Source organism: Streptomyces mabaensis (assembly GCF_053763515.1).
In genome coordinates, this window is sequence record NZ_JBSOPZ010000005.1 from 1 (window position 1) to 57,671 (window position 57,671).

General features: G+C 69.4%; 48 protein-coding genes and 2 pseudogenes (1 of these 50 running past the window's edge). 12 read left to right on the top strand and 38 right to left on the bottom strand.

All coding sequences use genetic code 11. The features are described 5' to 3' along the window. From ACWV17_RS05760 to ngcE, 6 genes are all read right to left on the bottom strand, one after another. On the bottom strand, positions 1-337 hold a 337-nt coding region (locus tag ACWV17_RS05760; protein ID WP_455358748.1), incomplete at its 3' end, for an ATP-binding cassette domain-containing protein. A 182-nt stretch (positions 338-519) separates the two neighbouring features. Continuing rightward, on the bottom strand, positions 520-1,632 hold the full coding sequence (locus ACWV17_RS05765) for a substrate-binding domain-containing protein (protein WP_455358749.1): 1,113 nt from the start codon (positions 1,630-1,632) through the stop codon (positions 520-522). A 120-nt stretch (positions 1,633-1,752) separates the two neighbouring features. Continuing rightward, on the bottom strand, positions 1,753-2,952 hold the full coding sequence (locus ACWV17_RS05770; protein ID WP_455352012.1) for an ROK family transcriptional regulator: 1,200 nt from the start codon (positions 2,950-2,952) through the stop codon (positions 1,753-1,755). A 250-nt stretch (positions 2,953-3,202) separates the two neighbouring features. Continuing rightward, entirely contained in the window at positions 3,203-4,141 is a 939-nt protein-coding gene (locus ACWV17_RS05775) for a carbohydrate ABC transporter permease (RefSeq protein ID WP_455358750.1), read from the bottom strand. After that, positions 4,141-5,064 (bottom strand): carbohydrate ABC transporter permease, encoded by a 924-nt coding sequence (locus tag ACWV17_RS05780; protein WP_455352010.1) that lies wholly within the window; start codon positions 5,062-5,064, stop codon positions 4,141-4,143. Before ACWV17_RS05780 ends, ACWV17_RS05775 begins: the two co-directional genes overlap by 1 nt. 52 nt (positions 5,065-5,116) lie before the next feature. Next, the gene (gene ngcE / locus ACWV17_RS05785; protein ID WP_455358751.1) at positions 5,117-6,565 is read right to left on the bottom strand and encodes an N-acetylglucosamine/diacetylchitobiose ABC transporter substrate-binding protein; all 1,449 of its coding nucleotides are present in this window, start codon (positions 6,563-6,565) and stop codon (positions 5,117-5,119) included. Between the two features lie 361 nt (positions 6,566-6,926). Here ngcE and ACWV17_RS05790 point away from each other — a divergent pair, with 361 nt between their 5' ends. Continuing rightward, positions 6,927-10,781 (top strand): GH92 family glycosyl hydrolase, encoded by a 3,855-nt coding sequence (locus ACWV17_RS05790; protein ID WP_455358752.1) that lies wholly within the window; start codon positions 6,927-6,929, stop codon positions 10,779-10,781. A 78-nt stretch (positions 10,782-10,859) separates the two neighbouring features. Here the strand turns inward: ACWV17_RS05790 and fmdA are convergent, their stop codons facing one another. The 3 genes from fmdA to ACWV17_RS05805 form a co-directional block, all read right to left on the bottom strand. Then, positions 10,860-12,110 (bottom strand): formamidase, encoded by a 1,251-nt coding sequence (gene fmdA, locus ACWV17_RS05795; RefSeq protein ID WP_455352007.1) that lies wholly within the window; start codon positions 12,108-12,110, stop codon positions 10,860-10,862. A 24-nt stretch (positions 12,111-12,134) separates the two neighbouring features. Then, a complete protein-coding gene (locus ACWV17_RS05800) occupies positions 12,135-12,773 on the bottom strand; it encodes an AmiS/UreI family transporter (RefSeq protein ID WP_455358753.1) in 639 nt (212 codons plus the stop codon). A 148-nt stretch (positions 12,774-12,921) separates the two neighbouring features. Then, positions 12,922-13,200: an FmdB family zinc ribbon protein gene (locus tag ACWV17_RS05805; protein WP_455358754.1), complete on the bottom strand. Its 279-nt coding sequence runs from the start codon at positions 13,198-13,200 to the stop codon at positions 12,922-12,924. Positions 13,201-13,555: 355 nt separating this feature from the next. Between ACWV17_RS05805 and ACWV17_RS05810 the strand changes: the two genes are divergently transcribed. Together ACWV17_RS05810 and ACWV17_RS05815 are read left to right on the top strand one after the other, a co-directional pair. Next, complete coding sequence (locus tag ACWV17_RS05810) at positions 13,556-14,716, top strand: NAD-dependent formate dehydrogenase (protein WP_455352004.1); 1,161 nt, start codon at positions 13,556-13,558, stop codon at positions 14,714-14,716. 249 nt (positions 14,717-14,965) lie between these two features. Further along, positions 14,966-15,388 carry a hypothetical protein gene (locus tag ACWV17_RS05815; RefSeq protein ID WP_455352268.1) on the top strand — a complete coding sequence of 141 codons (423 nt, stop codon included), beginning with the start codon at positions 14,966-14,968 and terminating at the stop codon, positions 15,386-15,388. 139 nt (positions 15,389-15,527) lie between these two features. On the opposite strand, the gene acnA is transcribed toward ACWV17_RS05815, so the two are convergent. From acnA to ACWV17_RS05840, 5 genes are all read right to left on the bottom strand, one after another. Continuing rightward, a complete protein-coding gene (gene acnA / locus ACWV17_RS05820; RefSeq protein ID WP_455358755.1) occupies positions 15,528-18,242 on the bottom strand; it encodes an aconitate hydratase AcnA in 2,715 nt (904 codons plus the stop codon). Positions 18,243-18,550: 308 nt separating this feature from the next. After that, a complete protein-coding gene (gene dcd / locus ACWV17_RS05825; RefSeq protein ID WP_455358908.1) occupies positions 18,551-19,066 on the bottom strand; it encodes a dCTP deaminase in 516 nt (171 codons plus the stop codon). 36 nt (positions 19,067-19,102) lie between these two features. Further along, positions 19,103-19,615: a dCTP deaminase gene (locus tag ACWV17_RS05830; protein ID WP_455358756.1), complete on the bottom strand. Its 513-nt coding sequence runs from the start codon at positions 19,613-19,615 to the stop codon at positions 19,103-19,105. Continuing rightward, positions 19,612-20,175 carry a hypothetical protein gene (locus tag ACWV17_RS05835; RefSeq protein ID WP_455358757.1) on the bottom strand — a complete coding sequence of 188 codons (564 nt, stop codon included), beginning with the start codon at positions 20,173-20,175 and terminating at the stop codon, positions 19,612-19,614. Before ACWV17_RS05835 ends, ACWV17_RS05830 begins: the two co-directional genes overlap by 4 nt. A 2-nt stretch (positions 20,176-20,177) precedes the next feature. Further along, positions 20,178-22,145 carry a hypothetical protein gene (locus ACWV17_RS05840; RefSeq protein ID WP_455358758.1) on the bottom strand — a complete coding sequence of 656 codons (1,968 nt, stop codon included), beginning with the start codon at positions 22,143-22,145 and terminating at the stop codon, positions 20,178-20,180. 180 nt (positions 22,146-22,325) lie between these two features. Between ACWV17_RS05840 and ACWV17_RS05845 the strand changes: the two genes are divergently transcribed. Next, the gene (locus ACWV17_RS05845; protein WP_455358759.1) at positions 22,326-23,855 is read left to right on the top strand and encodes a helix-turn-helix domain-containing protein; all 1,530 of its coding nucleotides are present in this window, start codon (positions 22,326-22,328) and stop codon (positions 23,853-23,855) included. Here the strand turns inward: ACWV17_RS05845 and ACWV17_RS05850 are convergent. Further along, entirely contained in the window at positions 23,789-24,970 is a 1,182-nt protein-coding gene (locus tag ACWV17_RS05850; RefSeq protein WP_455358760.1) for a sensor histidine kinase, read from the bottom strand. The two genes, ACWV17_RS05845 and ACWV17_RS05850, sit on opposite strands and share 67 nt — an antisense overlap. A gap of 104 nt (positions 24,971-25,074) precedes the next feature. Further along, positions 25,075-25,737 (bottom strand): response regulator transcription factor, encoded by a 663-nt coding sequence (locus tag ACWV17_RS05855; RefSeq protein WP_455358761.1) that lies wholly within the window; start codon positions 25,735-25,737, stop codon positions 25,075-25,077. Positions 25,738-25,933: 196 nt separating this feature from the next. On the opposite strand from ACWV17_RS05855, the gene ACWV17_RS05860 reads away from it, so the two are divergent. Both ACWV17_RS05860 and ACWV17_RS05865 read left to right on the top strand, forming a co-directional pair. Beyond that, positions 25,934-27,379, top strand: a complete 1,446-nt coding sequence (locus ACWV17_RS05860) for an ABC transporter permease (RefSeq protein WP_455358762.1) — start codon at positions 25,934-25,936, stop codon at positions 27,377-27,379. 1 nt (position 27,380) lies between these two features. Beyond that, entirely contained in the window at positions 27,381-28,079 is a 699-nt protein-coding gene (locus ACWV17_RS05865) for an ABC transporter ATP-binding protein (RefSeq protein WP_455351995.1), read from the top strand. On the opposite strand, the pseudogene ACWV17_RS05870 reads toward ACWV17_RS05865, so the two are convergent. The 3 genes and pseudogenes from ACWV17_RS05870 to ACWV17_RS05880 form a co-directional block, all read right to left on the bottom strand. Further along, positions 28,000-28,749, bottom strand: a pseudogene (locus tag ACWV17_RS05870) (carboxylesterase family protein); the annotation flags it as partial. The gene ACWV17_RS05865 and the pseudogene ACWV17_RS05870 sit on opposite strands and share 80 nt — an antisense overlap. Positions 28,750-28,849: 100 nt before the next feature. Then, positions 28,850-29,353 carry a nucleoside deaminase gene (locus tag ACWV17_RS05875; RefSeq protein ID WP_455351993.1) on the bottom strand — a complete coding sequence of 168 codons (504 nt, stop codon included), beginning with the start codon at positions 29,351-29,353 and terminating at the stop codon, positions 28,850-28,852. Positions 29,354-29,582: 229 nt separating this feature from the next. Beyond that, positions 29,583-29,678: pseudogene (locus ACWV17_RS05880) on the bottom strand (FAD binding domain-containing protein); the annotation flags it as partial. Between the two features lie 190 nt (positions 29,679-29,868). On the opposite strand from ACWV17_RS05880, the gene ACWV17_RS05885 reads away from it, so the two are divergent. Then, positions 29,869-30,114: a hypothetical protein gene (locus tag ACWV17_RS05885; RefSeq protein ID WP_455351992.1), complete on the top strand. Its 246-nt coding sequence runs from the start codon at positions 29,869-29,871 to the stop codon at positions 30,112-30,114. Here the strand turns inward: ACWV17_RS05885 and ACWV17_RS05890 are convergent. The 4 genes from ACWV17_RS05890 to ACWV17_RS05905 form a co-directional block, all read right to left on the bottom strand. Then, positions 30,086-31,648 carry an MFS transporter gene (locus ACWV17_RS05890; RefSeq protein ID WP_455358763.1) on the bottom strand — a complete coding sequence of 521 codons (1,563 nt, stop codon included), beginning with the start codon at positions 31,646-31,648 and terminating at the stop codon, positions 30,086-30,088. The genes ACWV17_RS05885 and ACWV17_RS05890 overlap by 29 nt on opposite strands. 102 nt (positions 31,649-31,750) lie before the next feature. Beyond that, entirely contained in the window at positions 31,751-32,692 is a 942-nt protein-coding gene (locus tag ACWV17_RS05895) for an alpha/beta fold hydrolase (protein WP_455358764.1), read from the bottom strand. A 69-nt stretch (positions 32,693-32,761) separates the two neighbouring features. Continuing rightward, positions 32,762-33,160, bottom strand: a complete 399-nt coding sequence (locus ACWV17_RS05900; protein ID WP_455358765.1) for a RidA family protein — start codon at positions 33,158-33,160, stop codon at positions 32,762-32,764. After that, entirely contained in the window at positions 33,157-34,278 is a 1,122-nt protein-coding gene (locus tag ACWV17_RS05905) for an acyl-CoA dehydrogenase family protein (protein WP_455358766.1), read from the bottom strand. Before ACWV17_RS05905 ends, ACWV17_RS05900 begins: the two co-directional genes overlap by 4 nt. Positions 34,279-34,397: 119 nt before the next feature. Between ACWV17_RS05905 and ACWV17_RS05910 the strand changes: the two genes are divergently transcribed. From ACWV17_RS05910 to ACWV17_RS05920, 3 genes are all read left to right on the top strand, one after another. Continuing rightward, on the top strand, positions 34,398-36,014 hold the full coding sequence (locus tag ACWV17_RS05910) for an AMP-binding protein (RefSeq protein WP_455358767.1): 1,617 nt from the start codon (positions 34,398-34,400) through the stop codon (positions 36,012-36,014). A 4-nt stretch (positions 36,015-36,018) separates the two neighbouring features. Further along, positions 36,019-36,825: a PaaX family transcriptional regulator gene (locus ACWV17_RS05915; RefSeq protein WP_455358768.1), complete on the top strand. Its 807-nt coding sequence runs from the start codon at positions 36,019-36,021 to the stop codon at positions 36,823-36,825. Positions 36,826-36,931: 106 nt separating this feature from the next. Then, on the top strand, positions 36,932-37,765 hold the full coding sequence (locus ACWV17_RS05920) for a GNAT family N-acetyltransferase (protein ID WP_455358769.1): 834 nt from the start codon (positions 36,932-36,934) through the stop codon (positions 37,763-37,765). Here ACWV17_RS05920 and ACWV17_RS05925 read toward each other — a convergent pair. Next, complete coding sequence (locus ACWV17_RS05925; protein WP_455358770.1) at positions 37,758-40,061, bottom strand: bifunctional salicylyl-CoA 5-hydroxylase/oxidoreductase; 2,304 nt, start codon at positions 40,059-40,061, stop codon at positions 37,758-37,760. The two genes, ACWV17_RS05920 and ACWV17_RS05925, sit on opposite strands and share 8 nt — an antisense overlap. Continuing rightward, on the bottom strand, positions 40,046-40,873 hold the full coding sequence (locus tag ACWV17_RS05930; RefSeq protein WP_455358771.1) for an enoyl-CoA hydratase family protein: 828 nt from the start codon (positions 40,871-40,873) through the stop codon (positions 40,046-40,048). The genes ACWV17_RS05925 and ACWV17_RS05930 overlap by 16 nt, the downstream gene beginning before the upstream one ends. Positions 40,874-41,073: 200 nt before the next feature. Between ACWV17_RS05930 and ACWV17_RS05935 the strand changes: the two genes are divergently transcribed. Continuing rightward, positions 41,074-41,508 carry an ATP-binding protein gene (locus ACWV17_RS05935; RefSeq protein WP_455358772.1) on the top strand — a complete coding sequence of 145 codons (435 nt, stop codon included), beginning with the start codon at positions 41,074-41,076 and terminating at the stop codon, positions 41,506-41,508. 10 nt (positions 41,509-41,518) lie between these two features. On the opposite strand, the gene argF is transcribed toward ACWV17_RS05935, so the two are convergent. From argF to ACWV17_RS05985, 10 genes are all read right to left on the bottom strand, one after another. Further along, positions 41,519-42,550: an ornithine carbamoyltransferase gene (gene argF, locus ACWV17_RS05940; RefSeq protein WP_455358773.1), complete on the bottom strand. Its 1,032-nt coding sequence runs from the start codon at positions 42,548-42,550 to the stop codon at positions 41,519-41,521. 134 nt (positions 42,551-42,684) lie between these two features. Beyond that, the gene (locus ACWV17_RS05945; RefSeq protein WP_455351980.1) at positions 42,685-43,911 is read right to left on the bottom strand and encodes an arginine deiminase; all 1,227 of its coding nucleotides are present in this window, start codon (positions 43,909-43,911) and stop codon (positions 42,685-42,687) included. 189 nt (positions 43,912-44,100) lie between these two features. Then, positions 44,101-44,604: a hypothetical protein gene (locus tag ACWV17_RS05950; RefSeq protein WP_455351979.1), complete on the bottom strand. Its 504-nt coding sequence runs from the start codon at positions 44,602-44,604 to the stop codon at positions 44,101-44,103. A 127-nt stretch (positions 44,605-44,731) separates the two neighbouring features. Beyond that, entirely contained in the window at positions 44,732-47,299 is a 2,568-nt protein-coding gene (locus ACWV17_RS05955) for a polynucleotide kinase-phosphatase (protein ID WP_455358774.1), read from the bottom strand. Further along, positions 47,296-48,789, bottom strand: coding sequence for a 3' terminal RNA ribose 2'-O-methyltransferase Hen1 (locus tag ACWV17_RS05960; protein ID WP_455358775.1), 1,494 nt, complete (start codon positions 48,787-48,789; stop codon positions 47,296-47,298). Before ACWV17_RS05960 ends, ACWV17_RS05955 begins: the two co-directional genes overlap by 4 nt. Positions 48,790-48,835: 46 nt before the next feature. After that, entirely contained in the window at positions 48,836-49,729 is an 894-nt protein-coding gene (gene mmuM, locus ACWV17_RS05965) for a homocysteine S-methyltransferase (RefSeq protein WP_455358776.1), read from the bottom strand. 7 nt (positions 49,730-49,736) lie between these two features. Continuing rightward, a complete protein-coding gene (locus ACWV17_RS05970; RefSeq protein WP_455358777.1) occupies positions 49,737-50,240 on the bottom strand; it encodes a DUF6099 family protein in 504 nt (167 codons plus the stop codon). 126 nt (positions 50,241-50,366) lie between these two features. After that, on the bottom strand, positions 50,367-50,762 hold the full coding sequence (locus ACWV17_RS05975) for a nucleotide pyrophosphohydrolase (RefSeq protein WP_455358778.1): 396 nt from the start codon (positions 50,760-50,762) through the stop codon (positions 50,367-50,369). Beyond that, positions 50,759-51,883: an AAA family ATPase gene (locus tag ACWV17_RS05980; protein WP_455358779.1), complete on the bottom strand. Its 1,125-nt coding sequence runs from the start codon at positions 51,881-51,883 to the stop codon at positions 50,759-50,761. Before ACWV17_RS05980 ends, ACWV17_RS05975 begins: the two co-directional genes overlap by 4 nt. Before the next feature lie 56 nt (positions 51,884-51,939). Beyond that, positions 51,940-52,326: a cell division protein SepF gene (locus ACWV17_RS05985; protein WP_455351972.1), complete on the bottom strand. Its 387-nt coding sequence runs from the start codon at positions 52,324-52,326 to the stop codon at positions 51,940-51,942. Between the two features lie 346 nt (positions 52,327-52,672). Here ACWV17_RS05985 and ACWV17_RS05990 point away from each other — a divergent pair, with 346 nt between their 5' ends. Next, positions 52,673-54,352, top strand: coding sequence for a carbamoyltransferase family protein (locus ACWV17_RS05990; RefSeq protein ID WP_455358780.1), 1,680 nt, complete (start codon positions 52,673-52,675; stop codon positions 54,350-54,352). Positions 54,353-54,441: 89 nt separating this feature from the next. On the opposite strand, the gene ACWV17_RS05995 is transcribed toward ACWV17_RS05990, so the two are convergent. From ACWV17_RS05995 to ACWV17_RS06005, 3 genes are all read right to left on the bottom strand, one after another. Then, the gene (locus ACWV17_RS05995; protein WP_455358781.1) at positions 54,442-55,053 is read right to left on the bottom strand and encodes a hypothetical protein; all 612 of its coding nucleotides are present in this window, start codon (positions 55,051-55,053) and stop codon (positions 54,442-54,444) included. 123 nt (positions 55,054-55,176) lie between these two features. Continuing rightward, positions 55,177-56,133 (bottom strand): helix-turn-helix transcriptional regulator, encoded by a 957-nt coding sequence (locus ACWV17_RS06000; RefSeq protein ID WP_455351969.1) that lies wholly within the window; start codon positions 56,131-56,133, stop codon positions 55,177-55,179. Between the two features lie 166 nt (positions 56,134-56,299). After that, positions 56,300-57,671, bottom strand: the 3' portion of a protein-coding gene (locus ACWV17_RS06005) for a heavy metal translocating P-type ATPase (protein ID WP_455358782.1). Its footprint extends 914 nt past the window's final position; 1,372 of the gene's 2,286 nt are visible here — the last part of the coding sequence; the start codon falls outside the window, past its right edge; it ends in the stop codon at positions 56,300-56,302.

Consider the following 57,671-nt stretch of genomic DNA (forward strand, 5'->3'; position numbering starts at 1 on the left):
GCGAGAGACCGAAGTGGCCTGACGTCTGGGGACGTTCGTCTGTACACAACTGGGGAGCTAAGGCCGTACGCCGACACGCGATGCCCAGGTTCTGGGCGTCGTGCGGCTTGTTGATCGATACGGCCTTGCCTTCCCATTCGATGGCGCCTTCATCGATGGGGTGCACGCCGGCGATCGTCTTGACCAGCGTGGACTTTCCGGCGCCGTTGTCGCCGACGAGGGCGACCACCTCGCCGCCGTGGACCTCAAGCTCTACGTCGGTGAGCGCCTGAACGGCACCGAATCGCTTGGAGACCCCGCGCAACGCCAGCACGGGCGTAGCGGACACGTGAACCATCTCCTTCGCCGCCTGACCGGCGGGGATGCTCGCGCCGGGGGAGGGCGCGGTGGTTGAGCAGAAGCGAATGATCGTGGGAGAAGCATTTCTGTCCGGTGCCGGCCCCGATAGCGGGGACTGGAGGGGGGCCGGGCACCGGGCAGGGCTTCAGGTGGTGCGGTGGATCCCGAGGAGCCTGTGGGCTACTTCAGACCGAGCGCGTCGCAGGCGGCCTTGTACTTCGGGGTGCAGATCTCGGCGACCGTGTAGACGCCGTCCTTGATGACGGTGTCCTTGATGTTGTCCTTGGTCAGCGAGACGACCGGGACGAGCACCGAGGGGACGCCCTTGTTGGTGGGGCTGTCCACCTTCTCCTTGGCGATGGAGTCGAGCTTCTCGCCCTTGGCGAGCGCGACGGCCATCTCGGCGGCGGCCGCGGCCTCCGGCGCGTACGGCTTGTAGACGCTCGCGAACTGCTCACCCGCGACGATCCGCTGCACACCGGCCAGCTCGGCGTCCTGGCCGGTGACCGGCGGGAGCTTGGCGAAGCCGGCTGCCTTCAGGGCGGTGATGATGCCGCCCGCCATGCCGTCGTTGGCGGAGTAGACGCCGATGATCTTGTCCTTGCCCAGGGCCGTGATCGCCGCCTCCATGTTGGCGTTGGCGTTCTCCGGCTTCCACTCCTTGGTGTCGAACTCCCTGCCGATGTTCACCTTGCCGTCGAGCTCGGCGTGCGCGCCCTTCTTGAAGAGGGCGGCGTTCGGGTCGGTGATCGCACCGTTCATCATCACGATCTGGCCGCTCTTGGCCTTGTCGCCCAGGGCCTCCAGGAGCGCCTTGCCCTGGACGTGGCCGACCTCCTCGTTGTCGAACGAGGTGTAGCCGTCGATCGGGCCCTCGGCGAGACGGTCGAACGCGACGACCGGGATGCCCGCGTCCTTGGCCTTCTTCACAGCGCCGGCGATGGCCTTGGAGTCGACCGCGTCCACGATCAGGGCGTCGACCTTGTTGGTGATCATCGTGTCGACCTGCTGCGTCTGCAGGGTCGCGTCCTGCTTGGCATTGGCGTAGACGACCTTGCCCTTGCCGTTCGTCAGCTCGCTGATCTTCTCCTCGATGAGCGGCTTGTCGAACTTCTCGTATCGGGCGGTCTGGTTCTCCGGAAGGAGGAGACCGATCGTGATCGCGTCGCCCTTGCCTGCGCCGGTCGCCGTGCCGTTCTCGCCGGACTCCTTGGCACTGCCACAGGCAGCGAGCGAGACAGCCATTGCGGTGGCGGCCACGCCCACGGCGGCACGACGCATCTGCGTGTTCATACAGAAACCTCCCTGACGAGGCCGCGACGGTGCGGCCGAGGTGGCTGGAAGTCAACTCGGCCCCAACGCCAGCGTCAAGGAGTAAATCCTTAACGAGATGACAACGGTGCCATTCGTTATCTAAGTGAAGGCAGGCGTCCCGGCGGGAACCGAGCTGTCCAGAAGGGTAGAATCGCCCATTTCGCTCAGCACGAGGGCCAACGCGCCCAGCACTTCGGCTCGTCCGCCGAGCGCCCCGGGCAGAACGGACAGCTGACGGGCCGCGCTGGGAATCGCGTACCGGGAGACCGAATCCCGTATCGGTCCGAGGACCAATTCTCCCGCTTCCGCCAGATTTCCGCCCAGCACCACCCGACTGGGGTTGAGCAGGTTGCAGAGGTTGGCGACACCACTGCCGATGTGGCGTCCGACGTCGCCGATCACCCGGCGGCAGCCGGGGTCGCCCTCACGGGCCAGCTGCACCACGCGTTCCATGGTCAGCTCGGCGCCATGGCTCGGCCGCAGCAGTGGCAGCACGTACCGGGCGGCGGTGAACGTCTCCAGGCAGCCGCGGTTGCCGCAGCGGCACACCGGGCCCGACTCGTCGAGCGTGATGTGCCCGATCTCCCCCGCCGTACCGCCCGGCCCGCGGTAGATCTGGCCGCTGATCACCAGGCCGGCGCCGACACCGCTGGCGACCTTGATGTACGCGAGGTCCTTCACCCCGCGCCCGCTGCCCCAGACCAGCTCGCCCAGCGCGCCCAGGTTGGCGTCGTTGTCGACGTACACCGGGACGCCGAGGCGGCCCGAGAGCTCGTCGCCCGGCTGGATGCCGGTCCAGCCCGGCAGGATCGAGGTGGAGCCGAGCGTGCCCGACTCGACGTCGATGGGTCCCGGTACCCCGAGACCGACGCCGATCACCTTGTCCTGGCTCACCCCGACCGTGCTGATCAGGTGCTTGACCAGCTGTTCCGCCCGGTCGAAGCCCTGCGCGGACGAGGCGTCCACGTCCAGCGGCTCGGACTCCTCCGCGAGCACCTGGTGGGCCAGGTTCCCGACCGCCACCCGCAGGTGGGTGTGGCCGAAATCGACTCCGATGACGATGCCCGCGTCGCCGCTGAGCGAGACGCTGCGGGCCCGGCGGCCACCCGCCGAGGTCGGCGTGACCTCGACGGTCCCGCCGTCCTTGAGTTCGCGGACGATATTGGAGACCGTGGCCGCCGAAAGTCCCGTGCTGCGGGCGATCTCCGCCTGGGTGAGCGAACCGGCCATACGCACCGCGCGTACAACCCGTTCGAGGTTGGCCCGGTGCAGAGAAGACTGCGACCCCGGAGTCTCCACGACTCATCCACTCCTGCCCTTGGCGGGCGGCACGACCACCGCCCCCGGCCGGGGGCGCCCCTATGAGCCCCCGGCGTATCTGTCCAACTTGTGAACTCTAAGCTGACCTTTTCGCCTTACCTCCCGTCAAGACCTTGAGCGGACGGGAAACGTCGGCAAAGACGGGATCCGCCCGCCGGCCAGTGGCCGGCGGGCGGATCCCGTCGTGTGCGATATCGGTGCGATGTCGTGTGCGATTCCGGTGGCGCGCCTACTTCAGCGCCCCCGCCGTCAGACCGGCGACCACCTGGCGCTGGAAGACGATGTACGCCGCGAGGACCGGCAGCATGGCCATGACCAGACCGGCGAAGAGGCCGGACCAGTCGCCCTTGTATCCCTGGCTGACCGCGAGCTCGACCAGGCCCTGGGAGAGCACCTTCTTCTCCGGGTCGGTGTTGAGCACCGTCGGCAGCATGTACTGGTTCCACTGCCCCAGGAAGTTGAAGATCGCGACGCTGATCAGCCCCGGCTTGGCCATCGGCAGCATGACCTGGAAGAAGGTCCGGGTGTGCGAGGCCCCGTCGATCAGTGCCGCCTCCGCCACCGAGGTCGGCAGCGTACGGAAGAACGCCGTCAGGAAGAAGACAGTGAACGGCAGCGAGTAGGCGATGTAGACCAGGATCAGGCCGTGCAGCGTGTTGAGCAGGTCGACGTTGTTCAGTACGAAGAACAGCGGCACCAGCGCCAGCATGATCGGGAAGCTCATGCCGCCGATGAAGAGGAAGTAGATGAAGCGGTTCCCGGGGAACTCGAACCGGGCCAGGACGTACGCCGCCATCGAGCCGAACAGCAGCGTGCCGGCGAGCGAACCGCCCACCACGATGACCGTGTTGAGGAAGTAGTCGCTCATATGGGCCTGGGTCCAGGCCCGCGACCAGTTCTCGAAGTGCAGGGTGTCCGGCAGAGACCACGGTGAGGTGAAGATGTCCACGTCGGTCTTGAAGGACGTCATCACCGCCCAGAGCAGCGGCAGCACCACCATGATCGCCCAGATGACGAGCACGCCGTGCGAGAAGACGTTGAGGACCGTGCCCTCACTGCTCTTCGCCTTGCCGGCCGGCGCGGCGGGCGTCTTCCTCACGGGCGGCCGGTCCTCGGCGACGCCGGCGGGACCGGCGGGACCCGCGGGAGGGGTGTCGGTGGTCTTCATCAGAACTCCAGCCGCTCGCGCCGGCCGAGCCGCATCACGACGGCCGCGAAGGCCAGGGTGACGACGAGCAGGGCGACGCCGATCGTGGTCGCGTATGCCGCCTGGCCGTCACGGAACGCCGTTTGGTAGACGTACAGCGTGAGGACCGTGGTGGAGTAGTCGGGTCCGCCGGGGCCGACGGTCATGATCTGGACGACCGCGAACGATTCCGCGCCCAGCGCCAGGATGCCCATGTACACCCAGCCCGACTGCACGGTGTCCCAGAGCAGCGGCAGGGTGATCTTGAAAAAGGTGGTGAAGCGGCTCGCGCCGTCCAGCAGCGCCGCCTCGTAGAAGTCCTTGGGGATGGAGGCCATGCCCGCGGAGAAGAGCACGACGAAGAAGCCGACCGTGCTCCAGACCAGGACCGCCATCACACACCACAGTGCGAGGTCGGGGTCGCCCAGCCAGCCCGGCTGGAAGCTGTCGAGGCCGACCGCCCGCAGCGCCCCGTTGATCGCGCCCTCGTTCGGGTTGTACGCGAACTGGAACAGCAGGGCGACGATCGCGATCGAGAGCACCTGCGGGAAGAAGTACGCGATCTTGTAGAAGGACGACCCGCGCACGCCGGCGATGGCGGCGCCCTTCCGACGCCGCCCGCCGACGTTGAGCATGAAGGCGAAGAACAGCGCGAGGCCGAGCGTCACCAGCGGCAGCAGCAGCGCGAACCACAGGCTGTGCTGCAACGACTTCCAGAAGATGTCGTCGTCCAGCATCCTGCTGTAGTTGTCGAAGCCGACCATCGTGAAGTCCGGGCTCAGGCCGGTCCAGTCCGTGAACGAGTAGTAGATGGACTGGATGAACGGCCAGATGACGAAGACCGCGTACAAGGCCAGTGGGACGGCCAGGAATCCCACGATGAACCGGTACTTGCCGTGTTGCATGGTTACCGACCCCGATCTTCCGACGGGCGCTGCCGCCGCTGGTGACGCCTGCTCACTGGTGCTTGTAGTGCTTGATGGACTGGTCCCTGGCAGCCGCGTCGGCGAAGCCCTGGATCTTCTTGATGGTCTCGGCCGGGGTCGCGCGGCCGGCCATCATCTCGCCGAGGCCGGCGACGCCGATCTGCTCCTTCTGCAGCTTCACGTACCAGTCCTGCAGACGCGGGTTCACCACGTTGTCGCCGGCCTTCTTCAGCGCGTCGACACCGGACTGCATGGCTGTCGAGAGCTGGAGGCCGTCGGTTCCGCCGTTGAACGCGGTCAGCGACCTGACCTGCTGGGTGAAGCTCTTCGACGAGGCCTCGCTGAGCATGATGCGCAGCTGCTCCATGCCGCCCTCGGCGTTCTTCGCCTTGGCCGGGACGATGAACGGCTCACCGCCGGACGCCCAGATCGTGCCGAACGGCAGCTTGTCGGACTTGTCCAGACCTGTCGGCGCGGCCACCATCATCTTGAAGTCGGCCGGCGTCGTCTTCGCCGCCTCGTTCTCCACCCATGAGCCGTTCGGGATGAAGAGCGCCTTGCCCTGGGTCCAGGCCGTCTGCGACTGGATGTGGTCGATACCGGGCGTGCCCTTGAGGATGTAGCCCTTCTTGTAGAGCTCGTAGTACGCCTCGAAGGCGGCCTTGACGGCCGGGTGCCCCCAGGCCTTCGGCTCCAGGTTGTCGATCGCGTCGAGGACCTCGCGGCCGCCGATCTTGGCGATGAACGGGTACAGCGAGAACGGCAGGTAGTACGGGTGCTTGCCCGCGTACGTCCAGCCGGCGATGCCCTTCTTCTTCGCCTTCTCGCACACCGCGAGCATCTCGTCCCAGGTCTCCGGGTACGTGGCGTCGAGCTTCTCCAGGGCGGTCTGCGAGTACCAGACGCCGTACACGGTGTAGGCGTAGTACAGGATCCAGACCGGGTCGCCGTCGAACTGGCCCATCTCGACGATGCCGGGGCGCAGGGTGTCGCGCACCTTCTTGGCCGGGTCGTCGATGGACGGGGCGTCCAGCAGCGGGGTCAGGTCGGTGAGCTGCTTCTTGCCGACCAGGACGCCCATGTCCATCTGCTGGGCACCGGAGTTGTCGATCAGGTCCGGCGGGGTGCCGCCGTTGAAGCGGGGCTGCAGCTCCGACTGGATCTTCTGGGTGGCCCGGTGCTTGACCTTGGGCGCCTTCGGGAAGGCCGCCTCATACTTCTTCTCGGCGTCCAGGGCGTACTGCTGGCCGAAGCCGCCGTCGAAGATGACGACCTCGAGCTGCGCCGTCTCGTTGACACCGAGCGGGTTCTTGGCGCTCTTCTTGCCCTTCTCCACCTTTCCCTCGGCGCCACTGTCGCTGCTGGCGCACGCGGAAAGGAAGCTCATCGTCGGCACGGTGATCAGGCCGAGCGCGGCAGAACGCTTGATCAGATCGCGACGGCCAAGGCCCTCACTGTGGTGCGCGGAGGTGGATCCCATGCTCAAGTCCTCGCCTTCTCCAGGACTCAGGCGGTGTACCGGTCACCCGTACTTCGCCTCTGGCGAAGGGGCCCCGCCACCGCGGTCAGTTGAAGCTGGGTCGTGCAGACGCCGACAGGTATAGTCCACTTCGCGCCAAGGGGGCAAGATCGAAAACACGTTTGCGCGGCAGTCTTTCCCGAGTTGAGACCTGACGGATGACTGCGCCGGCCACGAGTCTGCGGTGCGGGCACATACCGCCACTCGGGCATGGTCTCGGGCATTACTCCCCAACACCCTTGACATCACCCGGCACTTGGCTCCCTACTGGTCCCTGCGCCTCAGCCTGACAACGTTGTCCAGGGGAAGGACCAGACTCGGGATGCAGACCCCACCCCGGCACAGACAAGGCCCCACGGCCGCCGCCCTCGTGGCCGCCGCATTCGCTCTGGTCGTGACGGCGCAGGGAGCCGCCGTCGCCCAGCCCTCGCCGCCCTCCCAGCCCGCCCGTGCCGACAGGGAGTTCAGCTCCTCCTTCGAAGCGGGCGAAGCGCAGCCCAACTGGCGCAATACGGTGGAAACATCGCCTGATGGGTCAAAGCGGGCAGCGGGAATCGACGGCGGCTTCAGCAGCGGCATACCGGGCAACGTCACCGACAAGGTCACCGAGGTGCGGGCCAGCGCCGAGAACGAGGGCGGCGGCGAGGTCAAGGAGAACCTCGTCGACCTGTCGTCCAGCACCAAGTGGCTGGCCTTCGAGACCACCGCCTGGCTGGAGTTCGACCTGGACGAACCGGTCAAGGTCGTGACCTACGCACTGACCTCCGCGAACGACTTCGCGCCGCGCGACCCCAGGGACTGGACCCTCAAGGGCTCCGCCGACGGCAAGGACTGGAAGACCCTGGACACGCGGGATGGGCAGGTCTTCGAGAACCGCTTCCAGACCAGGTCGTACGACGTCGCGGACGCCGCCGACGCCACGGCGTACCGGCACTACCGCCTGGAGATCACCCGTAACAACGGCGCCACCGGCATCACCCAGCTCGCGGACGTCCAGTTCTCCAACGGCGATACGAGCGTGCCGGTCCCGCAGGACATGCGCAGTCAGCCCGACCGCGGTCCCAGCGGCTCCCCCACCGCCAAGGCCAACGCCGGCTTCACCGGAAAGCGGGCGCTGCGCTACGCCGGTACGCACAGGCCGGAGGGCCGCGCGTACTCGTACAACAAGGTCTTCGACGTCAACACGGCCGTCACGCGTGACACCGCGCTGTCGTACCGGGTCTTCCCCGCCATGGCGGAGACCGACCTCAGCTATCCCGCCACGCACGTGTCCGTCGACCTCGCCTTCACCGACGGCACCTATCTGAGTGACCTCAAGGCCCTCGACCACCACGGCGCCCGGCTCAGCCCGCAGGGCCAGGGCGCCTCCAAGACGCTGTACGTGAACCAGTGGAACCACAAGGAATCGCGGATCGGCTCGGTCGCCGCCGGCAAGACGGTCGACCGGATCCTGGTCGCGTACGACTCCCCCGCCGGCCCGGCGAAGTTCCAGGGCTGGATCGACGACGTGAGCATCGCCCCGAAGGCCCCGGAGAAGCGCCTGGCGCACCTTTCGGACTACGCGCTGACCAACCGCGGCACCCATTCCAGCGGCGGCTTCTCCCGAGGCAACAACTTCCCGGCCACGGCCGTCCCGCACGGCTTCAACTTCTGGACGCCGGTGACCAACGCCGCCTCCACCAGCTGGCTGTACGACTACGCCCGCGCCAACAACGCCGACAACCTCCCCACCCTCCAGGCCTTCAGCGCCAGCCATGAGCCGAGCCCCTGGATGGGCGACCGGCAGACCTTCCAGCTGATGCCGTCGGCGGTGGCCGGCACCCCGGACGCCGGCCGCAAGGCCCGCGCGCTCCCCTTCCGGCACACGAGGGAGACGGCGAAGCCGCACTACTACGGGGTGACGTTCGAGAACGGCCTGAAGGCCGAGATGACACCGGCCGACCACGCGGCCATGATGCGGTTCACCTATCCCGGTGACGACGCGAGCGTCGTCTTCGACAACGTCTCGAACGACGGCGGCCTCACCCTCGATCCGGAGAACTCCGCCGTCACCGGCTTCTCCGACGTCAAGAGCGGCCTGTCCACCGGCGCCACCCGGCTCTTCGTGTACGGCGTCTTCGACGCGCCGGTCACCGCGAGCGGCAAGCTGAGCGGGGGCGGCGGCGACGACGTCACCGGCTATCTGCGCTTCGCGCCCGGCAAGGACCGTCAGGTCAGCCTGCGCCTCGCCACCTCACTCATCAGCGTCGAGCAGGCGAAGAAGAACCTCGCCGACGAGATCCCGGCCGGCACCCGCTTCGAGCGCGTCCGGGACCGCGCTCAGGACGCCTGGGACGACATTCTCGGCCGCGTCGAGGTCGAGGGCGCGAGCCGCGACCAGCTGACCACCCTCTACTCCAGCCTCTACCGGCTGTACCTGTATCCCAACTCCGGCTTCGAGAACACCGGTACGAAGGCGAAGCCCACGTACCGGTACGCGAGCCCCTTCTCCCCGCAGACCGGCCCGGACACCCCGACCCGTACCGGCGCGAAGATCGTCGACGGCAAGGTGTACGTCAACAACGGCTTCTGGGACACCTACCGCACGACCTGGCCCGCGTACTCCTTCCTGACCCCGAAGAAGGCGGGCGAGCTGGTCGACGGCTTCGTCCAGCAGTACAAGGACGGCGGCTGGATCTCCCGCTGGTCCTCTCCCGGCTACGCCGACCTGATGACCGGCACCAGCTCGGACATCGCCTTCGCCGACGCGTATGTCAAGGGCGTGGACTTCGACGCCGAGGCGGCGTACGAGGCGGCCCTGAAGAACGCGACCGTGGTCCCGCCCGGTCCGGGCGTCGGCCGCAAGGGCATGGACACCTCCCCCTTCCTCGGGTACGCCTCCACCAAGACCCATGAGGGACTGTCCTGGTCCCTGGAGGGCTACCTCAACGACTACGGGCTCGCGAGGATGGGTCAGGCCCTCTACGCGAAGACAAAGAAGGACCGGTACAAGGAGGAGTCGGCGTACTTCCTCAACCGCGCCCGCAACTACGTCAAGCTCTTCGACGGGCAGGCCGGCTTCTTCCAGGGCAGGGACCTGAAGGGCGACTGGCGCGTCCCCTCGGAGACGTACGACCCGCGCATCTGGGGCTACGACTACACCGAGACCAACGGCTGGGGCTACGCGTTCACCGCGCCGCAGGACTCCCGCGGTCTGGCCAACCTCTACGGCGGCCGTTCCGGTCTCGGCAAGAAGCTGGACACGTACTTCGCCACCCCGGAAACGGCCTCGCCCGAGTTCGTGGGCTCGTACGGCAGCGTGATCCACGAGATGACCGAGGCGCGTGATGTGCGGATGGGCATGTACGGGCACAGCAACCAGGTCGCCCACCACGCCACGTACATGTACAACGCGGCCTCGAAACCCTGGAAGACGCAGGAGAAGGTCCGGGAGGTGCTGTCCCGTCTGTACACCGGCAGCGAGATCGGCCAGGGCTACCACGGCGACGAGGACAACGGCGAGCAGTCCGCCTGGTACCTGTTCAGTGCCCTCGGCTTCTATCCGCTGGTGATGGGCAGCGGTGAGTACGCGGTCGGCTCCCCTCTCTTCACCAAGGCCACCGTGCATCTGGACAACGGCCGGAAGCTGGTGGTGCGGGCGCCGGAGAACAGCGCGCGGAACATCTATGTGCAGTCCCTGAAGGTCAACGGCAAACCGTGGAAGTCCACCGCGCTCCCGCACGACCTGCTGGCCCGCGGCGGCACGCTGGACTTCGCGATGGGCTCCCGGCCCTCGTCGTGGGGCACGGGGACGAACGCGGCCCCGGTCTCGATCACCCAGGACGACAAGGTGCCGGCACCGGCGGGTGACGTCCTCACCGGGACCGGCCCGCTGTACGACAACTCGTCGGCGACGGACGCGCCGTTCGAGGCGGCGGACCTCCCGGTACGGTCCGCTACGCGGGCGTTCCAGTACACCCTCACCTCGTCGGACCGGGCGAAGGCCCCGAAGGGGTGGGTACTGCAAGGCTCGAACGACGGCGAGAAGTGGGCGGATCTGGACAAGCGCTCGGGTGAGTCCTTCGCCTGGGACAAGCAGACCCGGGCCTTCGCGGTCGCGCGTCCCGGCACGTACGAGAAGTACCGGCTGGTACCGAACGGATCCGCGACCCTGGCCGAGGTCGAACTCCTGGCGTAGCCCTGGAGTGTCACCGCCGTCAAGAACGGCACTCTCTGACCCCGCAGCCGGGACTGCGGGGCCGCAGCGGGGGTCCGGTCAGGCGGTGCTCAACGCGCACTGACCGCGGTCGGCCTTCATCGGTCCGGCGGCGGTCGGCCGGACGTCGAAGTCGAACATGGCGGTGGGCACGTACAGCGAGCAGCAGGCGTTGGGGATGTCGACGATGCCGCTGATGCGTCCCTCTATGGGGGAAGAACCGAGCAGCAGGTAGGCCTGCTCTCCGCTGTAGCCGAACTTCTTGAAGTACTCGACGGCGTTGAGGCAGGCGCGGCGGTAGGCCAGTGTCGCGTCCAGGTAGAAGTTCGTGTCCGTGTCGTGGTCGACGGAGATCCCGATGAAGGTGAGGAACTCCGTGTACCTCGGCTCGACGTTGCCCGGAATGAACACGGGATTGGTGGAGATGCCATACGTCTCCATGCCGCCCTTGATCAGGTCGACGTGGAAGTCGATGAAGCCGCCCATCTCGATGGCGCCGCAGAAAGTGATCTCTCCGTCGCCCTGGCTGAAGTGCAGGTCGCCTCCGGAGAGCTTGGCGTCCTTGACGTGTACGGGGTAGAAGACCCTCGAACCCCGGGTAAAGTTCTTGATGTCGTGGTTGCCTCCGTTCTCGCGGGCAGGCACCGTGCGTGCGCCTTCTTCGCCGATGCGCCGCGCGAGGTCTCCGGTGGCCGTGCCGGCGAGCGCGTTGGTGCCGTCCGGCGGTACGGCCAGCGGCGGGACCCGGTTCGGGTCGGTGTCGATCAGCGCCTGCTCGCGGGTGTTCCAGCGGGCGAGCATCTCGGCGGACGGGGCGGTTCCGAACAGCCCGGGGTGGGTGATTCCGGTGAAGCTGATCCCGGGAAGGTGACGGGAGACCGCCCGCTGTCCGTGGAAGTCCCAGATCGCCTTGTAGGCGTCCGGGAAATAGTCGGTCAGGAAGCCGCCGCCGTTGGCCTTGGCGAAGATGCCGGTGTAACCCCAGCCCTGGCCCGCCGCATCCCCGGTCTGCTGCGGCACGGGGCCGAGGTCGAGGATGTCGACGACGAGAAGGTCGCCGGGTTCGGCGCCCTCCACGCCTATCGGGCCGCTGAGCATGTGAGGAATGGTCAGGTCGATGTCGCGTACGTCGTTGGCGGAGTCGTTGTTGCCGACCTGGCAGTCGGTCCAGTCGCGGCACTCCACGCGGAACTCCGCTCCTGGCCGCACCATGGCGACGGTGGGGACGTCCGGGTGCCACCGGTTGTGTCCGGGAACAGTCTGGTCACGCATCGACTTACTGTGGTCCACGCTGAAGAGAATTTCGGGCATGACAGCTCCTCATTTCTGATCCGGTCACGTTGGTGCGCCCGCGCTCCCGGCTGCCGGTGGGGCTGAGGCCGCCTGGGACGATTTCCTGGTACGCGGCCACAGCGCCCCGAACACCACCACGCCGAAGGCCGCCAGTGCGATGGCGATCTCGGAGGGGTGCTTCCAGTAGCCGGAGAGCAGCAGCCCCGCGGGAATCACGCCGGTGACCCAGCCTTGGATCGCCGTGACCCAGCCCGTATAGGTGGTGAGGCTGTCCATCTTGAGACCGAGCAGCAGGAAGAACAGGAGCCACAGGAATGCCCAGTAGAGCCAGATGACCCCGAAGGGGTAGTCCTTGAAGAGCCGGAAATTGACGAACGAGTATCCCAGGGCTGCAATTGCCACAAACAGCGAATAATAGCCGACGCCGGTACTGTCGAGACCGGCGAGAAGGCCGATACCTACGTACAGGTAGGTGAAACCGAACAAGTAGATGCCGGATGCCGCCAGGATCTTCATGGGGTCACCATCGGCAGTGAAGATGAGGTAGGTCGGCGTCAGCACCTGAAGTGCGCCTATAAACAGGTTGAACACCGCTCCCGACCGGGCATCGACCTTGCCGAGAAGCAGCAACCCATTGAGGAAGAGCACCGCACCGACGAAGAGCAGTCCCACGTTTCCCACGGGGACGCACCTCCTAAGTCCGCGTGGGGGCGGAATGCCGTCGTGCCCGCGTTACGCGATTCCGCATTCCGCGCACCACGACGAGAACGACGTCCGTGTTCCGACATCGAAACCCGCCTGAGACGTTCCGCTTTGCCGACCACCTCCCTCAAGGACGCGGCAACCGCGAGAGCGCGGGGTGCGGGTGCCGCGGCACCCTGCCGCGTGGCGGCACTTCGGAGACGACTGCCGGGGCCTCACGGGCCTGCTCCTCCCGGTCATGGAGGCCGGCGAGCGCGTTCGAGGTCAGCGTGAGGCCGGGTGAGGAGTACACACGTCTCGCAGCGCCTGCGCAAACAGGACAACGATTGACTTTGGGCGCTGTCCCGATCGCCAACTTCACGTCGAAAGGCCCGCAGCGGCTGCACAGGTATTCATAGGTTGCCACAGCAGCCTCCGGATGCCGGTGGACGCTGGTGTCAATCCGAACGTCTGCGGCGCACCCTCATGAGCGCACGCCACATCGCGTTTCTCTCCTCACTTTCAAGGAGACGTCTCGGGAATCCACGTGTCAAGTCCCGTACGACTGGACCGCCCCCTCACCAGCCGCCGTGGGGACGGCTGAACCTGCTCGCACCCCCTCGTCCGCGTCCGCATGCTCGACTAAAATTAAATGCAAGATCGTCAATCAGTTTGATGGCCGGCAGCGCCCGGCTCTCGCGAACCCGAATCCAGTGGCTCGCGTCTCGACGGAAGGCCCGCCCGGTATACCGGAGCGGCTGCCCCATCGGTGGAGGACGGCCATGGCAAAGATTCTTTCGGTGCTCTATCCGGATCCTGTGGGCGGCTACCCTCCCGCCTACGCCCGCGACGAGATTCCCACCATCACCGGCTACCCGGGGGGACAGACCGCGCCGACCCCGGAAGCCGTCGACTTCACCCCGGGGGAGCTGCTCGGCAGCGTCTCGGGGGAACTCGGGCTGCGCCGGTTCCTGGAGGACCGGGGTCACACCTATGTCGTCACCAGCGACAAGGAGGAGCCGAACTCCACCCTGGACCGTGAGCTGCCCGACGCCGACGTGGTGATCTCGCAGCCCTTCTGGCCCGCCTATCTGACGGCCGAGAGGATCGCCGGGGCTCCCCACCTCAAGCTGGCGATCACGGCGGGAATCGGATCGGACCATGTCGACCTGCCGAGCGCCATCTCCCACGGCATCACGGTGGCCGAGGTGACCTTCAGCAACAGCATCAGCGTGTCGGAGCACACCGTCATGCAGATCCTCACCCTGGTGCACAACTACATGCCCGCTCACGACTGGGTGACCGCCAAGCAGGGCTGGAACATCGCCGACAGCGTCTCGCGCGCCTACGACCTGGAGGGCATGCACGTCGGCATCCTCGGCTCCGGCCGGATCGGCCAGGCCGTGCTGCGCCGCCTCAAGCCCTTCGACGTCACCCTGCACTACTGCGACCCGCACCGGCTGCCGTCGGAGGTCGAGGAGGAGCTGGGGGTGACGTATCACCCCGACGCCCGCTCTCTGGCCTCCTCGGTCGATGTGCTGTCGGTCCATGCTCCCCTGCATCCGCAGACGCGGAACCTGTTCGATGACGAACTCATCGGGGTCATGAAGCGTGGTTCGTACATCGTCAACACCGCACGCGCGCTCATCATGAACCGGGACGCCGTGGTGCGGGCCCTGAACAGCGGCCAACTGGCCGGTTACGCAGGTGACGTCTGGTATCCGCAGCCACCACCGCCCGACCACCCCTGGCGCACCATGCCGTACGAGGCGATGACGCCGCATGTGTCCGGGTCGACCCTCTCCGCGCAGGCCCGCTATGCGGCCGGCGTCCGGGAGATCCTGGAGTGCTGGCTCGACGGACGCCCCATCCGCCCGGAGTACCTGATCGTCGACAGTGGCGGGCTGGCCGGGACGGGAGCGCGCTCCTATACGGTCGCTTGATAATGGGTGACGGATAACAGCCCACGAACAAGAAATCACTGGAAGATCCACCACGGAGTGGGCAATGGATCCCGTTCAGGTATCGCCATGCCTGCTGTGAGGTGACTCACTCCGAATTCACTGGACTGGTGCGACCGAGAGTCTTAGTGTCCGCAATTAGATTGATTTTTCCGTATGCGGAGGCACCGGCGCCGCGCGAATCTCTCGCAAGAAAACCAAGGCGAACGCCGGGAAGGTGGATCAGTGAGTATGGACGCCGTGTGGGTCCGGGGCGTGACCGGCATTCAGATGCACCACGTGACCGACCTCCAGGACGCCGGCAGGTTTCTGGGCAACGCAGCGATGGCACTGCGGGCCGCGCATGTGCGGACCGGTGCCGACCGGTACTCCGGCATCGCCGCTGAGCTCAAGGCTCTGGTGGAGCGAGTGCGGGAGCTGGAGGAGGAGGCGCGGTCGAACATGCACGAACTGCACTCCACCGACCCGGAGCGGTTTGTCCGCTGCCGGGACGGCCACGAGCCGTGGCCCGGTGAGATCCCGGCAGGATTCATCCCGCGTCACACCTGCAAGGACGAGTGCCTCTACCACGATCGCGGAGTCCTCAACGCGATCATGCAGTGCACCTGCGGCCGCCCCCCGTGCCAGGCGTGTGAAATCGGCGGGAAGCCGTGACGAGCCCCGGGGCTCCCTCAGCACGCACTGACGGCTGAGTCTTCCCCGGTCGAACGGAGAAGGGCCGCACCCCGCGATGATCGCGGGGTGCGGCCCTTCGGCCGTGCCGGTGCTGCCGGCTACTACGGCCTGTCCGGCCCTAGCCGCGGATGAGGTTCCGCAGCACGTACTGCATGATGCCGCCGTTGCGGTAGTAGTCCGCCTCACCCGGGGTGTCGATGCGGACGACCGCGTCGAACTCGACGCCCGTGTCCGTGGTCACCTTGACCGTGCGCGGGGTGGTGCCGTTGTTCAGTTCCGTCACGCCGGTGAAGGAGAAGGTCTCCTCGCCGGTCAGGCCGAGGGACTGCGCCGACGCGCCCTCCGGGAACTGGAGCGGCAGTACGCCCATGCCGATCAGGTTCGAGCGGTGGATGCGCTCGTACGACTCGGCGATGACGGCCTTCACGCCCAGCAGCGCGGTGCCCTTCGCGGCCCAGTCACGGGACGAGCCCGAGCCGTACTCCTTGCCTGCCAGGATGACCAGCGGGGTGCCGGCGGCCTGGTAGTTCTGCGAGGCGTCGTAGATGAAGGAGACCGGGCCACCCTCGACGGTGAAGTCGCGGGTGTAGCCGCCCTCGGTGCCCGGCGCGATCTGGTTGCGCAGGCGGATGTTGGCGAAGGTGCCGCGGATCATCACCTCGTGGTTGCCACGGCGGGAACCGTACGAGTTGAAGTCGCGACGCTCGACGCCGTGCTCCGTGAGGTACTTGCCGGCCGGCGTGTCGGCCTTGATCGCACCGGCCGGGGAGATGTGGTCGGTGGTGACCGAGTCGCCCAGCTTGGCCAGCACACGGGCGGCCGCGATGTCCTCGACCGGGGTCGTCTCCATCGTCATGCCCTCGAAGTACGGGGGCTTGCGCACGTAGGTGGACTGCGGGTCCCACTCGAAGGTGTTGCCGGTGGGGATCGGCAGCGCCTGCCACTGCGCGTCGCCCGCGAAGACGTCCTGGTAGGACTTGTTGAACATGTCCTCGCCGATCGCGGAGGCGACGACCTCGTTGACCTCGGCCTCGGACGGCCAGATGTCCCGCAGGTGGACGGGGTTGCCCTCGGTGTCCGTACCGAGCGCGTCGCGCGTGATGTCCACCTTCATCGATCCGGCGATGGCGTACGCGACGACCAGCGGCGGGGAGGCGAGGTAGTTCATCTTGACGTCGGGGTTGATCCGGCCCTCGAAGTTGCGGTTGCCGGAGAGCACCGAGGTCACGGCCAGGTCGTGGTCGTTGACGGCCTTGGAGACCTCTTCGTCCAGCGGGCCGGAGTTGCCGATGCAGGTGGTGCAGCCGTAACCGACGAGGTTGAAGCCCAGCTTGTCGAGGTACGGGGTCAGGTTCGCCTTGTCGAAGTAGTCGGTGACGACCTTCGAGCCGGGGGCCAGGGTGGTCTTGACCCACGGCTTGCGGGTCAGGCCCTTCTCGACCGCCTTCTTGGCCACCAGCGCGGCGGCGACCATGACGTACGGGTTCGAGGTGTTGGTGCAGGAGGTGATCGCGGCGACGGTGACGGCGCCGTGGTCGATCTCGTACGTCGAACCGTCGGCGGCGGTGACCAGGGTCGGCCGGGTCGGCACACCGTTGGTGGAGGCCGGGGCGTCAGAGGCGGGGAACGACTCCTTGCCCGCCTCGTCGTCGTCCTCGACGTAGTTGCGGACGTCGCTCTTGAACTGCTCGGCGGCGTTGGCCAGGACGATACGGTCCTGCGGACGCTTCGGGCCGGCGATGGAGGGGACGACCGTGGAGAGGTCGAGCTCCAGCTTCTCGGAGAAGTCGGGCTCGGCGGCCGGGTCGAGCCAGAGGCCCTGCTCCTTGGCGTACGCCTCGACGAGCGCGACCTGCTGCTCGCTGCGGCCGGTCAGCTTCAGGTAGTTGAGGGTCTCGCCGTCGATCGGGAAGATCGCGGCGGTGGAGCCGAACTCCGGCGACATGTTGCCGATGGTGGCGCGGTTGGCGAGGGAGGTCGCGGCGACGCCCTCACCATAGAACTCGACGAACTTGCCGACGACGCCGTGCTTGCGCAGCATCTCGGTGATCGTGAGCACCAGGTCGGTGGCGGTGGTGCCGGCCGGCAGCTCGCCGGTCAGCTTGAAGCCGACGACGCGCGGGATGAGCATCGAGACGGGCTGGCCGAGCATCGCGGCCTCGGCCTCGATACCGCCGACGCCCCAGCCGAGCACACCGAGGCCGTTGACCATGGTGGTGTGGGAGTCGGTGCCGACGAGGGTGTCGGGGTAGGCCTGGCCGTTACGGACCATGACCGTACGGGCCAGGTGCTCGATGTTGACCTGGTGGACGATGCCGGTGCCGGGCGGGACGACCTTGAACTCGTCGAAGGCGGTCTGGCCCCAGCGCAGGAACTGGTAGCGCTCCTTGTTGCGGCCGTACTCCAGCTCCACGTTCTGCGCGAACGACTCCGGGGTGCCGAACTTGTCGGCGATGACGGAGTGGTCGATGACCAGCTCGGCCGGGGCCAGCGGGTTGATCTTCGCCGGGTCGCCGCCGAGCTCCTTGACGGCCTCGCGCATGGTGGCGAGGTCGACGACACAGGGCACGCCGGTGAAGTCCTGCATGATCACGCGGGCCGGCGTGAACTGGATCTCCTGGCTCGGCTGCGCCTGGGAGTCCCAGCCGCCGAGCGCCCGGATGTGGTCGGCGGTGATGTTCGCGCCGTCCTCTGTGCGGAGCAGGTTCTCCAGCAGCACCTTCAGGCTGTAAGGGAGGCGGGCGGAGCCCTCGACCTTGTCCAGCTTGAAGATCTCGTACGACTCGTCGCCCACGCGCAGCGTGCTGCGGGCGTCGAAGCTGTTCGCCGACACGACAGTCTCCTTCATCAATGTGCGCGTACTAACCGTTCATCCTGCCGCCACGGCCCTTGCGCGATCCGCTAAGGTAAGGATCAGTTAGGTAACCCTTACTGGTGACGGCTGCGGTACGCCTTCGGCAGATATCTCGATGTCGAGATAACTCTAGTACATGACCGCGGATCGGTCATGCCCGCACGTCGCCCGGGGTGCCCAGCGGGACCCCTGCCCGCGGCCCGTGGCGCGTGGAGCGCAGGCACGCCCGGCCCCGAGGGGCGCGGCGAGGGGCAGGTGGGCTGACCGTCCGTCAGGCAGCAGTGGATTCAGAAATCACGGAACGCTTCCGAAGAGCGCGGGCCCACAGATCCCTGATATTTCCCGGAGTACAGTTCGATCGCCCCCAGCGGCACCCAGAAAGTCACCTGCCCGATTCGCATGCCCGGGTAGATCCGGACCGGCTGCACCGCATGGAACTGCAAGGTCCAATTATTGTGGGAGCCGATGTCGATCAGGTCGGCGGTGATGTTCACGAAGAGGCCGAGACGGCCCAGCGACGACTTTCCCCTGATGATCGGTACGTAGTGATCACTGCCCATCTTCTCCATGGTGGAGCCGAGGTATATCCTGTCCGGCTGTAGAACCATGCCGGATTCAGCTATGGGCTTGCGGTTGGTCGGCTCCTGGACCCTGACGCTCAATTCACGGTTGCGGTAGGTCAGCATTTCCGTACCGAGCCGAAAATCGTAACTGTTCGGATTTACCTGGTCAGGGCGGAAGGGGTCGATTTCGATCCGCCCCAGTCGGTGCTGCCTGACTATCTCCCTGCCGGTCAATATCACGTCGCTCTGGCCCTCCACGGGACGAAATCATCTGCCTCAGGCCAGACTCGGCGGCCAGAAAGGGGTGGGCAACGACGATCGCGCGTATCTGCCGGAGTAGAGGGTGACGGATCCGGCCGACCGCCAGAAGCTCACCTGCCCGAGCGGCATGCCCGAGAAGACCCGCAGCGGTTGCACCACTGCGAGCTCCAACGTCCAGCAGTGGATTGCGCCTTGATGACCGAGGTCGGCGGTCACCTGGACGAACAACCCCAGTCGGCCGAGCGACGACCGCCCGATCAGACTGGTCACACACGTGGTGCTGCCAATGGTTTCGGCCGTGGTTGAGAGATACAGTTTGCCCGGCTCCAGCAGATGGCCGTCCTCCCCGATAGTGGTGGATCGCCATACAGCCTCCCGCCTGGCATCCAGCACACCCTCCGCCATTTTGAGCTGTGCGCCGAGGGTGAAGTTATAGCTGTTGGGATTCATACGCCGCGGATCGAAAGGACGGATGGTTATTTCCGACCTTCCGATGGCGGCTGCGATCTGGTCTCCCGTCAAGATCACTTCATCACCGAATCCAGTAACGACGCCACGGCAAGAGAAAACTCTTCCATCGACCCGCTGTTGTCCATCCGGACCGCAACGTCCGTGTGTTTCAGGCCGATCTCCGTGACATGGCCGGCATTACCGAGCGAGATGTCTCCACGCGCTTTCCTTCGCTCCAGGGCGACACACTCGTCGACAGTGATCAACACGGTACTGAATCCGCTTTTCTGGAGATAGCCGACATCGGCCGGCCGAGCGTCCGAGCAGATCACCAACTGCTGGCAGGGACTCTCCTCATCGATTCTCTCCATTTCAAGACGGAAATGCTGTTCAAGAACTCTCGGATTGATCAGACGCATATGTGATCCAAGGAAATTGAGCAGCACGCCGTCCTGCTTCCGCTCTCCGTCCAGGGGCTTGCCCGCAATCTCGTAGACTGCCGATTGGGCGCGATACAGCGGATCCGCAAGCGTGATGGTGTGCATGACTGCCCCGTTTTCCACCGCCCATTTTCTCGCGAGCTCGACGAAGGTACTCTTCCCCGCTCCAGGCAGCCCGAGAAGGGCGATCCGCTGCATAGTCATCTCCTGCTCTCCGAGTCGATCACGGAGAGAACCGCCTCGACCGTCGTCCTCAACTCCGTGTCCGACGCACTGCCGACCACTGTTCCGGTGAACGGTGGGGCATCCATCCCGAGCAGCGACCACGGAATGTTCACCACCTCGTGATAGGCGTGCACGGAAATCGGTACGACTGGATAGTCGGTTGAATCCGCCACTCGCCGGTCATGCATCGTGCGGATCTCATGCATGATGTTGCCATTCAGTTGCGTCGAGCAGCGTTGCTGATAGGAGCGTGAAGCGACCACGATCGCCGCGTCTGTCTTCATGACGCCATCGATACTGTTGTGAGCCGTGGTCCCCCCGATGCCCTGGTCCGGCTCCATGATGACGAAATAGCGCCGCCGGAAGTGGTGCAGTTCCCTGACCACGCGGCGCACGTGGGCAAGGTCGTCAGTGCAGTACGAGACAAAGATCGCCGGCCCGTCGAAACCCTTCAGGTTCCGGGTGTCTGCTGGAATGCCCTCCCATTCGTTCTTTGCCTTGGCCAGCAGAACCGCCCGGAGCGTGCGATCGGTGAACGCCGTTCTCACAGCCCTCAGATCCTCACCCTTGCCGTACCGAGGAAAGAAGACCAGCACGTCACCGAGAATGGGCAGCATCGCGCGCGAGCTACTCGTGACTCCGAAGTACGGCCCGTTGCACTCCCCTATCCCGGCGAGTTCGACGCCTCCATCGGGAGTCGGCATGGCAAAACGGACTCCGCTGCTCGGGACAGATCCTGTGCCGAAGACCTCGAAGAACAGATCGTTGGGAACAGGAACCTTCGGCGGCGCCTCCGAGGCCATGTCCGCCTGCCCTGAATCCCGGAGCCAAAAATGCTGGTACGACTTCGAGGCCGTGGTGAACTCCGTCAGCGCGGTGGCCGGTCTCTTGCCCAGTCGGTTCTTCAGTGGATCCTGGCTGAGCTTCCTGATCTCCTCCTCCAGACGGACGTCGTCGAAGTCGAGGAAGGACTCGGTACTCATGTACTGCTGGGAGATCAACGGGAAATTCAGGCGCAACTCCTCTGATACGCGAACTCCTCGCAGAATGCTTTTCACGAGCATGACCCGGAACCGGTTCTGCGGCGCGAAGTACACCGTCGAGTAGAGATGCGCCCTGGTGGCGAGGAAGTTTCCGAAGGGGGCAGGATCAGAGCAGATCGGGCCCTCGTCGTCGTAGGTGATAATGGCGGAGATTACATCGTCCGAATTGCCGAGCATCCCGACCGTATGGTGAGCGTCCCGGTGCACGTAGTCAATCCGGTCCGCATCGATCTCTCCGTCCAGCATATGACGCACCGGCAAGAAGGCCGAGCTCAGCCCGGGATCCGTCCAGTAGTCCGCCGTCATCAGGAACGCGATGAAGTTGATGTTCAGTGGTTCGAGGAGCGTTTGGATCTCGGACCCGAACAGACAGGCCAGTGTGAAGACCGGCTTGGCGGGCCACAAGGAGACGTCACGGCCGATCTTCAAGCCGACCCACGACCGGAGATCGTCGTCAGGCGTGTAAAAACCTGTGGTGGCGCTTTGATAGGGAAGCTCGCCGACATCCTGCAGGAGAGCCGCGACCAGGAAGTGCTCGCTGAGCCACTCGCTGTCGACCGCCCCGTCCGTCTCGTACGCCTGCGCGTACTGGTCTTTCAGTTTCGCCAGAAATTCCGACTCCGGCTTTCCCACCTGGCGCAGCAGCTTACGCATGATGTGCATCGTGCCGATGGCATGGGCATACCGGTTGTGGTCGGCTCCCACGTAACTATGGGACGCGAATCCCAGCTGCTTGATCCTGCGCAGCCTCTGGACTGGCCGTGACTGGATGAGCCGGTCGATGATCGGAGAGTCGAAGCCGGCAGGCATGTCCGAGGTGTCGATCAGGCCGTGGACGGCGTCGCGCACAGGAGAAAGCGCATTTTTGACCATTTCTGGCCGAACAGAATCGGGGGCCATTCACATCTTCTTCCTCGGACGCACAGCGCTTCGACACCTCACGATCTGTCCCTCCCCGCTTCGACGTAAACGCGGCTTCCCCGCTCCCTCCTCGGCGCAGTGCCACGCCTGCTGCCCGCTGACGGTCGTTCAGCTCAGCCTCACGCAGCGACATCTCATATCTGAGATAACGTTCACCCCATGGCAGACGACTACCTCGTACGCATCGGCAAGCTCATCCGTGACGCCCGTCAGCATCGCGGCTGGACACAGAGTCAGCTCGCCGATGCGCTCGGCACCAGCCAGAGCGCGGTGAACCGCATCGAGCGCGGTAACCAGAACATCAGTCTTGAGATGATCGCCCGTATCGGCGAGGCTCTGGACAGCGAGATCGTGTCCCTGGGTTACGCCGGGCCGATGCACCTGCGCGTGGTCGGCCGGCGCCGGCTGTCCGGCGCCATCGACGTCAAGACCAGCAAGAACGCCTGTGTCGCACTGCTCTGCGCCTCGCTGCTCAACAAGGGCCGCACGGTACTGCGCCGGGTCGCCCGCATCGAGGAGGTCTACCGGCTCCTCGAGGTGCTGGGCTCCATCGGCGTACGCACCCGGTGGATCAACGACGGGACCGATCTGGAGATCGTCCCGCCGGCCGAGCTCGACATGGAGGCCATCGACGCGGACGCCGCGCGCCGGACGCGGAGCATCATCATGTTCCTCGGCCCCCTCCTGCACCGCCTGGACCAGTTCAAGCTCCCGTACGCGGGCGGCTGCGACCTCGGCACCCGCACCATCGAGCCGCACATGATCGCGCTGCGCCGCTTCGGCCTGGACATCACCGCGACCGAAGGGCTCTACCACGCCCAGGTGGAGAGCGCCGTCGTCCCGGACCGCCCCATCGTGCTGACCGAGCGCGGCGACACGGTGACCGAGAACGCGCTGCTGGCAGCCGCCCGCCACGACGGCGTCACCGTCATCCGCAACGCCTCCTCCAACTACATGGTCCAGGACCTCTGCTTCTTCCTGGGAGCCCTGGGGGTACGGGTCGACGGCGTCGGCAGCACCACACTCACCGTCCACGGCATCCCGAACATCGACGTGGACGTCGACTACTCCCCCTCCGAGGACCCGGTCGAGGCGATGAGCCTGCTGGCGGCGGCCGTCGTCACCGAGTCCGAACTCACCATCCGCCGCGTCCCGATCGAGTTCCTGGAGATCGAGCTCGCGGTCCTGGAGGAGATGGGACTCGACCACGACCGCTCCGCCGAGTACCCGGCCGACAACGGCCACACCCGGCTGGTCGACCTCACCGTCCGGCCCTCCAAGCTGGAGGCGCCGATCGACAAGATCCACCCCATGCCCTTCCCGGGCCTGAACATCGACAACGTGCCGTTCTTCGCGGCTATCGCGGCGGTCGCCCAGGGCAAGACCCTGATCCACGACTGGGTCTACGACAACCGCGCGATCTACCTCACCGACCTCAACCGCCTCGGCGGCCGCCTTCAGCTCCTCGACCCGCACCGGGTCCTGGTGGAAGGCCCGACCCGCTGGCGCGCGGCGGAGATGATGTGCCCGCCGGCCCTGCGCCCGGCGGTGGTCGTCCTGCTGGCGATGATGGCGGCGGAGGGCACGTCCGTGCTGCGCAACGTGTATGTCATCAACCGCGGTTACGAGGAACTGGCGGAACGCCTGAACTCGGTGGGCGCCCAGATCGAGATCTTCCGCGACATTTGACCGGCCTTCACGTGGACGCCGCCGCACCCCGTCTGCACAGCGGAGGGCAACGTCACGCGGACTGCCAGTCCGCCGGAGGGGTTCGCCTCGGCGGTTACAGCGCCCCGATGCGCCTGTGCGACCGAGCGTACGATCGCGAGTCCGAGACCGTGCCCCCGCTCGCTCTCTATCCTGGGCCGAGCCCGGTAGAAAGGCTCGAAGAGGCGGTCGACAACAGCGGGATCCACCTGCGGGCCGGTGTTCTGTACCAACAGGATCACGTCTGTGTCATGGCGGACCGCCACGTGGACCGAACCTCCGGGCACGTTGTGCCTGACCGCGTTGTCGAGCAGGTTCGCCACCAGCTGCCGCAGCAGGGTTGCACTGCCGAGGACCACACACCCGTCCTCGACGTCGACGTCCACCTCAACGGCCGCGTCTCCACGTTCCCGCGTCACATCGACCGTCAGCGCCCCCAGTTCGACCTTCTCGGGGTCGAACGCGGCATGGTCCGCCGCTGCCAGTTGCAACAGTTCCTTGACCACCGTGATGTTGCGCTCGTTCGTTTCCACCAGCATCGGCACCAGCTCCGTGAACTCCTCACCGCGGGGATCGGCCGCCGCGACCTGGAGGATCGCCCGGGTCGTGGCCAGCGGTGTGAGCAGTTCGTGCGAGGCGTTGGCAGCGAAGCGCTGATGCGCCGAGAAGGACTTCTCCAGGCGGGTCAGCGTCGTGTCGAAGGTGTCAGCGAGCTGCTTCAACTCGTCTTCGGGGCCTTTGGCGTTGATTCGGTAGGCCAGGTTGCCCTCGCCGGCCTTGGCCGCGGCGCGGCTGATGGTGTGCAGCGGCGCGAGCAGCCGTCTCGACAGCACCCAGCCTGCAGCCAGGCCGGCCACGAGAACCAGGAGGACCCCGCTGATGGATACGGTGAGCACGGTCGCCCAGACGTCTTCCTTGTCGCGGATCAGCCCTGACCCGTCGATCTTCGTGCCTTCCTGGATGGTTCTCGGCGCTTTACTGTCGGGCAGCTGCGGGACTGTTCCGGTGGCGCCGGCGGCAGGGGAAGGGACCGTCACCGGGGTGGTGAAGTCGTACGTCGGCACGTAGCGGATGCCGACGTAGATGATGGTGACCATCAGCGCCGAGCAGAGGGCGAGCGCTCCGCCGAAGCCGAGGAAAAGCCGCAGATGAATGCTGAGCGTACGAGGCCGCGTGCGGTCCCTGCCGCGTGGCCGCGTCCTCACTCGGACCCCAGGTAGTAGCCCGCGCCGATCGCGGTGTGCACCAGCTGGGGCTCGCCCAGTTTCCGGCGCAGGGTGTGGACGACCAGGCGCACGGCGTTGGTGAGCGGGTCGGTGTGCGCGTCCCACGCCTTGTCCAGGAGGTACTCGGCGCTGAGCACTCCGCCGTTGGCGCGCATCAGCAGTTCCAGGACGATCAGTTCCTTCGGGGTCAGCCGCACCTCGGTGCCGCCGCGCATCACCCGGCGGCGGTGGGTGTCGAAGGTGACGTCGGCGAAGCTGAGGACGGGTGGGTGGGCCATGGGGCTGCGCCGGTAAAGCGCCCGCAGTCGGGCCACCAGCTCGGGGAAGTCGAAGGGTTTGGGGAGGTAGTCGTCGGCGCCGAGACCCAGCCCTTCCACCTTGTCGCCAAGCCTGCCGGCGGCGGTCAGCATCAGGATCCGGCAGTCCAGGCCCAGGGCGATGATGCGGCGGCAGACCTCGTCGCCGTGTACACCCGGAAGGTCACGGTCGAGGATCACGGCGTCGTAGTCGTAGACCGTGAGCCGTTCGAGGGCGGTGGTGCCATCGTGGACGACGTCGACAGCAATCGCCTCCCGGCGCAGTCCGATCTCCAGGACCCGCGCCATGTACTGCTCGTCCTCGACCACCAGTATCCGCACGCCTGTCGGCCCCTTCCCGAGATCCGAGTTCTGAGAGTTTTATGAAATGCGGGCGGTTCCGGATCCTGTTCCGGTCCGTTTCCAGCCCTTTGGGACACGTCTATCAGACGCCGCATTTGATTCGTGTATGAGGAGCTCGCGGAGTGCGCCACGTCTCAAACACGCCTCAAAACACGAGGTCCCTAGCGTTCCTTTCATGAATCTCTTCAAACGAGCGTGGTGGCGCCTGACCGGCCACCTGGGGAAGACGCTGATGCTGATCGGCTTGTTCTCCGTCATCTGCACCCTCGTGCTGTCCGGCTTCCTTATCCAGTCCGCGGCGGCCCGGGCGGCTGAGAGTGCGAAGCAGAGCGTGGGTGCCGTGGTCACCATGCAGCTCGATCTCAACGCGCTGATGCGGTCCGGCAAGAACAACGGGACCAGCGGTGACGGTTCGGCGCCCGGCACCATCGGCTCCGCCGGCGATCTGCACCGCAGCCTGGTCGACAAGATCTGCACGTCGTCCGTGGTAGCCCAGTGCAACTACACGACGGACGCCGGCGCCTTCCCCACGAAGTCCACCAGGCTCTACCAACCGGTACCGCCGCCGGCAGGCCAGGACAGCATGGGCACGGACCTGTTCAAGGCGGACGGTGTCCGCGACCTGAACGCGGTGGGCGCCTTCCGTAACGGCGATTCCGAACTGATCGCCGGACACGGCATCAAGCCCGACAGCAAGGCGGACGAGATCGTCCTCGAGGAACGTCTCGCCAAGGAGAACGACGTCAAGGTCGGCGACAGCGTCAAGCTCAGGATCGGTGAACTGCCGCTGCCCGGCCAGAAGGCCGATGACCAGGAATTCGAGTTCAAGGTCGCCGGCATCTACACGAGCAACATCTCCGACACTGGCACATACGTCCCGGCCATGATGGACCCGGCCAACCAGCTGTACGTCAGCCCGGACGGCGCCAGCATGCTCATGGGCAAGGGCGCAGGCGGTGACGGCGTAATCAAGCAGGCCACCTTCACCCTCAGTGATCCCAAGGACCTCGACCAGCTCAAGAAGGACGCCCGGGCGGCCGGAGCCGATCTGCAGATCTTCCCGCTGTCCATCAACGACAAGCAGTACCAAACCCTTGTCGGCCCCATAACCAGGACCGCGGACTTCGCCACCGTCACGGTGTGGCTGGTCGCTGTCGCCGGCACGGTCATTCTCGCACTCATCATCGCGTCCTCGCTGCGCGAACGCCGCAAGGAACTCGGCATACTGCTCTCGCTCGGCGAGAAGAAGCCCAAGCTGCTCGGCCAGCACCTCGTCGAGGTCGCCGCCTGCGCGGTGCTCGCCATCGGGCTCGCGGGCGCCTGCAGCCAGTTCCTCTCACAGACCGTCGGTGACCGGCTGCTCGCGGGCGAGGTCTCCTCCGCGCAGGAGTCGGCCGCCAACGAGGCCAGTCAGCCTGACTTCGGCAGCATCACCGGCGGCACCAAGTCCGGCGACCAGCCCGACGTCGAGCCCCTGGACACGATGGACATCCGGCTCGGCCCCGCCGACATCGGCAGGGTCGGCGCCATCGGACTCGGCATCGCCACCTTGGCCACCCTCGTCCCCGGCGCCCACGTACTGCGCCTGAACCCGCGCGACATCCTCACGAAGGGCGACTGACGTGACCATCCGCACCATCGACGAGACCACCCCCGTCCTGGAACTCACCGGCGTGGCCCGTACCTACCAGAGCGGCAACCGCAAGCGCACAGTCCTGAAGTCCGTCGACTACCGATTCGAAGCGGGCCGGATGTACGCCGTCGTGGGCCCGTCGGGCTCCGGCAAGACCACCCTCCTGTCACTGGCCAGCGGCCTGGACTCACCGACCTCCGGCACCGTGCGCTTCCGAGGCCGCGACCTCGCCGAGATGGGTCTTGGCACCTACCGCAACCGGCACGCCGCTACCGTCTTCCAGTCGCTGAACCTGCTCACCTACATGACCGCGCTCCAGAACATCACCTCCGCCATGGAGATCACCGGGGTGAAGGGGGTCCGCAGGAAGCGCCGCGCCACGGAGCTCCTCGACCTCCTCGGTATCGATACCGCCGATCAGAACCGGCGCACCCTGCAACTCTCCGGCGGCCAGCAGCAACGGGTCGCCATCGCCCGCGCGCTGGCCTGCGAGGTCGACATCCTCTTCGCGGACGAACCGACCGGCAGCCTCGACCAGGAGACCGCGGCCGGGATCATCACCGTGTTTCAGAAGCTGGCGCACGACGACGGCAAGTGCGTCATCGTGGTCACCCACGCGCGGGACGTGGCGGACGCCTCGGACGAGGTCCTTGAGCTGAAGCGCGGCAAACTCGTCCCGCACAGCTGACGTCACCGCGATGGGTTCGGCAGCCCGGGTTCAGAGCGCTGCCGGGTAGCAGCCCGACCGTCGGCGGGTTACGGCGCAGGGGCGGTGAGCGGGGAGAGTACGTCGGCGTATCCGTCGGCTGCGTCGCAGGAGCGGGTGTCGAAGACCCGGGTGACCGGGGCGTTGGAGGCCCAGGGCGCCCATCCCGGCTTGCCGTCGCGGATGAAGGCGACAGCCGCGCCGCGATCAGGCCGGTGAGCCCGGCGAGGGGATCTTCCGTGTCCGCGCCCAGGGAGGCCAGCTGCTTCTGCAGATCGAGGATCCGGTCCTCGCTCAGCTGGGACAAGCCGGTCCGGGTCGGTTGCACGACGCCCAGTTCGGCCAGCTCCCGGCCCAGCCGTTCCGCCTCATCCATCGGCACGTGCGGGACCGGGCCGGAGAGGCAGTGCACGCGGTGGAACAGGTGCTGCGCATAGGGCATGCCCAGCAGGGTCAGGACGGCGGCGCCGCCCGCCGACTGGCTGGCGATGGTGACCCGTTCGGGGTCCCCGCCGAAGTGTCGGATGTTGTCCAGCAGCCAGTCGCGGACAGCGCGGTTGTGCGGTGCGTCGGAGATCCATCCGAAGCCGTCGAAGCCGAGCCGGTAGCCGATCGAGACGACGACCACCCCGTCGCGGTTGAAGGCCGCGCCGTCGTACCAGGGGCTCGCCTGGCATCCGGCTCACGTACTTCACCGGACCTCGGCCCAGACGGTGTCCGGATCGGCGTCGAGGATCGTCGAGTGGTGCTTGTCAGTAGTCGATGCGGTCCGACTTGGCCAGCCACGCGTCGAACGGCGCCGTACGGTTCGGCAGGTCCAGCCGCTCGACCGGCATCGGCCACATCGACGCGGGCTGCTTCTCGAACAGGTCGTAGAACTTGCGGTCGTCGAAACCGGCCACCGCGGCATCGTGCCGATCGGCGGCGTAGACGATCCGGTCGAACCGCGCCCACAGTGCGGAGGAAAGGCACATCGGACACGGCTCGCACGAGGTGACCAGGACGCAGCCCTCGAGCGAGAAGGTGTCCAGCGTCTTGCAGGCGGCACGCATCGCGCTCACCTCGGCGTGCGCCGTCGGGTCCAGGGTCGCGGTGACCTGGTTGTTCCCGATCGCGACGATCTCGCCGCCCTTGGCGACCAGTGCGCCGAACGGACCGCCGCCGTTCGTCACGCTGTTGGTGGCCAGTCTGATCGCCTCTTCCATCCAGGCGCGCTCAAGGTCCTGGATGTTCGTGTCCTGGGTGTACGTGGTCATGGTCACTCCTTTGGAGAGGGTGGGGGAATCCCCGGATGCTCTGCCCGTGCGGGACACCGCACCCGGGGCAATATGTGGCGCCCCGCGGGTGCCGCCTTGAGATCAGCGCTGTCGGCGGCGCACGCGGGAGGTCATCGCGGCGGCTGGACGCCGACGATGTGCTCCGGCTTGCCGACCGGATAGCGTCTCAGTCACGGCTTTCTCCTTCGTTCGGCAAGACGTCAGGAGGATCGAGCAGAGTGGTCGACCGACGGTCGTCCATGTTGATCTCGACCATCACGCCGGTACCGCCCGCGATCGGCGTCGCGTCCGGACGCTGGGCCATTTGCGGCCAGCGCAAACTTGCCTTGCTTCGTTGCAACTTGTGTGCCGAGTACACACGCACCCGGGGGGAGCCAGCTAGGAGGGGAAAACATGAAAGCGTCCGCAGGCTCTTCGTAGACTTCTACAAGAGCGTCGGCTCGCCGACGGCCGCCGCGGTGGACCGGGCCGCTTTTGAGGGGAAAAGTGGACTTATGACCGAAGGCTCAAGCCCGCAGATCCACCGTGCTCCGCTCGTCGTGCTGAGCGTCCAGGACGACGATCCCCCCTTCAGGCTCGTGGAGATCCGGGGCGAACTGGCAGGGAAGGCGTTCTCGCTGGTGGACGTGCTGCTGTACGCCCATCGAGCCGGCCTGGAGAGGCTCGATCTCGACGACCCGGCATCGGTGCGATGGATCGGCGGCGACCAGTTCACCTGGGGCGTTGCCCGCCGGCACTGACACCGGCCCCGCCCTGGAGGCGTTCCAGGTCCGCCGGGCGGACCTGAATGGCCAGGAGTGCGATCACGGCGGCGACCGCCGTGAAGGCGGCCGCCACGATGAAGGCCGCCGAGACACCCGCGGTGAGCACCTGGTCGCCCCAGGGGCCGGGGAGCCGGCCGGTGCGTTCGAAGCTCAGCCGTTCCGCCGGGGTGGCCCGGACGAGGAACTTCGCAATCTGCTGCTCGGCCTCACTGCGGCCGGCCGTGCCGAACACCGTGACCAGGATGGAGAGCCCGAGCGCACCGCCCACCTGCTGGGTGGCGTTGAGCAGCCCGGACGCCGCCCCCGACTCGTGGGCCGCGACACCGGAGACGGCCATCAGGGTCATCGACACGAATTGCATGCCCATGCCCAGGCTGAAGACGAGCATCGGCCCGAGGATGCTGCCCAGGTACGTGGAGTGGATGTCGCTCAGGGTCAGCCAGGCCAGGCCCGCCGCGGCCAGGATCGCCCCGGTCACCATGAACGGCTTCGGGCCGTACCTCGGCAGGAGTTGGGACGCCAGACCCGCACCGACCGCGATGAGCACGCTGACGGGCAGGAAGGCGAGGCCCGCCTGGAGCGGACTGAAGTCCAGCACGTTCTGGACGAAGAGCGTCAGGAAGAAGAACATGCCGAAGATCGCGGCGGCGAGGCTCAGCGCGATCCCGTACGTGCCGGCGCGGTTGCGGTCGGCGAACATCTTCAGCGGCGTGATCGGCTGCCTCGACCGCCGCTCGACCAGCAGGAACACCGCGAGCAGCACGACCGCCCCGGCGAACGATCCGAGTGTGAGGCCGTCCCGCCAGCCTTCCTGGGCGGCGCGGATGAAGCCGTAGACCAGCAGGACCATGCCGAGGGTGGAGGTCAGCGCCCCGGCCACGTCGAAGCGGCCGGGCCGGCGCTCGGACTCCCGAATCCAGCGGGGCGCGGCGAGCACGATGAGCAGCCCGATGGGTACGTTGACGAAGAACACCCAGCGCCAGTCGAGCCATTCGACCAGCATCCCGCCCGCCAGCAGGCCGATCGCTCCCCCGCCGGCCGAGACCGCGGCGAAGACGCCGAACGCCCGGTTGCGGGCCGGGCCTTCGGTGAACGTCGTGGTGATCAAGGCGAGCGCGGTGGGCGAGGCGATGGCCCCGCCGACGCCCTGGAGCGCCCGGGCCGCGAGGAGTTGGCCGCCGTTCTGAGCCACGCCGCCCAGCAGGGAGGCGAGGACGAACAGCGCCACACCGCACATGAAGACCCGGCGGCGGCCGAGGATGTCGCCCGCACGGCCGCCGAGGAGGAGCAGGCCGCCGAAGGCGAGGGTATAGGCGTTGATCACCCACGACAGAGCCGTGGTCGAGAAGTTCAGCGAGTTCTGGATGTGCGGCAGCGCGATGTTCACGATGGTGATGTCGAGGACCACCATCAGCTGGCACGAGGCGATGACGAGAAGGGCGATACCGTTCCCGCCGCCCCGGTGCGGGGCGGCGGTCTGCGGAGTCGGAGTGGGCTGCGAGGTCGTCATGGCACATCGCCGCACGCGGCGGTCGGTGGACGGTTCCGAATCCGGTTCCCGTTCCGTCCACTGTTTCGACCGTAAGCCCGGGGTGGGCCCGCCACCAGTCGATCAAGCGTGGTCGCGCGGCGGCTCCGGGGCCGGCTCCGCGATGAAGGCGCGCAGTGCGGCGGACAGCCGTTCCGGCTGGTCCTCGGCGATCAGCGTGCAGCAGTCCCCGATCTCCAGCAGCCTTCCCCTGGGCAGGAGTTCGGCCAGGCGACGGCCGTGGGCGCGGGGCATCATCCGGTCCTCGGTGGCCCAGACCACCAGGGCGGGGCGGTCGAAGGTACGCATCCCCTCCGCGGCCTGAAGGAGTTCCGCTTTGCGTACGCCCAGGTTGTAGCGGCGGAAGTCGGCACGGATCGCCCGGTCGGTGAGCAGCGGGCGCAGCCAGCCATCGACGATCTCGTCCGGTACGGGGTACTTGGTGAGCGCACCGATACCGACCGGAAGGCGGCGCAGCGGGCGCAGGGCGAGGGTGCGGGCGAGCAGGGTGACACCGCCGGGGATCCGGCAGGCGAGGGAGATCAGCTTGCCGGGGACGCCGGGCGGATAGTTGTCGAAGGCTTCGCAGGAGATGAGGACCAGACGGGCCAGGCGGTGGGGGTGCTGGGCGGCGACGGACTGCGCGCGGCCGCAGTCGCTCTCGACGAGGGTGACGCCGGTCAGGCCGAGCCGGTCGAGGAACTCCGCGATGAGGGCGACGACCGCGTCCGGGGTGAGCGGGACGTCGGGCCGCATGGGGGTGCGGTGCGAGCCGTACGGCAGGGTCGGTGCGAGCACGCGGTGGTCGGTGCGCAGGTCGGCGACGACCTTGCGCCAGACGGTCGCGTCATGGACCAGGCCGTGCAGCAGGACGACGACCGGGCCCGGTCCGCCGGTGTCCTGGTAGGTGAGGGTGCCCGCGGTGAGCTCGATCTCCCGGGCTTCCGTTTCCCGCTTGTCCCTGCCCTGGGCTTCCGTTTCCCGCTTGTCCCTGTCCCGGGCTCCCGTGTCCCGCTTTTCCGTCATGGCGGCCCCCGTCCGGTGCGTGCGGCGCTCTCGGTCATGGCGATGCTATGGCTTGGGCTAGGGCAGCCCCTACGGAAGGACCGCGAAGCCGTCGAGTTCCACCATCGCCTGTTCGTCCCAGAGCCGGGCCGCGCCGATCACCGCCATCGCCGGGTAGTCGCGGCCCGCCAACCGCCGCCAGATTCCGCCGAGTTCGGAGGCATGGGCGCGGTACGCGGCGACGTCGGTCGCGTACACCGTGACGCGCGCGAGAGCGGCGGGTGTCCCGCCGGCGGCGCGCAGGGCGGTCAGCAGGTTGGTGAGGGCGGTCTCGAACTGCGCGGGCAGCGTCTCGCCGGTCACCTTGCCGTCCGTGTCGAGCGCGGTCTGGCCGGCCAGGAAGACCAGACGGCTGCCGGTCGCGGTGACGGCGTGCGAGAAGCCGGTGGGCGGGGAGAGTTCGGTGGGGTTGATGCGCTGCAGACTCATGCGTACAACTCCTTGGCGATGATGGTGCGCTGGACCTCGGTGGCGCCCTCGTAGATGCGTGGCGCGCGCACCTCGCGGTAGAGGTGTTCGAGGAGGTGACCGCGCTGGAGGGCGCGGGCGCCGTGCAGCTGGACGGCGCCGTCCACGACGTACTGCGCGGTCTCGGTGGCCAGCAGCTTCGCCATGGCGGAGCGCTGTGCGACATCGGGCGCGGCGTCGTCGTACGCGCAGGCCGCGGCATACACCAGCAGCCGGGCCGCCTCGGTACGGGTGGCCATCTCGGCGACGCGGTGGGCGACCGACTGCAGGGCGCCGAGCGGTGCGCCGAACGCGGTGCGGCGGCCGGTGTGGCCGAGGGTGGCGTCCAGGGCGGCCTGGGCCATGCCGACGGCGAAGGCGCCGACGCTGGGGCGGAACAGGTTCAAGGTGTTCATGGCGACGCGGAAGCCGCGGTCCGGTTCGCCTATGACGTCGGCCGCGGTAACCGGGACGCCGTCGAAGGTGAGGGCGCCGATGGGGTGCGGGGAGAGCATGTCGAGGCGAGCGCCGGTGAGTCCCGGCCGGTCCGCGGGGACGAGGAAGGCGGTCACCCCGCGGGCGCCCGCGTCCGCAGTGGTCCGGGCGAAGACGGTGTAGAAGTCCGCCTCGGGGGCGTTGGAGATCCAGCACTTCTCGCCCGTCAGCCGCCAGCCGCCGCCGTTCGTGTCCCCGTACGGCTCCGCCGTCAGGGCGAGCGCGGCGGCGTCCGATCCCGCGCCCGGCTCGCTGAGCGCGAAGGCCGCGACCGCGCGGCCGGCCGTCACCTCGGGGAGCCAGCGTTCACGCTGGCGGTCCGTGCCGGATTGCACGATCGGATAGGTGCCCAGACCCTGGAGGGCGAGGGCGGTCTCGGCCTCGGTGCACGCGTACGCGAGGGATTCGCGCATGAGACAGAGGTCGAGGGCTCCGGCGGTGAACAGGCGCTCCAGGAGGCCGAGTTCGCCGAGGGCGGCGACCAGCGGGCGGTTGACGCGGCCCGGCTCCCCCTGCTCCGCAAGGGGGCGCAATCGCTCGGCGGCCAGCGTGCGCAGCTCCGCGCACCACTTCCGCTGCTCCGGTTCCAGTGCGAATCCGGGCATCGCACGCCCCTCTCTTATCGCGAACCGTTGACTGTCGTCACCATCACGATACGCTCGTTCCGCGACCGCACGGCCGGATCAACCCATACCCCGGACCGCTGCAAGGGGGCGAACCCGCCTTGGAACTGAAACCCTCCGCTCACGCCGACAGCTTTTCGCGCGACCACCTGCCGCCCGTGGACCAGTGGCCGGACCTGGCTTTCGACCTGCCCGCGCTGCGCTACCCCGACCGCCTCAACTGCGGGGCCGAACTGCTGGACCGTACGGTCGAACGGTTCGGCGCCGAGCGGCCCGTGTTCCGTACCGCCACCGGCCCGGTCTGGACGTACGGAGAGCTGCGGGACCACGTCGACCGGATCGCGCATGTGCTGACCTCCGACCTGGGCGTGGTGCCGGGCAACCGGGTGCTCCTGCGCGGCCCCACCACTCCCTGGCTCGCCGCCTGCTGGCTCGCGGTGATGAAGGCGGGCGGGGTGGCCGTCACCGTATTGGCGCAGCAGCGCGCGGGCGAGCTGGCCACGATCTGCGAGATCGCCCGGGTCGGCCATGCGCTGTGTGACATCGGGACGGTCGACGACCTGGCGAAGGCGGAGGTCCCGGGGCTGCGCATCACCGCGTACGGCGGAGACGCGCCGGAGGACCTGCTGCGGCTGGCGGCGGACAAGCCCGACCGGTACCCGGCCGTGCGGACCTCGGCCGACGACGTCGCGCTGATCGCCTTCACCTCCGGGACCACGGGCCGCCCCAAGGGGTGCATGCACTTCCACCGCGATGTGCTGGCCGTGGCCGACACCTTCTCCCGGGAGGTACTGCGCCCCGGTCCCGACGACGTGTTCGCCGGAAGCCCGCCGCTCGGCTTCACCTTCGGGCTCGGCGGTCTGGTGATCTTCCCGATGCGGGTGGGCGCCTCCGCGCTGCTGCTCGAACAGGCCGGGCCCCGGCAACTGCTGCCGGCCCTCGCGGAGCACCGCGTCTCGGTGCTGTTCACAGCGCCGACGGCATATCGCGCGATGCTGGACGAGCTGGGCCGCACCGACGGCCAGTACGACCTCGGCGCGCTGCGGCGCTGTGTGTCGGCGGGCGAGAACCTGCCCGCCGCCACCTGGCAGGGCTGGCACGAGCGCACCGGGCTCCGCATCATCAACGGCATCGGCGCCACCGAGCTGCTGCACATCTTCATCTCGGCCGCGGACGAGGCGATCCGGCCGGGGACGACCGGCCTTCCGGTGCCCGGCTGGGAAGCGCGCGTGGTCGATGGGGTCGGCCGGACGGTGCCGGACGGGGAGCCGGGACTGCTCGCGGTGCGGGGGCCGGTCGGCTGCCGCTATCTGGCGGACCCGCGCCAGCGCGAGTACGTACGCGACGGCTGGAATGTCACCGGTGACACCTACGTGCGCGAGCCGGACGGATACTTCCGCTACGTGGCCCGCGCCGACGACATGATCATCTCGGCCGGCTACAACATCGCGGGACCGGAGGTCGAGGAGGCACTGCTGCGGCACCCCGATGTGGTGGAGGCGGCGGTGGTCGGGCGGCCCGACGAGCGGCGGGGCCAGATCGTGGTCGCGTACACGGTGCTGCGGGAGGGCGCGGAGCAGTCGGCCGAGAGCCTGCGCGAGTTCATGCGGTCGGAGCTCGCCCCGCACAAATGCCCGCGCGCGTTCGTCTTCCTGAGCGCCCTGCCGCGCACCGCCACCGGGAAACTGCAACGCTTCCGGCTGCGCGATCTAGAGTGATCTGGTGGCCGAGCAGCACACCCCGCGATCCCTGATCGTCACCTACTACGGCGCCTACGGACGCGAGTCCGCGGGCTCCGTGCCGGTGGCCGCCCTCGTCCGGCTGCTGGGGGCGGTGGGGGTCGACGCGCCGTCCGTACGCTCCTCCGTCTCCCGGCTCAAGCGCCGCGGTTTCCTCGTCCCGGGCCGTACGGAGGAGGGGGCGGCCGGCTACGCCCTGTCCGCCGAGGCCCGCCAGCTGCTGGACGACGGCGACCGGCGCATCTACGAGCCGCCGGCCCCGCGGCTCGACGACGGGTGGGTGCTCGCCGTCTTCTCCGTACCGGAGCAGGAGCGACACAAGCGGCACCTGCTGCGCTCCCGGCTGGCCCGGCTGGGCTTCGGGACGGCGGCGCCGGGCGTGTGGATCGCGCCGGCGCGGCTGTACGACGAGACGCGGCACACCCTGGAGCGGCTGCACCTCGACCCGTATGTGGACCTCTTCCGCGGGCACCATCTGGGCTTCTCGCCGACGGCCGAGGCGGTGGCCCGCTGGTGGGACCTCACCGCGATCGCCAAACAGCACGAGCAGTTCCTGGACCTCCATGAGCCGGTGCTGCGCGCCTGGCAGGCGGGGCGGGCGGTCACCCCGCAGGACGCCTACCGGGACTACCTGCGCGCGCTGGACTCCTGGCGGCAGCTGCCCTACGCGGACCCCGGCCTGCCGGCCGAGCTGCTGCCGGCGGGCTGGCCGGGAGGCCGCTCGGCGGCCGTCTTCGGTGAGCTGCATGCGCGGCTGCGGGAGGCGGGCGCGGAGTTCGCCCGGTCGTGACACCCGGCGCGGGCGCTTCGCGTGGCCGCCGGGCCTGAGCGGCGGGCGGAGCGGCGCTGGTCCGGAATTCGGGTGCCGTCCGGGCCCGGCCTCGTCATCATGGGGCATGACCTGGACGTTCACCGATGACCTCGCCGAGTACCTGGCGGTGGCCGGCGCGACCGTGGCCGCCCGCCCGGTGCGGCACACGCTGCTGCTGACCGTGGCCGCCGCCCTGGAGCGGCGGGGCCCGCACGCCTACGGCGAGGCCGTACCGCTCTTCGGCTGGTGGCGCGGGCCGGACGGCGCGGTGGCGGGCGCGGTGGTGTGGACGCCTCCGCATCCGGTGCTGGTCGGAGCCGTGCCGCCCGAGTCGCTGGCTCCGCTCGTCACGGCACTGCGCGCGCAGGGAGCTCCGGGGTTCAACGCGGAGCGCACGACGGCCGAAGGCCTGGCCGCCGCCTGGCGTGAGCACACCGGGGAGACCCTCACGACCGCCATGGAGCAGCGGCTCTACCGCCTCGGCCGGCTGACCCCGCCCGACCCGGCGCCGGCGGGCCGCGCCCGGGTGGCCGCGGCGGCCGACCGCGAGCTGCTGGTGGACTGGCTGCGGGCCTTCGCCCGCGACACCGGTCAGTCGCCCGCCACCGCCGAGTCCGCGGTCGAGGACCGCCTCGGGTACGGCGGTCTGACGTTCTGGGAGGCCGACGGCCGACCCGTGTCCCTGGCCGGTGCCGCTCCCACCGCGGGGGGCACGGTCCGTATCGCGTCGGTGTACACGCCCGCCGAGCACCGCGGCCACGGCTACGCGGCGGCGGTCACCGCGGAGGTGAGCCGCACGGCGCGGGCGGCGGGCGCGGACGAGGTGCTGCTCTTCACGGACCTCGCCAACCCCACCAGTAACGGCGTCTACCGGCGGATCGGCTACCGGCCGGTGGCGGACTGGCTCACCCTCACGTGAGAGTGAGCCGCGGCTTGGGTCCGTCCGTGCGGCCCGTCGGGGGTGTGCGGCTGCCCGCGCGGTACGGGAGAGGCCAGGGGGCGCCCGGGCCGGTGTAGTTCTGGTCGGCCGCGGCGTGCAGGGTCCAGTGGGGGTCGTACAGGTGCGGGCGCGCCAGCGCGCACAGGTCCGCGCGGCCCGCCAGCAGCAGGGAGTTGACGTCGTCCCAGGAGGAGATGGCGCCGACGGCGATGACGGGGACGCGGAGGGTGTTGCGAATCCGGTCGGCGTACGGGGTCTGGTACGAGCGGCCGTACTCCGGGCGCTCGTCCGGCACGACCTGGCCTGTGGAGACGTCGATCGCGTCGGCCCCGTGCGCGGCGAAGGCGCGGGCGATCCGCACGGCGTCCTCGGCGGTGGTTCCGCCGGCCGCCCAGTCGGTGGCGGAGATCCGGACGGTCATCGGCCGGTCGGCCGGCCAGACGGCCCGTACCGCGTCGAAGACTTCGAGGGGGAAGCGCAGCCGGTTCTCCAGCGGGCCGCCGTACGCGTCGGTGCGCCGGTTGGTGAGCGGGGAGAGGAAGCCGGAGAGCAGGTAGCCGTGCGCGCAGTGGAGTTCGAGAAGGTCGAAGCCGCAGCGGGCGGCCCGCCGGGTGGCGGCGGCGAACTGTTCGCGGATCCGGGTGAGCCCGTCCCGGTCGAGCGCGTGCGGGGTCTGGCTGACTCCGGCCTGGTACGGGATCGCGGAGGCGGCGGACAGCGGCCAGTTGCCGTCGTCCAGTGGCTGGTCGATGCCTTCCCACATCAGCCGGGTCGAGCCCTTGCGGCCGGAGTGGCCGAGCTGGACGCCGATCGCCGTGCCCGGTGACTGCTGGTGGACGAACGCGGTGATCCGCTGCCAGGCGGCCGCCTGTTCGGAGGTGTAGAGACCGGCGCAGCCGGGGGTGATGCGGCCTTCCGGGCTGACGCACACCATCTCGGTCATCACCAGGCCGGCGCCGCCGAGGGCCCGGGCGCCGAGGTGGACGAGGTGGAAGTCGCCGGGGACTCCGTCCTCGGCGCGGTACATGTCCATGGGCGAGACGACGACCCGGTTGCGCAGGGTCAGTCCGCGCAGCCGGAACGGGGTGAACATCGGCGGGGTGCCGGGCGGGCCGCCGAAGTCCCGCTCGACGGCCCCGGTGAAGGCGGGGTCGCGCAGCCGCAGGTTGTCGTGGGTGACGCGACGGCTTCGGGTGAGGAGGTTGAAGGCGAACTGGCGGGCGGGCTGGTCGAGATACGTGGAGATGTCCTCGAACCATCGCAGACTGGCGGCGGCCGCCCGCTGGGTCGACTCGACGACCGGCCGGCGCTCGGTCTCGTACGCGGCGAGGGCGGCGGGCAGACCGGGCTGTTCCTGGATGCAGGCGGCCAGCGCGAGGGCGTCCTCGACGGCCAGTTTGGTGCCGGAGCCGATGGAGAAGTGGGCGGTGTGGGCTGCGTCGCCGAGCAGCACCGTGTTGCCGTACGACCAGCTGCCGTTGACGACGGTCCGGAAGGCGGTCCAGGCCGAGTTGTTGCCGCGCAGCGGGCGGCCGCCGAGCGCTTCGGCGAAGATCTTGGCACAGCGCTCGGCGGACTGCTGCTCGTCGCATTCGTCGAGTCCGGCGGCCCGCCAGACCTCCTCGCGCATCTCGATGATGACGGTGGAGGAGCCGGGGCCGTACGGGTAGCCGTGCAGTTGCATCACGCCGTGTTCCGTCTCGGCGATCTCGAAGCGGAACGCGTCGAACGCGAAGTCGGCGGCGAGCCAGATGTAGCGGCAGCGGTGGGTGGTGACGCGGGGCGCGAAGGCGTCGGCGTGCGCCTGGCGGGTGGGACTGTGCACGCCGTCGGCCGCGATCACCAGGTCGTACTCCGTGGCGAGTTCGGCGGCGGGCGGCGCCGGCGCCCGGAAGCGCAGGTGTACGCCGAGCGAGCGGCAGCGGGCGTGCAGGATCTCCAGCAGCCGGCGCCGGCCGAGGGCCGCGAAACCGTGGCCGCCGGAGGTGAGGGTCCGGCCGCGGTGCACGACGTCGATGTCGTCCCAGCGTACGAACTCGTCCTGGAGGGCGCGGTAGACGGCCGGGTCGGCGTGCTGGATGCCGCCGAGGGTCTCGTCGGACAGGACGACGCCGAAGCCGAAGGTGTCGTCGGGGGCGTTGCGCTCCCAGACGGTGATGTCGCGCCCGGGGCCGAGGCGTTTGAGGAGGGCGGCCGCGTAGAGGCCGCCCGGCCCGCCGCCGATGACGGCGACCCGCAGGGCCTCGCCCGGGGGCACGGCTACCTGCCCTGCCACTTGGGCGGCCGTTTCTCGGTGAAGGCGGCGTGGAATTCGGCGTAGTCCTCGCCGTTCATCAGCAGCGCCTGGGTCGCGGCGTCCAGCTCCACGGCGGCGGCCAGCGGCATGTCGAGTTCGGCGGTGAGCAGCGCCTTGGTCTGTGCGTACGCCAGGGCCGGCCCGTCCGCGAGCCGGCGGGCGAGTTCGGCGGCGCGGCTGTCGGTGTCCCCCTCGTCCACCAGCTCGCTGATCAGGCCGATCCGCTCGGCCTCGGGGGCGCGTACCGGTTCGCCGAGCATGAGCAGGCGGGTGGCGTGGCCGAGACCGACGACGCGCGGCAGCAGATAGGCGGCTCCCATGTCGCCGCCGGAGAGCCCGACCCGGGTGAAGAGGAACGCGAAGCGGGCGCTGGGGTCGGCGACACGGAAGTCCGCGGCCAGGGCGAGGACGGCGCCGGCTCCCGCGGCGACGCCGTGGACCGCGGCGATCACGGGGAAGGGGCACTCGCGCAGCGCCCGTACGACCTGACCGGTCATCCGGTTGAAGTCGAGGAGCTGGGCGGTGTCCATCGCGAGTGTGGCGCCGATGATCTCGTCGACGTCGCCGCCCGAGCAGAAGCCGCGCCCTTCGCCGCCGAGCACCAGGGCCCGTACGGACCGCTCGCGGGACAGTTCAGCGATCAGATCGCGCAGATCGGCGTAGGCGCCGAAGGTGAGGGCGTTGAGCTTCTCGGGACGGGCGAGGGTGACGGTCGCGACGCCGTTGTGCCTGGTGAGCCGCAGGTGACGCCACTCTTCGGTGCGGGGCGTGGAGCCGGTAAAGGGGCTCATGGCGGTGCGGCCTCCTTCGTCGGAAGACTCCGGAAACCGTATCACTGCTTCGTGACCGCCGTCACGAGTGCGCGATAAGAGGGCGACGCGTACCCCGGCGCGGGGCCGGGGAGCGCGCTCCGTATGGTTGAACGCAGCATTTCTTGACGTCGAAGGACCACGTCGAAGAACCGCGTCGAAGACCCGTCGAAGGACCCGCCTTGCCCGACCCGACAACCGGCCCGGCCGCGTGGCGCATCACCCTGCCGCACACCACCGCAGCGGTGCCGCTCGCCCGTGCCCTGGTCCGTACGGTGCTGGCGGACGTCGAGACGCCGGCGGACAGCGACACGGCGGAGCTGCTCACGGCCGAGCTGGTCGCCAACGCGGTGGAGCACACCGCGGGCGACACCCCCATCGGGCTGGTGGTCGAGATGCTGCCGTCGGGCTGCCAGGTCGAGGTGCACGACGACGACCCGCAGCCGCCGGGTGACCTCACCACTCCCCCGCCGCCGGACGCGACACCCGACCCCTGGCAGGAGCACGGCCGGGGGCTGCTGCTGATCCGCACCCTCAGCTCGGCCTGCGGACACCGCCGCACCGCTCGCGGCAAGGCGGTCTGGTTCACGCTGCCGGCACGGCCGCAGCCGGCCTGAGCTGCCTGAGCTAGGGGGTGTCCGTAGCGGCGACCGGGGCAGGGCCCGCCATCGTCGCGACCATGACGGCCTTGATGGTGTGCAGCCGGTTCTCGGCCTCGTCGAAGACGACCGAGTGCGCGGACTCGAAGACCTCGTCCGTCACCTCGAGCGAGGTCAGGCCATGCCGCTCGTGGATCTCCCGGCCGACCGCGGTGCCGAGATCGTGGAACGCCGGCAGGCAGTGCAGGAACTTCACCGCGTCGTTCCCGGTGGCGCGCAGCACGTCCATGGTGACGGCGTACGGCGCGAGGGCCTTGATGCGCTCGTCCCAGACGTCCTTGGGCTCCCCCATCGACACCCACACGTCGGTGGCGACGAAGTCCGCGCCGGCCACGCCTTCGGCGACGTCCTCGGTGAGGGTGATCCGGGCGCCGCTCGCCTCCCCGGCCTCGCGGGCCAGGGTGACGATCTCCTCGGCCGGCCAGTAGGACTTGGGGGCCACGATCCGTACGTCCATACCCAGCAGCGCGCCGGTGACCAGGTAGGAATTGCCCATGTTGAAGCGCGCGTCACCGAGGTAGGCGAAGGCGATCCGCTCCAGCGGCTTGTCGGTGTGCTCGGTCATGGTGAGCACGTCGGCGAGCATCTGGGTGGGGTGCCAGTCGTCGGTCAGCCCGTTGAAGACCGGGACTCCGGCGTACGCGGCCAGCTCCTCGACGGCGTCCTGGCTGTCCCCGCGGTACTCGATGCCGTCGAACATCCGGCCGAGCACACGTGCGGTGTCCTTCACCGACTCCTTGTGCCCGATCTGGGAGCCCGAGGGGTCGAGATACGTGGTCGAGGCGCCCTGGTCGGCGGCGGCGACCTCGAAGGCGCAGCGGGTGCGTGTGGAGGTCTTCTCGAAGATCAGCGCGATGTTCCGGCCCCGTAGCCGCTGAACCTCGGCACTCGCCCGCTTGGCCGCCTTGAGTTCTGCGGAGAGTTCGATCAGGCTGCGGAACTCGGCGGCGGTGAAGTCCAGCTCCTTGAGGAAGCTGCGGCCTGCGAGGTCGGTCGCCATGGGGGCGCTCCTAGGTCACGTGTACGAGGACCATGGAAGTCTATACGACACACTGCATTGATATACAGAATTGTGGCGGGGGCGACATACGGGCCGACATACGGGCCGACCTACCGGGTGGCTGTGCGGGGTGGCTATACGGCGTCGCGTTCGACCGGACAGCTCATGCACCGCGGGCCGCCCCGCCCCCGGCCCAGTTCGCTGCCCCGGATCTCGATGACCTCGATGCCCTCCTTCCGCAGGTGCGTGTTGGTGGTCACATTGCGCTCGTACGCCACGACCACGCCGGGCTCGACCGCCAGCACGTTGCAGCCGTCGTCCCACTGCTCGCGCTCCGCCGCGTGCACGTCCTGCGTCGCCGTCAGGACCCGGATCGAGTCCAGGCCGAGCGCGGCGGCGATGGCGCGGTGCATGTGCTCGGGCGGGTGGTCGGTGACCTTCAGTTCCTGCCCGGCGCCGCCCGGTTCGATCGTGTACGAGCGGAGCATGCCCAGCCCCGCGTACTGGGTGAAGGTGTCGCCGTCGACCATCGTCATCACGGTGTCCAGGTGCATCAGCGCCCGCCGTTTCGGCATGTCCAGCGCCACGATCGTCTGCGCGGAGCCGGCCGCGAAGAGGCCGCGCGCCAGCATCTCGACCGCCTGCGGGGTGGTGCGCTCGCTCATCCCGATCAGGACCGCGCCCCGGCCGATGACCAGGACGTCGCCGCCCTCGATGGTGGAGGGGTAGTCGGACAGGCCCTCCGACCAGTGGTGGAAGGCCCCTGAACCGGTGAAGAGCGGATGGTGGCGGTAGATCGCCTCGAAGTGCACCGTCTCCCGCTGCCGGGCCGGCCAGCGCATCGCGTTGATCGAGACGCCGTCGTAGATCCAGGCCGAGGTGTCCCGGGTGAAGAGGTGGTTGGGCAGCGGTCCGAGCAGGAAGTCGTCCAGATCCATCACATGGAACCGCACGGACGTGGGCTCGGGGTGGCGCTCCAGGAACTCCCTCTTGGTCATCCCGCCGACCAGGGCCTCGACCAGCTCGGCGGACGGCAGCTCGTCGAAGGCGGCCCGCAGATGGTCGGTGGCCAGCGGCCCGTACTCCTTCTCGTCGAAGACCCGGTCGAGGACGAGCTTGCGGGCCTCGTGGACCTCCAGCGCCTCGCGCAGCAGGTCGCCGAAGAGGTGCACCTCCACGCCCCGGTCGCGCAGCACGTCGGCGAAGCCGTCGTGCTCCTGACGGGCGCGGCGCACCCAGAGGACGTCGTCGAAGAGCAGTGAGTCCTTGTTGCTGGGCGTGAGCCGCTTCAGCTCCAGATCGGGCCGGTGGAGGATGACGCGGCGCAGCCGCCCGGCCTCGGAGTCGACATGGAATCCCATGAGGGACACGTTCCCAGAGACGGCACGATCCAGTGGTCGAACTCGGCACCTTTCCCGCCCAGCGGCTGTGGGCGGGAAAGGCGGCCGGGACGGCCGGGCGCCCGGCGGCGCGTGGCCCGACCGGAATGCGGGCCGGCGGTGGGCCGACCGTGGGCCAGGTCCTGCTCGGCCGAGCTTGCCGGGCAGACCCTAGGCGAGGCCCAGGACGCCGTTGGCCTGGCCGCGCAGGGCCGGGGTCAGCAGGGCCGCCTGCGGCCCGACCAGGTCGGGGAGGCCGAAGTTCTCCGCGCGCGGAGCCGACAGCGGTGCGTCCAGGGACGCGCCGGGACCCTGCGCCCGCAGTTCGGACGGCGGTGTCGCGAGACGTGCCGTGGCGGCCTCGGCCGGTCCGAGCAGGCTCGGCACCGGGGCCTCGACCAGGGTCGGGGCCAGTTCGGTGGACACCGGCAGCCGCGGAAGGGCGCCCTCCGGCAGCAGCCGGCCGGGCCGGTGACGCGGCGCGGCAGGCGCCCCGGCCACCGGTACCGGTACGCCGGTGCTCAGCTCCGGCGCGGCCATGCCGAGCGGCGTTTCGAGCGCCTGCAGCGGCACCGTGATCGGCACGTGCTCGCCGGCGGTGGCGGGCGATGCCGCCACCGCCGCGGCCATGCACGTCATCAACGCCGTGAGGCTCCCGCGCGCGGTCATCTTCATACTGCACTCCGTCCCTTCCAGGAATTACGGATCCCCGCTGTCCTGGATGAACGAGCCCATGGCCCCGGGCGGCCCGGACCCCCGCAACTTTCCCCCATCTGGCGCAGTGCCCGCGCGCGGAACAGCGTCAGAGCCGTGGGTCCACCGGCTCCGACTCCAGGGCCAGTACGGCGAAGACCGCCTCGTGGACGCGCCACAGCGGCTCCCCGTCGGCCAGCCGGTCCAGGGCCTCCAGGCCCAGCGCGTACTCGCGCAGCGCGAGCGAGCGCTTGTGGCCCAGGAACCGGTTGCGCAGCCGGGCGAGGTTGTCCGGACGGGTGTACTCGGGACCGTAGATGATCCGCAGGTACTCCCGGCCGCGCACCTTGATGCCCGGCTGGACCAGCCGGCCCTGCTCGGTGCGCACGAGCGCCTGGAGCGGCTTGACCACCATGCCCTCGCCGCCGCGGCCGGTCATCTCCAGCCACCAGTCGGTGCCGGCCCGGACCGACTCCTCGTCACCGGTGTCGACGACGAGACGCCGGGTGGTCTGCAACAGCCCGGTGGGGTCGTGCTCCACCAGCCGGTCCAGCCAGGCCAGCTGCTCGTCGTGCGGTACGGCGGCCAGGCTGCGGCCCTGCGCGGCGAGCAGCTGGAAGGGCGCGAGGCGCACGCCGTCCAGGCCCTCGGTGCTCCAGCAGTACCGCCGGTACGCCTCGGTGAACCGGGCGGCGTCCGCGGCGCGTTCGCGCTGCCGGCCGAGCAGCTCCTCGGCCGCGACACCGCGGGCCGCCGCGGCCTCCAGCGCGGCGAGGGCCCCGGGGAACACGGCGCCGGAGGCCGCGCCCACCGCCGCGTACTGCTTGCGCAGCAGGCCGGAGGCCTTGAGCGACCAGGGCATCAGCTCCGCGTCCAGGAGCAGCCAGTCCGTGCCGAGCTCCTCCCAGAGCCCGGCCGCGGTGACGGCCGTGCGCAGCCGGCCGAGGAGCTCCTCGGTGACCTGGGAGTCGTCGAAGAAGGGCCGGCCGGTGCGGGTGTGCAGAGCGCCCGTGGGTCCTCCCCCACTGCCTTCGGCGTGGGAGGTGCCCCCGACCCCGAAGCGCTCGCGCGCCACGTCCGCGTCGCGGCAGACCAGCGCCACGGCCCGAGAGCCCATGTGCTTCTCCTCGCACACGACCTTCGCGACACCGTCGGCCCGGTAGGTGGCGAACGCCTCGGCCGGGTGCTCCAGGTAGCCTTCGATCTCCGAGGTCCCGGTCGGTGCCATGGTCGGCGGCAAGTAGGCGAGCAGGCGCGGGTCCACCGCGAACCGGCTCATCACCTCCAGCGCGGCGGCGGCGTTCTCCTCGCGGACGGCGACCCGGCCCATGTGGCGGGTCTCGACGATCCGTCGGCCGTGCACATCGGCGAGGTCCAGCGGACGGCCGTCATGTCCGCCCGGGGCCTCGGTGACGAGCGGCCTGACCGGCTCGTACCAGACCTTCTCGGCCGGTACGTCGACGAGTTCGCGCTCCGGCCAGCGCAACGCGGTCATCTTTCCGCCGAACACCGCCCCGGTGTCCAGGCAGATGGTGTTGTTGATCCACGAGGTGTTCGGCACGGGGGTGTGCCCGTAGACCACTGCGGCGCGGCCGCGGTAGTCCTCGGCCCACGGGTAGCGCACGGGCAGGCCGAACTCGTCGGTCTCGCCGGTCGTGTCGCCGTACAGCGCGTGCGAGCGGACCCGGCCGGAGGTACGGCCGTGGTACTTCTCGGGCAGCCCGGCGTGGCAGACGACGAGCTTGCCGCCGTCGAGGACGTAGTGGCTGACGAGTCCGTCGATGAACTCGCGCACCTGCGCTCGGAAGGTGTCGTCCTCCTTCTCCAGCTGCTCGATGGTCTCGGCGAGTCCGTGCGTGTGCTGGACCTTCTTGCCCTTGAGGTAACGGCCGAGCTTGTTCTCGTGGTTCCCCGGTACGCACAGGGCGTTGCCGGAGGAGACCATGGACATGACCCGGCGCAGGACGCCGGGGCTGTCGGGTCCGCGGTCGACGAGGTCGCCGACGAAGACGGCGGTGCGGCCGTCGGGGTGCGCCCCGTCGACGTACCCCAGCTTGGCGAGCAGGGTCTCCAGCTCGGACCGGCAGCCGTGGATGTCACCGATGATGTCGAACGGGCCGGTGAGGTGCGTCAGGTCGTTGAACCGGCGCTCGATGACGATCTCGGCGTTCTCGGCCTCCTCCACACTGCGCAGGATGTGCACCTTGCGGAAGCCCTCGCGCTCCAGCCCGCGCAGCGAACGGCGCAGTTCGCGGCGGTGGCGCTGGATGACGTGCCGGGGCATGCCGGCCCGGTCCGGACGCGCTGCGTTGCGCTCGGCGCACACCTCCTCGGGGATGTCGAGGACGATCGCGATGGGCAGCACGTCGTACTGGCGGGCCAGTTGGACCAGCTGCTTGCGGCTCTCGGACTGAACGCTGGTCGCGTCGACCACGGTCAGCCGCCCCGCGGCCAGACGCTTGCCCGCGATGTAGTGCAGGACGTCGAAGGCGTCCCGGCTGGCGCTCTGGTCGTTCTCGTCGTCGGCGACGAGGCCGCGGCAGAAGTCCGACGAGATGACCTCGGTGGGCTTGAAATGCGTGCGGGCGAAGGTGGACTTGCCGGAACCGGTGGCGCCGATCAGGACCACGAGGGACAGGTCGGTCACGGCGAGAGTGCGCTTGCTCGGGCTGGTCATGCGGCCTTCTCCTCCTTCGTGGTCGTGGTGGTCGTGGTAGTCGTCGTGGCCGCTTCGCTGCTGAAGACGGCCATCTGGGTGGGCGGCCCGACCTCGGGGTCGTCGGGTCCGACGGGCACGAACTCCACGCCGTACCCGTGCCGCCGCGCGACGGATTCCGCCCACTGGCGGAACTCCGCCCGCGTCCACTCGAAGCGGTGGTCGCTGTGCCGGACGTGTCCGGCGGGCAGACTCTCCCAGCGGACGTTGTACTCGACGTTCGGCGTCGTCACGACCACGGTTCGCGGGCGCGCGGAGCCGAACACCGCGTACTCCAGGGCAGGCAGCCGCGGCAGGTCGAGGTGCTCGATGACCTCGCTGAGCACCGCGGCGTCGTACCCCTTCAGCCGCTTGTCGGTGTACGCGAGCGAGCCCTGCAGGAGCGAGACCCGCTCGGCCTGCCGCTCGCCCATCCGGTCGAGCTTCAGCCGCCGGGCGGCGACGGTGAGGGCCCGCATCGAGACGTCCACACCGACGATCTCGGTGAACCGGACGTCCTTCAGCAGGGCCTGCACCAACTGCCCCTGCCCGCAGCCCAGGTCGAGCACCCGGCTCGCGCCCGCCGCACGCAGCGCCTGGAGGATGGCCTCGCGTCGCTGCACGGCGAGCGGCACGGGCCGCTCCTCCGTGTCGGTCGTCTCGTCGACGGCGTTGTCGATGTCCTCGACCTCGGTGTCGTCGGCCTCGGCCAGGCGCAGCAGCTCCAGCCGCTCCCGCGCCTCACGGGTCAGTCCCCAGCGGCGGGACAGGAAGCGGCTGGTGATGAGCTGCTGTTCGGGGTGGTCCGCGAGCCAGCCGTCACCGGCACGCAGCAGCTTGTCGACCTCGTCGGGGGCGACCCAGTAGTGCTTGGCATCGTCGAGCACCGGCAGCAGCACGTAGAGGTGCCGCAGCGCGTCGGCGAGCCGCAGCTCGCCTTCCAGTACGAGCCGTACGTACCGCGAGTCACCCCACTCCGGGAACTGCTCGTCCAGCACGACCGGCTCGGCGTCCACCGTCGCCCAGCCGAGCGGCCCGAAGAGCGCCCTGACCAGGTCCGCGCCGCCGCGGGCCGGCAGGGCGGGCACCTCGATCCGCAGCGGCAGCGGCTGCTCCGGCAGGCCCGGACGGGCGTGGCACTGGCCCTTCATAGCGCTGGAGAAGACGCTGCTGAGCGCGACGGCGAGCAGTGAGGACGCGGCGTACGGCCGGTCGTTCACATACTGCGCGAGCGCCGCATCGGGCGCGCCCGAGCGGCCCTTGCCCTTGCCGCGCCGGACGAGCGCCACCGGATCCACCTCCAGCAGCAGCGCGGCGGTGCAGCGCTCGGGGGACGCCTCGGGGTAGAGGACGTGCGCCGTGCCGTGCGAGGTGGAGAACGCCTGCGCCTTGTCGGGATGCTTGTGCAGCAGGAAGCCGAGATCGGTCGCGGGTCGCTCTGGGGTACCGGTGGTACTGATCGTCAGGAACACACGTCCGAGTATCGTCCGGCCCGCCCCCGCCGACCAGGCATTTTCGTCACCTCCTCGCCCGCGCCAGCTCCGCGATCTGCCCGGGCCCCACCCGGCAGCAGCCTCCGACCAGGCGGGCGCCGGCCGCCTGCCACCGGCTCACCCGCGCCGCGTCGAACGTGACCGGGCCGTGCCAGGACCTCGCTCGTGCATCCCACTCCTCCCCGCTGTTCGGATAGACGACGACCGGCTTGCCGGTCACCTCGGCCGCCACGGCCACCGCCTCGTCCGCATCCCGTGGCTCACAGCAGTTGATCCCCGCGGCGATGACCTGGTCCACCCCGGCCACGAGCGCCAGCGCCCGGTCCAGGGGCTGCCCGGCCCTCGTCGTACCGCCGCTGATGCTGTACGAGAGCCAGACCGGCACCCCGCACCCCTCCGCCGCCCGCAGCATCGCCTCCGCCTCGTCCGCGTCCGGCACCGTCTCCAGGGCGAGGACATCGGGCTCGGCGGCGGCCAGAGCCTCGATCCTGGGCCGGTGAAAACGCTCCAACTCCCCCACGGTCAGCCCGTACCGCCCGCGGTATTCACTGCCGTCGGCGAGTACCGCCCCATAGGGCCCCACCGAAGCCGCCACCCAGACCGCACGGTCCGGCGCCGTGCCGGCGGCGCGCCTCGCCAGCGTCACACTGCGCCACAGCAGCTCCTCGGCCTCCTTGCGCCCGGTGCCCCGCCGCGCGAATCCCTCGTAACTGGCCTGGTAGCTGGAGGTGATGAGGACCTGCGCGCCCGCCCGGACATAGGCGCGGTGCGCCGCCTCGATCTGTGCCGGGTCGTCGGCGAGCAGCCGGGCGGACCACAGGGCGTCGGAGAGGTCGCAGCCCTGCGCCTCCAGCTGGTTCGACAGACCACCGTCGAGGATGACAGCGCCCTGGTCCGACCCGAGCCCGAGCAGATCCATGCATCCATCATGACGCCCCCGCCGTCGTGTCGCGGGCCGCGCCCGGGGTGCTGCCCTGCTCCCGCGCCGTGTCCCGCAGCGTGAGTCTTCGGAGCATCGCGTGCACCCGGTCACTCGATTCGTCGGCGGCGTCGATCGCCTCTATGCACTGCCAGTACAGGCCCTCGTCGTCCGTGGCGCACGCGACCCCGACCAGCGCGATGCTCACCTCCCCGAGCAGCCCGCCGAGCCCGAGTAACGCCTCGCGCGCATCGGACACTTCGGAGAGCTGCGCCGCCCGGATCCCCCCGGCCCGCAGCACCAGGTGGTCCAGCACCCCGCAGCCGCGCCCGCCGGACTCGCTGAGCCCGCGGGCCTCGACCCTCAGCTCCGGCGGGCCGACGAGGGCCAGTTGGCCGCCGATCGCCTGAGCGAGGGCCTGCGCCTGCCAGGCCTCGGCCACGATGTCCAGCGCCCCCCGGCTCTGCGCCAGAGCGAGCCGCCCGGCCCTGATAAGCCGCACCGCATCCATGCGCGATCCCCCGTCCGTACGACTTCTCCCAGTACCGCTTCCACTACCCAGAGTGAAGGCAAGCGGCCCGGAAAGCCAGGGGTATTCGGAAATCTGTGGACACCAGAGCGGTTTGGGATAACTTCATCACTCCGAAGAGTGACGATCCATGCCCGGGGACGATGGCGACGTTGGCGACGACGCCGCGGACACCGGGAACCGCAGCTCATTCCGGTCGATCTTGGCCGACAGCGCCGCCAGCACATCGACCCCCAGCACCTCACAGAACTGCAGCAGGTACGCCAGCACGTCGGCGACCTCGTCCGCCACCCGGTGCGCGGTCTCCGGCTCCTCCATGACCCGCGCCGACTCCTCGGGGGTCAGCCACTGGAAGATCTCGACCAGTTCGGACGCCTCCACGCTCAGCGCCACCGCCAGGTTCTTGGGCGTGTGGTACGGCTGCCAGCCCCGTGCCGCCGCGAATTCGGCCAGCCTGCGCTGCAGTGCCGCCAGGTCCCGCGCTTCTCCCGATGCCTCCGTCACGGCACCAGGTCTACCACTGAGACGCCCGCCATCCCCCGGGCACGGTCCCCGTCGCCCACCGCCCCCACCAGCCGGATGTGGCCACGCCCGCACGACATCACCGCCAGCCGCACCAGTTCCCGGGTCTGCCGCGCGTCCAGACAGCGGTCGAGCCCGTCGGCCAGCACCGTGAGCACCTGCTGCGCCGGCAGCAGCTCCGCCGCCGGATCCACCGCCAGCACGTCCGGCCCGGTGAGCAGGACCAGCGCCAGGGCGAGGTAGCGCAACTCCCCCTCGCCCAGCCGCTCCACGGGGGTGCTGCCCAGCACGCCGCGGGCGAGCACCGCCCGTACCCGCCCGTCGGCCAGGTCCTCCGCGGTCAGGTCGTCCACCGGCCCCGCGCAGCCGGCCCGTAACGCCGTGATCAGTGCCGCGTGCCGGGTGGCGCACTCGGTCCGGGTGCGCCGCAGCACCTCGGCCAGGTTGTCGCAGCCACCGCGCAGCCGGCCGCCGCCGACCGGTACCGGCTCCCGCATCCGTCGGGGCTGGGGATCGCACGCGAAGACCGACCGCAGGGCCACCACCGCCTGCTCGGCGGCGGCCAGCACCTGCCGCTGCCCGTCCGTACTGCCCGCGACGCGCAGCGGCAGCAGCGCCGTCCCGAGCCGGTCGTCGGGCAGCGGCGCCCGCGTCACGGCGACCGCGCCGCCGGTGTGCCACGCGGCCTGCACACTGCTGCGGCCGGGATCGCGCAGCGCCGTCGTCAGCAGCGTCCGGCCGTCGGCGGTCAGCCGTTCACCGACGATGCGGAGTTCCGGCTCCGCCTGGACGGCGACGTCAAGCCGTACGGTTCCGGCCGGGCCGTCGACCGTACAGCCGATCCGGAATCCCCGCCGCCCCTGGGCGTCGGCGCCCGCCCGCTCGGGCACGCACCCTCCCGGATCCGGGAAGACCTCGCCGAGCGCGGCGCCCGAGCCGAGCCGCGCGAGCGCCTCGTACGCCTGCAGGGCACTCGACTTGCCGCTGCCGCTGGCCCCCGCGAACAGGGTGACCGGGCCCAGCGGATAGGCGGCGCCGCGGTGCGACTTGAAGGCGGACAGCCGCAGTTCGGTGACCGCGGGGCGCTTACGGGTTGCGTCCATGGACCGGACGCTACGCAGCGCAAAAGGTGGCGAACCGTTCCGTCTGGACGACCTTCCTACGAACGGGGGACGGCAGCGGCCGCGATGCCCTCGACCTCCGTGCCGGCCGGCGCCAGCAGGAAGACGTTCCGGTCGACCCGGTGCATCCCGCTGCCGAGCCCGAAGACGACGCCGCTGCTGAAGTCCAGGATCCGTTTGGCTACTTCGGTGTCGGCACTGGTCAGGTCCAGCAGCACCGGGATCTGGGCGACGAGGTACTCGGCGACCTCGCGGGCGTCCGCGAAGACCTGCACCCGCAGGACGACCATGCGACGCTGCTCGGCCGCGTACTCCTGGGGGAGGGTGTGGTGGTCCACCCGGGACGGCCATTCGTTGCGGCTGCGCAGCGGAACCACCTGGGCGAGCCCTTCCCACTGTTCGTCGGTGACGTCGTACCTGCTCACCGGACCCCCTCGCCCGCACGCTTCATCTGCATACCTCCATCCTCGCGCCCCTCACCCGTTCGGCCCAACAGCGACACGGCTCAGTGAATGACTCGAATGGCGGACATCACCGCGCCCCCGCCACCGATTCGGCCGAGCCTGATCGAAGGGTTTGTCAATCCGCGCACGTACGGAAGGAGACAGCGTCCGCGCACGTACGGAGCGACACCTGACGCGGCCGTACCCCCGGTCCGGGCCGACGACGCCTCCGCGTCTCCTCCCCTCCGCGCCGCCTGCACCAGGCACGGGCACGAGGACGCACGAGCGTGTCGCCGTACCACGATTCGCCGAAAGGTCTGGGACGCCCATGCGCATTCTCGGAATCAACGCTCTCTTCCACGACCCCGCCGCCGCGCTCGTCATCGACGGCCGGACTGTCGCCGCCACAGAGGAGGAACGCTTCTCCCGGCGCAAGCACGGCAAGCGGCCGGTGCCGTTCTCCGCCTGGGAGCTGCCGGTACAGGCCGCCGCCTGGTGCCTGGAGCGGGCCGGCCTGCGCCCGCAGGACCTCGACGCCGTGGCGTACTCCTTCGACCCGTCCCTCGCCCGGCCCGCGGACACCATGGGTCTGGACGACCCCTGGGACCACCTGCGGCTGGCGTACGCCCGGGAGGCGCCCGGCTTCCTCGAAGCCGCGCTGCCGGGCCTGAACCCGGAGATCGTCCGCTTCGTACCGCACCACATGGCGCATGCCGCGTCGAGCGCGTTCGCCGCGCCCGACGCGGGCAACTCGTCGGTGCTCGTCCTCGACGGCCGTGGGGAGCGCGCCTCGCACCTCGCCGCCCGCCGCATCCGGAACCGGCTGGAGCCGCTGCACGCGCAGGAGTTGCCGCACTCGCTGGGGCTGGTCTACGAGGAACTCACCGCCCACCTCGGATTCCTGCGCTCCTCCGACGAGTTCAAGGTGATGGCCCTCGCGTCGCACGGCACGCCGCGGATGCTGCCCGAGCTGCGCCGGTACATCCACCCCACCGGCAACGGCGGGTTCTGCGCGACCGGGGTGCCCTGGCACGAGATGTGCGCGCCCCGGCGGCCCGGCGAGGCGTGGACGCAGGAGCACGCCGATGTGGCGGCCGGCGCCCAGGCCGTGCTGGAGGAGACGCTGCTGGATCTGGCGCGCTGGCTGCACGGACGCACGCACGACAGTGTGCTCACCCTCGCCGGGGGCGTCGCACTGAACTGCGTCGCCAACTCCCGTATCGCCCGCGAGGGTCCGTTCTCCCGGGTGTGGGTACAGCCCGCCGCCGGTGACGCGGGCACGGCGCTCGGCGGCGCGCTGCTGCTGGCCGCCGGCGGGGGGCACGAGCCAGAGCCGATGACCGGCGCCGATCTGGGCCGGGACTGGTCCGACGCGGAGCTGGGAGCGTGGCTGAAGACGGCGGCCGTGCCGTTCGACCGGCCGGCGGACATCGCCGCGACGGTGGCCCGGGCACTGGCGGACAACGCGATCGTGGCCTGGTTCCAGGGCCGCTCCGAGTACGGCCCCAGGGCGCTGGGACACCGGTCGCTGCTGGCGCATCCCGGTCACGCGGGCAATCTGGAGCGGCTCAACGACATCAAGGGCCGGGAGCAGTTCCGGCCGGTCTCGCCGATGGTGCTCGCCGGGCGGGCCCGGGAGATCTTCGACGGCCCGCTGCCCAGCCCGTACATGCTGTTCGTCCACGACGTGGCGGCGGATTGGCGCGAGCGCATCCCGGCCGTCGTACATGTCGACGGCACCGCCCGGATCCAGACGGTGGACCCGGTCGGCGAGCCCCTGGTCGCCCGCATGCTCACCGAGTTCGAACGGCTCACCGGACTGCCCGTGGTGGTCAACACCAGCCTGAACACGGCCGGGCGGCCCATGGTCGACGACCCGCGCGACGCGCTGGAGTGCTTCGGCTCCTCGCCCGTCGACCTCCTCGCCATCGGTCCCTACGCGATCCGGCGCGGCGACTTCTTCCGCTCCTGCGAGGACGGGACCGCCGACGAGGGGAACGGGCGATGACGCCCCTGAGACAGCCCGGCGGGAACGGGCCGACCCGCGCCCGGGGTGGCGGACGGGGTCGGGACTGCTTCCCGCCGTGCGACGGAACGTCAGTAACGGATGACCCGCTCGCAGGTCAGGGGGTCGACGAAGTCCCTGGCCGCCGGGTCGGCGATGACCGTGTCGAAGCCGGTACCGCAGTGCACCCGGTCGAAGCCGCCGTTCCGGACGATCACGATGTCGTTGCCGCCCTTGGCGGCGACGGTGAGCCCGGCCGGCAGCGTCGGCCAGCCGTCGGGGTCGGTGATCCGGTCGCTGCCGTTCGCGGCGTCGATGGAGTCCTGTCCGGGACCGCTGTTGATGTCCGAGGGGATCGTCAGCGCGTCCTGAATGTTGAGCTGGTCGTTCTGGTCGCCACCGGTGAGGCGGAACCTGGTGGTGCCGGCGACCGGCCCGCAGTCCACTGCGTTCGGCCCGGCCGAGGTGCAGCCAGGCCCGGCGAAGACACCGGCGCCGTCGCTGACGCGCACCTGGCCCCCGACGTTCCCGAAGTCGACGGTGTTCGTCTCGCCGCTCAGCGCGGTCCACTGGACCTCGGACCCCTGACGGGTGGCGAGGGACGGGTTGGCCGCCGCGGGACCGGCGGCCATCACCGTGATGGCGACGGCGGCGGCGGATGTCGCGGCGACGCGGGCGAACGAAAGCAGGGACTTGCGCTTCATCGGTGTCTGTCCTTTGTGTGATCCCGAGAGGTGACCCGAGCCGGAGGTCCCCACGGCTTTACCCGTGCGTACTTCGATCGACGCCGCATACCGGGACAATCCGCCCGAACGGGCGTGCCAGAGTCAGAGCCAGCCCCTGCGTGCCGCTTGGACTCCGAGCTGGAATCGCGTGCGCGCGCCCAGCAGCTCCTGGAGCCGGCCCACCCGGCGGTTCACCGTGCGCTCGCTCACCTGGAGGTCTCTCGCGATCGCCTCGTCGGTGAAGCCCGCGCTGAGCAGGGCGAGCAGCCGTTGGGTGTCCGCGCTGGGCTCCGACCCCACGGCCGCGCCCTCGGCCCCGCTGGCCGCACCGACCGGCACGGCCAACCGCCAGAACGCCTCAAAGAGTTCGACCAGGGCGTCGAGCAGCAACGAGGGGTGGACCAGCAGGGCCATCACCTCCTTGCCCTCCTCGGGCGGTACGGAGATCAGGGCGCGCGCCGAGTCGGAGATGATCAGCTTCAGGGGGACCCCGGGGAAGGCCCGCGCGGCCTCGCCCGCCGAAATGCTCGCCCGCAGCGAACGCATGCCGATCTCGGTCTGCAGGAAGCTCGACTCGTAGACGACGCGGTAGGCGACCCCGCGCGCCATGCTGGGCAGCTGCCAGGGGTTGGGGCCGACCTCCTCCGGCTGGAGGTAGGAGCCCCGGTCGAAGGCCCGTACCTGGTCGCGCGCCTCGGCCTGCATCGACGCGAAGGTGCCGACGACGTCCTCCACGCCCACGAGCACCTCCGCGAACCGCGAACCGGCTCCGGTGCGGGCGGCGTACAGCTGGGCGAGGAGGTCGGCGGCCTCCCGCGCCCGTACGGCTTCGAGTTCCCGTTCCGCCGCCCACTTCTCCAGCGCGAGCCGGGGCGGCCGGGGGCGCAGGCCGCCGTCCTCGCCCCGCTCGACCAGGCCCAGCTCCTCGAGGCGGGCCAAGCGGTCGTCGTCGGGCCGGATCCGGCGATGCGGGACCGCTTCGGGCCCGTACCGCAGCAGCTCGCGGTAGAGCGCCTCGGCTTCCGGCGTGAGGCCTGGCAGGGACGGCTGTCGGGGCATGGCCGCCACCTTACGGATGTGCCGCGTGATACGGGCCGCCCGGGCGGGCGGTCGCGCGAGCCGCGCACCGCGCCGGGCCGCGGAGAACGCTGCGCGAACGTACGCACGGTGACGGGCACTTGGGCCCGCTGGTGGGGCCGCGGCGCGGGCCCCACCAGCGGAACCGTCAGTCGGCGGCGCGGAAGCCGCGCAGGCGCAGGCTGTTGCCGACGACGAATACCGACGAGAAGGCCATCGCGGCGCCGGCGATCATCGGGTTGAGCAGGCCGGCCGCGGCGAGCGGCAGGGCGGCCACGTTGTAGGCGAAGGCCCAGAACAGGTTCGACTTGATGGTGCCCAGCGTCTTGCGGGAGAGCCGGATGGCGTCCGCCGCGGCCCGCAGGTCGCCGCGGACCAGGGTCAGGTCGCCGGCCTCGATGGCGGCGTCCGTGCCGGTGCCCATCGCCAGTCCCAGGTCGGCCTGGGCCAGAGCGGCCGCGTCGTTGACGCCGTCCCCGACCATGGCGACCGAACGGCCCTCGGCCTGAAGACGCTTGACCACGTCGACCTTGTCCTGCGGCATCACCTCGGCGATCACCTCGTCGATGCCCACCTCCGCCGCGACGGACTCCGCGACCGCCTTGTTGTCGCCGGTGAGCAGGATCGGGGTCAGGCCCAGCGCGCGCAGCCGCCGTACGGCCTCGGGGCTGGTGTCCTTGACCGCGTCCGCGACTTCGAGGACTGCCCGTGCCCGGCCGTCCCAGGCCACCACTATGGCGGTCCGGCCGGCGGCCTCGGCCGCCGCCTTGGCGCGCTCCAGGCCGGCGGGCAGCTCTATCGCCCTCCCCCATAGCCCTTCGGGCATGGGAGGTGCCCCCATGCCGAGCAGCTTCTCGCGGCCCACCAGGACCGCGTGTCCGTCGACGACGCCCTGGACGCCGAGGCCCGGGAGGTTGGCGAAGTCCTCGGGGGTGGGCAGGGTGCCGACGCGTTCGGCGGCGCCGACGGCCACGGCCTGGGCGATGGGGTGCTCGGAGGCGTGCTCCAGCGCACCGGCCAGCCGCAGCACGTCCCGCTCGTCCTCGCCGTCGGCGGTGTGCACCGTCAGCAAGGTCATCTTCCCGGTGGTGACGGTGCCGGTCTTGTCCAGCACGATGGTGTCGACCTTGCGGGTGGTCTCCAGCACCTCGGGTCCCTTGATGAGGATGCCGAGCTGGGCGCCGCGGCCGGTGCCGACCATCAGGGCGGTCGGGGTGGCCAGGCCCAGCGCGCACGGGCAGGCGATGATCAGCACGGCCACCGCGGCGGTGAACGCGGCGGTCAGACCCGCGCCGCTGCCGAGCCAGAAGCCCAGGGTGCCCAGCGCGAGGGCGATGACGACCGGCACGAACACCGCCGAGATCCGGTCGGCCAGACGCTGGGCGGCGGCCTTGCCGTTCTGCGCGTCCTCCACGAGCTTCGCCATCCGCGCCAGCTGCGTGTCCGCACCCACGCGGGTGGCCTCGACCACCAGGCGGCCACCGGCATTGAGCGTGGCGCCGGTGACCGCGTCACCCACC

Coding starts and splice junctions, on each gene's coding strand:
- ACWV17_RS05765 (WP_455358749.1), bottom strand. CDS start 1,632: ATGAACACGCAGATGCGTCGTGCCGCCGTGGGCGTGGCCGCCACCGCA.
- ACWV17_RS05775 (WP_455358750.1), bottom strand. CDS start 4,141: ATGAAGACCACCGACACCCCTCCCGCGGGTCCCGCCGGTCCCGCCGGC.
- ACWV17_RS05780 (WP_455352010.1), bottom strand. CDS start 5,064: ATGCAACACGGCAAGTACCGGTTCATCGTGGGATTCCTGGCCGTCCCA.
- ngcE (WP_455358751.1), bottom strand. CDS start 6,565: ATGGGATCCACCTCCGCGCACCACAGTGAGGGCCTTGGCCGTCGCGAT.
- ACWV17_RS05790 (WP_455358752.1), top strand. CDS start 6,927: ATGCAGACCCCACCCCGGCACAGACAAGGCCCCACGGCCGCCGCCCTC.
- fmdA (WP_455352007.1), bottom strand. CDS start 12,110: ATGCCCGAAATTCTCTTCAGCGTGGACCACAGTAAGTCGATGCGTGAC.
- ACWV17_RS05810 (WP_455352004.1), top strand. CDS start 13,556: ATGGCAAAGATTCTTTCGGTGCTCTATCCGGATCCTGTGGGCGGCTAC.
- ACWV17_RS05815 (WP_455352268.1), top strand. CDS start 14,966: ATGGACGCCGTGTGGGTCCGGGGCGTGACCGGCATTCAGATGCACCAC.
- ACWV17_RS05835 (WP_455358757.1), bottom strand. CDS start 20,175: ATGCAGCGGATCGCCCTTCTCGGGCTGCCTGGAGCGGGGAAGAGTACC.
- ACWV17_RS05840 (WP_455358758.1), bottom strand. CDS start 22,145: ATGGCCCCCGATTCTGTTCGGCCAGAAATGGTCAAAAATGCGCTTTCT.
- ACWV17_RS05845 (WP_455358759.1), top strand. CDS start 22,326: ATGGCAGACGACTACCTCGTACGCATCGGCAAGCTCATCCGTGACGCC.
- ACWV17_RS05850 (WP_455358760.1), bottom strand. CDS start 24,970: ATGGTCACCATCATCTACGTCGGCATCCGCTACGTGCCGACGTACGAC.
- ACWV17_RS05860 (WP_455358762.1), top strand. CDS start 25,934: ATGAATCTCTTCAAACGAGCGTGGTGGCGCCTGACCGGCCACCTGGGG.
- ACWV17_RS05875 (WP_455351993.1), bottom strand. CDS start 29,353: ATGACCACGTACACCCAGGACACGAACATCCAGGACCTTGAGCGCGCC.
- ACWV17_RS05885 (WP_455351992.1), top strand. CDS start 29,869: ATGACCGAAGGCTCAAGCCCGCAGATCCACCGTGCTCCGCTCGTCGTG.
- ACWV17_RS05890 (WP_455358763.1), bottom strand. CDS start 31,648: ATGACGACCTCGCAGCCCACTCCGACTCCGCAGACCGCCGCCCCGCAC.
- ACWV17_RS05895 (WP_455358764.1), bottom strand. CDS start 32,692: ATGACGGAAAAGCGGGACACGGGAGCCCGGGACAGGGACAAGCGGGAA.
- ACWV17_RS05900 (WP_455358765.1), bottom strand. CDS start 33,160: ATGAGTCTGCAGCGCATCAACCCCACCGAACTCTCCCCGCCCACCGGC.
- ACWV17_RS05905 (WP_455358766.1), bottom strand. CDS start 34,278: ATGCCCGGATTCGCACTGGAACCGGAGCAGCGGAAGTGGTGCGCGGAG.
- ACWV17_RS05920 (WP_455358769.1), top strand. CDS start 36,932: ATGACCTGGACGTTCACCGATGACCTCGCCGAGTACCTGGCGGTGGCC.
- ACWV17_RS05930 (WP_455358771.1), bottom strand. CDS start 40,873: ATGAGCCCCTTTACCGGCTCCACGCCCCGCACCGAAGAGTGGCGTCAC.
- argF (WP_455358773.1), bottom strand. CDS start 42,550: ATGGCGACCGACCTCGCAGGCCGCAGCTTCCTCAAGGAGCTGGACTTC.
- ACWV17_RS05945 (WP_455351980.1), bottom strand. CDS start 43,911: ATGGGATTCCATGTCGACTCCGAGGCCGGGCGGCTGCGCCGCGTCATC.
- ACWV17_RS05950 (WP_455351979.1), bottom strand. CDS start 44,604: ATGAAGATGACCGCGCGCGGGAGCCTCACGGCGTTGATGACGTGCATG.
- ACWV17_RS05955 (WP_455358774.1), bottom strand. CDS start 47,299: ATGACCAGCCCGAGCAAGCGCACTCTCGCCGTGACCGACCTGTCCCTC.
- mmuM (WP_455358776.1), bottom strand. CDS start 49,729: ATGGATCTGCTCGGGCTCGGGTCGGACCAGGGCGCTGTCATCCTCGAC.
- ACWV17_RS05970 (WP_455358777.1), bottom strand. CDS start 50,240: ATGGATGCGGTGCGGCTTATCAGGGCCGGGCGGCTCGCTCTGGCGCAG.
- ACWV17_RS05980 (WP_455358779.1), bottom strand. CDS start 51,883: ATGGACGCAACCCGTAAGCGCCCCGCGGTCACCGAACTGCGGCTGTCC.
- ACWV17_RS05990 (WP_455358780.1), top strand. CDS start 52,673: ATGCGCATTCTCGGAATCAACGCTCTCTTCCACGACCCCGCCGCCGCG.
- ACWV17_RS05995 (WP_455358781.1), bottom strand. CDS start 55,053: ATGAAGCGCAAGTCCCTGCTTTCGTTCGCCCGCGTCGCCGCGACATCC.
- ACWV17_RS06000 (WP_455351969.1), bottom strand. CDS start 56,133: ATGCCCCGACAGCCGTCCCTGCCAGGCCTCACGCCGGAAGCCGAGGCG.